Source organism: Mucilaginibacter sp. P4_G9 (genome assembly GCF_056400985.1).
Genome location: NZ_JBFUKF010000009.1, coordinates 1 through 40,842 on the forward strand (window position 1 = coordinate 1; position 40,842 = coordinate 40,842).

General features: G+C 41.5%; 44 protein-coding genes. 28 read left to right on the plus strand and 16 right to left on the minus strand.

Annotated elements, in window-relative coordinates; translation table 11 throughout:
- A partial coding sequence (locus AC1DPZ_RS02050; protein WP_477400895.1) for a twin-arginine translocation signal domain-containing protein occupies positions 1 to 289 on the minus strand: 289 nt, incomplete at its 3' end.
- A gap of 243 nt (positions 290 to 532) precedes the next feature.
- On the opposite strand from AC1DPZ_RS02050, the gene epsC reads away from it, so the two are divergent.
- The gene (gene epsC, locus AC1DPZ_RS02055) at positions 533 to 1,363 is read left to right on the plus strand and encodes a serine O-acetyltransferase EpsC (protein WP_477400896.1); all 831 of its coding nucleotides are present in this window, start codon (positions 533 to 535) and stop codon (positions 1,361 to 1,363) included.
- A gap of 28 nt (positions 1,364 to 1,391) precedes the next feature.
- Positions 1,392 to 2,264, plus strand: coding sequence for a cysteine synthase CysM (cysM, locus tag AC1DPZ_RS02060; RefSeq protein ID WP_477400898.1), 873 nt, complete (start codon positions 1,392 to 1,394; stop codon positions 2,262 to 2,264).
- 3 nt (positions 2,265 to 2,267) lie between these two features.
- Here cysM and AC1DPZ_RS02065 read toward each other — a convergent pair whose 3' ends face one another.
- Complete coding sequence (locus AC1DPZ_RS02065) at positions 2,268 to 2,765, minus strand: hypothetical protein (RefSeq protein ID WP_477400899.1); 498 nt, start codon at positions 2,763 to 2,765, stop codon at positions 2,268 to 2,270.
- A 15-nt stretch (positions 2,766 to 2,780) separates the two neighbouring features.
- On the minus strand, positions 2,781 to 3,953 hold the full coding sequence (locus tag AC1DPZ_RS02070) for a THUMP domain-containing class I SAM-dependent RNA methyltransferase (protein ID WP_477400900.1): 1,173 nt from the start codon (positions 3,951 to 3,953) through the stop codon (positions 2,781 to 2,783).
- 82 nt (positions 3,954 to 4,035) lie between these two features.
- Here AC1DPZ_RS02070 and AC1DPZ_RS02075 point away from each other — a divergent pair, with 82 nt between their 5' ends.
- The 3 genes from AC1DPZ_RS02075 to AC1DPZ_RS02085 all read left to right on the plus strand — a co-directional run bounded on the left by AC1DPZ_RS02075 (position 4,036) and on the right by AC1DPZ_RS02085 (position 7,162).
- Positions 4,036 to 4,401: a DUF3127 domain-containing protein gene (locus AC1DPZ_RS02075; RefSeq protein ID WP_477400901.1), complete on the plus strand. Its 366-nt coding sequence runs from the start codon at positions 4,036 to 4,038 to the stop codon at positions 4,399 to 4,401.
- Positions 4,402 to 4,573: 172 nt separating this feature from the next.
- The gene (locus AC1DPZ_RS02080; protein ID WP_477400903.1) at positions 4,574 to 6,373 is read left to right on the plus strand and encodes a sensor histidine kinase; all 1,800 of its coding nucleotides are present in this window, start codon (positions 4,574 to 4,576) and stop codon (positions 6,371 to 6,373) included.
- 96 nt (positions 6,374 to 6,469) lie between these two features.
- Positions 6,470 to 7,162, plus strand: a complete 693-nt coding sequence (locus tag AC1DPZ_RS02085; RefSeq protein WP_477400905.1) for a response regulator transcription factor — start codon at positions 6,470 to 6,472, stop codon at positions 7,160 to 7,162.
- Positions 7,163 to 7,277: 115 nt separating this feature from the next.
- Here the strand turns inward: AC1DPZ_RS02085 and AC1DPZ_RS02090 are convergent, their stop codons facing one another.
- Positions 7,278 to 7,736, minus strand: a complete 459-nt coding sequence (locus AC1DPZ_RS02090; RefSeq protein ID WP_477400955.1) for a DUF6036 family nucleotidyltransferase — start codon at positions 7,734 to 7,736, stop codon at positions 7,278 to 7,280.
- Positions 7,737 to 7,943, minus strand: a complete 207-nt coding sequence (locus tag AC1DPZ_RS02095; RefSeq protein ID WP_477400906.1) for a hypothetical protein — start codon at positions 7,941 to 7,943, stop codon at positions 7,737 to 7,739. It lies immediately after the preceding gene.
- A gap of 115 nt (positions 7,944 to 8,058) precedes the next feature.
- Here AC1DPZ_RS02095 and AC1DPZ_RS02100 point away from each other — a divergent pair, with 115 nt between their 5' ends.
- Positions 8,059 to 9,621 carry a M28 family metallopeptidase gene (locus AC1DPZ_RS02100; protein ID WP_477400907.1) on the plus strand — a complete coding sequence of 521 codons (1,563 nt, stop codon included), beginning with the start codon at positions 8,059 to 8,061 and terminating at the stop codon, positions 9,619 to 9,621.
- Positions 9,622 to 10,069: 448 nt separating this feature from the next.
- On the opposite strand, the gene AC1DPZ_RS02105 is transcribed toward AC1DPZ_RS02100, so the two are convergent.
- The 3 genes from AC1DPZ_RS02105 to AC1DPZ_RS02115 are packed head-to-tail and all read right to left on the minus strand — an operon-like array spanning position 10,070 to position 12,477.
- On the minus strand, positions 10,070 to 10,519 hold the full coding sequence (locus tag AC1DPZ_RS02105; RefSeq protein WP_477400909.1) for an RES family NAD+ phosphorylase: 450 nt from the start codon (positions 10,517 to 10,519) through the stop codon (positions 10,070 to 10,072).
- Positions 10,520 to 10,521: 2 nt separating this feature from the next.
- Positions 10,522 to 11,013, minus strand: coding sequence for a type II RES/Xre toxin-antitoxin system antitoxin (gene parS / locus AC1DPZ_RS02110; RefSeq protein ID WP_477400910.1), 492 nt, complete (start codon positions 11,011 to 11,013; stop codon positions 10,522 to 10,524).
- A 60-nt stretch (positions 11,014 to 11,073) separates the two neighbouring features.
- Positions 11,074 to 12,477, minus strand: a complete 1,404-nt coding sequence (locus tag AC1DPZ_RS02115) for an MBL fold metallo-hydrolase RNA specificity domain-containing protein (RefSeq protein WP_477400911.1) — start codon at positions 12,475 to 12,477, stop codon at positions 11,074 to 11,076.
- Between the two features lie 167 nt (positions 12,478 to 12,644).
- Here AC1DPZ_RS02115 and AC1DPZ_RS02120 point away from each other — a divergent pair, with 167 nt between their 5' ends.
- A complete protein-coding gene (locus tag AC1DPZ_RS02120) occupies positions 12,645 to 13,016 on the plus strand; it encodes a BlaI/MecI/CopY family transcriptional regulator (protein ID WP_477400913.1) in 372 nt (123 codons plus the stop codon).
- Positions 13,017 to 13,018: 2 nt separating this feature from the next.
- Positions 13,019 to 14,932 carry a TonB family protein gene (locus AC1DPZ_RS02125; RefSeq protein WP_477400915.1) on the plus strand — a complete coding sequence of 638 codons (1,914 nt, stop codon included), beginning with the start codon at positions 13,019 to 13,021 and terminating at the stop codon, positions 14,930 to 14,932.
- 432 nt (positions 14,933 to 15,364) lie between these two features.
- Here AC1DPZ_RS02125 and AC1DPZ_RS02130 read toward each other — a convergent pair whose 3' ends face one another.
- Positions 15,365 to 16,768 (minus strand): tetratricopeptide repeat protein, encoded by a 1,404-nt coding sequence (locus AC1DPZ_RS02130; protein WP_477400916.1) that lies wholly within the window; start codon positions 16,766 to 16,768, stop codon positions 15,365 to 15,367.
- A gap of 239 nt (positions 16,769 to 17,007) precedes the next feature.
- On the opposite strand from AC1DPZ_RS02130, the gene amaB reads away from it, so the two are divergent.
- Both amaB and AC1DPZ_RS02140 read left to right on the plus strand, forming a co-directional pair.
- A complete protein-coding gene (gene amaB / locus AC1DPZ_RS02135) occupies positions 17,008 to 18,549 on the plus strand; it encodes an L-piperidine-6-carboxylate dehydrogenase (RefSeq protein ID WP_477400918.1) in 1,542 nt (513 codons plus the stop codon).
- Positions 18,550 to 18,573: 24 nt separating this feature from the next.
- Positions 18,574 to 20,217 (plus strand): S8 family serine peptidase, encoded by a 1,644-nt coding sequence (locus AC1DPZ_RS02140; RefSeq protein ID WP_477400919.1) that lies wholly within the window; start codon positions 18,574 to 18,576, stop codon positions 20,215 to 20,217.
- 179 nt (positions 20,218 to 20,396) lie between these two features.
- Here the strand turns inward: AC1DPZ_RS02140 and AC1DPZ_RS02145 are convergent, their stop codons facing one another.
- Positions 20,397 to 20,528 (minus strand): hypothetical protein, encoded by a 132-nt coding sequence (locus AC1DPZ_RS02145; protein WP_477400920.1) that lies wholly within the window; start codon positions 20,526 to 20,528, stop codon positions 20,397 to 20,399.
- A 313-nt stretch (positions 20,529 to 20,841) separates the two neighbouring features.
- On the opposite strand from AC1DPZ_RS02145, the gene AC1DPZ_RS02150 reads away from it, so the two are divergent.
- On the plus strand, positions 20,842 to 21,252 hold the full coding sequence (locus AC1DPZ_RS02150) for an SPW repeat domain-containing protein (RefSeq protein WP_477400921.1): 411 nt from the start codon (positions 20,842 to 20,844) through the stop codon (positions 21,250 to 21,252).
- A gap of 96 nt (positions 21,253 to 21,348) precedes the next feature.
- On the opposite strand, the gene AC1DPZ_RS02155 is transcribed toward AC1DPZ_RS02150, so the two are convergent.
- Positions 21,349 to 22,635, minus strand: a complete 1,287-nt coding sequence (locus AC1DPZ_RS02155) for a BamA/TamA family outer membrane protein (RefSeq protein ID WP_477400922.1) — start codon at positions 22,633 to 22,635, stop codon at positions 21,349 to 21,351.
- A 397-nt stretch (positions 22,636 to 23,032) separates the two neighbouring features.
- Here AC1DPZ_RS02155 and rplM point away from each other — a divergent pair, with 397 nt between their 5' ends.
- From rplM to pyrH, 6 genes are all read left to right on the plus strand, one after another.
- Positions 23,033 to 23,470 carry a 50S ribosomal protein L13 gene (rplM, locus tag AC1DPZ_RS02160; RefSeq protein WP_290327650.1) on the plus strand — a complete coding sequence of 146 codons (438 nt, stop codon included), beginning with the start codon at positions 23,033 to 23,035 and terminating at the stop codon, positions 23,468 to 23,470.
- A 26-nt stretch (positions 23,471 to 23,496) separates the two neighbouring features.
- The gene (gene rpsI / locus AC1DPZ_RS02165; protein ID WP_477400924.1) at positions 23,497 to 23,883 is read left to right on the plus strand and encodes a 30S ribosomal protein S9; all 387 of its coding nucleotides are present in this window, start codon (positions 23,497 to 23,499) and stop codon (positions 23,881 to 23,883) included.
- An 18-nt stretch (positions 23,884 to 23,901) separates the two neighbouring features.
- Positions 23,902 to 24,768, plus strand: a complete 867-nt coding sequence (gene rpsB, locus AC1DPZ_RS02170; RefSeq protein WP_477400925.1) for a 30S ribosomal protein S2 — start codon at positions 23,902 to 23,904, stop codon at positions 24,766 to 24,768.
- 161 nt (positions 24,769 to 24,929) lie between these two features.
- The gene (gene tsf / locus AC1DPZ_RS02175; RefSeq protein WP_477400926.1) at positions 24,930 to 25,781 is read left to right on the plus strand and encodes a translation elongation factor Ts; all 852 of its coding nucleotides are present in this window, start codon (positions 24,930 to 24,932) and stop codon (positions 25,779 to 25,781) included.
- Between the two features lie 166 nt (positions 25,782 to 25,947).
- Entirely contained in the window at positions 25,948 to 27,069 is a 1,122-nt protein-coding gene (gene nagA, locus AC1DPZ_RS02180; RefSeq protein ID WP_477400927.1) for an N-acetylglucosamine-6-phosphate deacetylase, read from the plus strand.
- A gap of 125 nt (positions 27,070 to 27,194) precedes the next feature.
- Complete coding sequence (gene pyrH, locus AC1DPZ_RS02185; RefSeq protein ID WP_477400928.1) at positions 27,195 to 27,899, plus strand: UMP kinase; 705 nt, start codon at positions 27,195 to 27,197, stop codon at positions 27,897 to 27,899.
- Between the two features lie 130 nt (positions 27,900 to 28,029).
- Here pyrH and AC1DPZ_RS02190 read toward each other — a convergent pair whose 3' ends face one another.
- The 3 genes from AC1DPZ_RS02190 to AC1DPZ_RS02200 are packed head-to-tail and all read right to left on the minus strand — an operon-like array spanning position 28,030 to position 29,451.
- On the minus strand, positions 28,030 to 28,935 hold the full coding sequence (locus AC1DPZ_RS02190) for a prohibitin family protein (protein ID WP_477400930.1): 906 nt from the start codon (positions 28,933 to 28,935) through the stop codon (positions 28,030 to 28,032).
- A gap of 9 nt (positions 28,936 to 28,944) precedes the next feature.
- A complete protein-coding gene (locus AC1DPZ_RS02195) occupies positions 28,945 to 29,133 on the minus strand; it encodes a DUF6358 family protein (RefSeq protein WP_477400931.1) in 189 nt (62 codons plus the stop codon).
- 3 nt (positions 29,134 to 29,136) lie between these two features.
- Positions 29,137 to 29,451 carry a rhodanese-like domain-containing protein gene (locus tag AC1DPZ_RS02200; protein ID WP_477400932.1) on the minus strand — a complete coding sequence of 105 codons (315 nt, stop codon included), beginning with the start codon at positions 29,449 to 29,451 and terminating at the stop codon, positions 29,137 to 29,139.
- Between the two features lie 210 nt (positions 29,452 to 29,661).
- On the opposite strand from AC1DPZ_RS02200, the gene AC1DPZ_RS02205 reads away from it, so the two are divergent.
- From AC1DPZ_RS02205 to AC1DPZ_RS02220, 4 genes are all read left to right on the plus strand, one after another.
- The gene (locus tag AC1DPZ_RS02205) at positions 29,662 to 30,780 is read left to right on the plus strand and encodes a DUF4407 domain-containing protein (protein WP_477400933.1); all 1,119 of its coding nucleotides are present in this window, start codon (positions 29,662 to 29,664) and stop codon (positions 30,778 to 30,780) included.
- A 150-nt stretch (positions 30,781 to 30,930) separates the two neighbouring features.
- On the plus strand, positions 30,931 to 31,173 hold the full coding sequence (locus AC1DPZ_RS02210) for a helix-turn-helix domain-containing protein (RefSeq protein WP_477400935.1): 243 nt from the start codon (positions 30,931 to 30,933) through the stop codon (positions 31,171 to 31,173).
- A 51-nt stretch (positions 31,174 to 31,224) separates the two neighbouring features.
- On the plus strand, positions 31,225 to 31,872 hold the full coding sequence (locus tag AC1DPZ_RS02215) for an HD domain-containing protein (RefSeq protein ID WP_477400937.1): 648 nt from the start codon (positions 31,225 to 31,227) through the stop codon (positions 31,870 to 31,872).
- Between the two features lie 35 nt (positions 31,873 to 31,907).
- On the plus strand, positions 31,908 to 33,218 hold the full coding sequence (locus tag AC1DPZ_RS02220; RefSeq protein ID WP_477400939.1) for a carbohydrate porin: 1,311 nt from the start codon (positions 31,908 to 31,910) through the stop codon (positions 33,216 to 33,218).
- On the opposite strand, the gene AC1DPZ_RS02225 is transcribed toward AC1DPZ_RS02220, so the two are convergent.
- Together AC1DPZ_RS02225 and AC1DPZ_RS02230 are read right to left on the minus strand one after the other, a co-directional pair.
- Entirely contained in the window at positions 33,215 to 33,697 is a 483-nt protein-coding gene (locus AC1DPZ_RS02225) for a hypothetical protein (RefSeq protein WP_477400941.1), read from the minus strand. The two genes, AC1DPZ_RS02220 and AC1DPZ_RS02225, sit on opposite strands and share 4 nt — an antisense overlap.
- A 13-nt stretch (positions 33,698 to 33,710) precedes the next feature.
- Positions 33,711 to 34,595, minus strand: a complete 885-nt coding sequence (locus AC1DPZ_RS02230; protein ID WP_477400942.1) for a UbiA family prenyltransferase — start codon at positions 34,593 to 34,595, stop codon at positions 33,711 to 33,713.
- Positions 34,596 to 34,737: 142 nt separating this feature from the next.
- On the opposite strand from AC1DPZ_RS02230, the gene AC1DPZ_RS02235 reads away from it, so the two are divergent.
- The 7 genes from AC1DPZ_RS02235 to AC1DPZ_RS02265 all read left to right on the plus strand — a co-directional run.
- Complete coding sequence (locus tag AC1DPZ_RS02235; RefSeq protein ID WP_477400943.1) at positions 34,738 to 35,268, plus strand: YceI family protein; 531 nt, start codon at positions 34,738 to 34,740, stop codon at positions 35,266 to 35,268.
- Between the two features lie 73 nt (positions 35,269 to 35,341).
- Positions 35,342 to 36,451 carry a type III polyketide synthase gene (locus tag AC1DPZ_RS02240; protein WP_477400945.1) on the plus strand — a complete coding sequence of 370 codons (1,110 nt, stop codon included), beginning with the start codon at positions 35,342 to 35,344 and terminating at the stop codon, positions 36,449 to 36,451.
- 6 nt (positions 36,452 to 36,457) lie between these two features.
- Entirely contained in the window at positions 36,458 to 37,582 is a 1,125-nt protein-coding gene (locus tag AC1DPZ_RS02245) for an NAD(P)/FAD-dependent oxidoreductase (RefSeq protein ID WP_477400947.1), read from the plus strand.
- 18 nt (positions 37,583 to 37,600) lie between these two features.
- Entirely contained in the window at positions 37,601 to 38,299 is a 699-nt protein-coding gene (locus tag AC1DPZ_RS02250) for a methyltransferase domain-containing protein (protein WP_477400948.1), read from the plus strand.
- Positions 38,300 to 38,308: 9 nt separating this feature from the next.
- Complete coding sequence (locus AC1DPZ_RS02255; RefSeq protein ID WP_477400950.1) at positions 38,309 to 39,373, plus strand: sensor histidine kinase; 1,065 nt, start codon at positions 38,309 to 38,311, stop codon at positions 39,371 to 39,373.
- Between the two features lie 47 nt (positions 39,374 to 39,420).
- A complete protein-coding gene (locus AC1DPZ_RS02260; protein WP_477400951.1) occupies positions 39,421 to 40,071 on the plus strand; it encodes a DUF47 domain-containing protein in 651 nt (216 codons plus the stop codon).
- A gap of 20 nt (positions 40,072 to 40,091) precedes the next feature.
- A partial coding sequence (locus AC1DPZ_RS02265; RefSeq protein WP_477400953.1) for an inorganic phosphate transporter occupies positions 40,092 to 40,842 on the plus strand: 751 nt, incomplete at its 3' end.

Consider the following 40,842-nt stretch of genomic DNA (forward strand, 5'->3'; position numbering starts at 1 on the left):
AATGCGCACTTGGCATGATCAGGCCTTCCTGGTTTAAAACGCTTAAAAATCCTTTAGCGTTCATGCCATAAAATAATTGGGAGCCTGTATAAGTAGCCCCCTCAACAGAGGTAAAACCTAATTTGGCTACTTTAGCCAATGCTGCTATTGGGTCTTTTGCCATAGCATCGCGTACTGTATAAAGCTGCAAGCCTATCTGTTTTTTGTCATAAGCAAATAAGCGGGGCGCTGCTAAAAGCCCGGCTGTAAACACTGCCGAAGTTTTGAGAAATGAGCGTCTGGTAGTCATTGTTTTTCGTTTTAGTAATTGGTTACTGTAAATATAGCGTATTAGCCGTACCAAAACCAAAGACTTGAAATAATTTGAATGGTTTAGAAGAATATATAATAATTGTTACCATTTCGGTATTAATAGTATTCCTGTATTATTATATCCATCAATTAAGTAGGCCTTTTTACATATAAACAAGATTCTTTTCCATAAACTTGCAATATAAATAGTTGTTTATCGTAAGCAACCCAGTCATAAAACATGAGCCAGGAGTTTTATCAGCAAATTTTTAACAAGCAGCAAAAACTTGAGTATGTGCCTTCAAATAAGGAAATTACCAGGTGGGCGCTACGGGTCATTCATTTATTGTACCCCGAACAAACCGCAAAAATGTTTGCAACCGTTGATGAGTTGAAGGCAGAGTTTGTTTTACTGGAAGCCGAACTTTACAGTATCATGGAGGCCACAAAAGCCTGCGGCGATTGTGATAATAAGAAGCGTGCTGCTGATTTTTTTGAACAACTGCCACAACTTTACCAGGTACTCAACACAGATATTCAGGCCATATTTAATGGAGACCCGGCTGCACGCAGCGAGTTTGAGGTTATCAGAACCTATCCAGGCTTTTTTGCCATTTCGCTATACCGGCTGGCGCATCGTTTATATGTAAGCGATGTTCCCTTAATCCCGAGGATATTAACCGAATATGGCCACTCCAAAACGGGTATTGATATACACCCTGCAGCTGTTATTGGCGAGTATTTTTATATAGATCATGGTACAGGCATTGTCATAGGCGAAAGTTGCAGTATCGGCTCACACGTAAAATTATATCAGGGTGTTACCCTTGGCGCCTTAAGTGTTGATAAAAGTATGGCATTCACCAAACGCCATCCTACGGTTGAGGATAATGTAGTTATATACTCGGGCGCTACTATACTGGGTGGTGAAACGGTTATTGGCAATAATAGTATAATTGGGGGCAATGTTTGGCTTACCAAAAGCCTTCCCCCTAACTCAAGGGTATACCACACACCAAACATCCGCATACTTAAAAAGTTAAGCAGGCGGATCTTTGGAGAAAATAAATAAATTACGTCTCCTACAACAAAAACAAATTATGGCTGCACTGATTGATCTGATAGGCAATACGCCTATGGTTGAAATAAAAAAGCTAAACCCTAATCCCAACGTACAAATATTTGCCAAGCTGGAGGGCAATAATCCCGGCGGCAGTGTTAAGGACCGTGCATCGCTCAACATGATCCGCAGCGCTATTGAACGTGGCGATATTAAGCCGGGCACTAAGCTTATTGAAGCTACCAGCGGCAATACCGGTATTGCACTGGCCATGATAGCCCGCCTGTTTGACCTGGAAATTGAGCTGGTAATGCCATCAAATTCCACTCGCGAGCGTACGCTTACCATGGAGGCGTTTGGAGCCAAAGTAACCTTGCTGGAGGGCATTGAACTTTGCCGTGATTATGCCGAAGAAAAAGCAGCTACGGGTGAATTCTACTTAGTAAACCAGTTTGGAAATCCAGATAATTACGGAGCTCATGTTAAAACTACCGGGCCCGAAATTTGGCGGGACACCAAAGGCAAAATAACCCATTTTGTAAGCGCAATGGGTACAACAGGCACCATTATGGGCTGCTCCATATACCTTAAAAAACAAAACCCCAGTATACAGATAGTGGGCTGCCAACCTACTGAAGGCTCATCTATCCCGGGAATCCGCAGGTGGCCGGCTGCTTACCTGCCAAAAATATTTGACGCTTCAAGAGTTGACAGGGTGATGGATATCTCAGAAGAAGAGGCTACCCAAATGACCCGTAAACTGGCTAAGGTTGAAGGTGTATTTGCCGGCATGAGCAGTGGCGGCGCCTTATCAGCAGCCATAAAATTAGCTGCTGAATTAAAAGAAGGCGTAATTGTATTTATCTGCTGTGATCGCGGTGACCGGTATTTAAGCAGCGAGCTTTTCGGGTAGTTTTTATTTACCTAAATCGTAATTKATAACCACTGTTGGCAGCAAGGTAGCATTATCCATAGGCACCTGGTTAGTTGATAAGATAGGCCTGCGTTTAGCATAAAATTCATAAACCTCTTTGAACAAAGCTTTACTTGGGATAGGCGGCTGATTAAATCCTATCGAAAACGGGATCACAAAATCATGTGCTTTCTCATGATCGGGAATGATCCATTTATGATTGGATTTTTTAAGCGCTTCAATAACCGGAGTAGTTAATATGTAATCATCGGCATAATAAACAACAATTCTTTTAATAGCACCCTTTTCATCAGCAGTAAATTTAAAAACGGCTGTTCCGGTTGCCTTCTTGCTAACTATCTCGGGCGATACTTTCAGGCTATCCCTGAAAAAGGAGGTCATTACCGGGGCTCCTCCCTGGAAAGGGAATACCTGCTCTGTTTGAGCCATACTATAAACTGACGATAAAACGGCGGCGACAATTAATATGATCTTTTTCATTTATTCTTTTTTTGGTTATTCTTCTTTGGGTTCTCTTTTGCTTCCTTCATACAGCTCATATTCAAATAAGCGGCAATCCAGTTTACCATTGTAAAATTCTATTCTTCTTGATGGGCGCAAACCTATCTTTTTCGCCAGGTCGGGATTACCGGTAAAAACATATCCCCTGTACCCCAGGCATTTCTTTTTCAGGAAATCACCCATTCTTTTGTAGGTAACCTCCAGTTTGCTGTGTACGCCTAAACGTTCACCGTATTCCGGGTTAAACATTACAACACCAGCATCCCCGGGCACTTCAGTGTCTTCGAAGTCACAAACAGCAAAATCAATCAAATGTTCTACACCAGCTGTTTTTGCATTTTTTTGTGCTATATCAATCGCGTCTTCAGATATATCTGTAGCTATAATTTTAAAGCCGGTTTCTTTTTTCGCCTTATCTTTTAATTTACGGCGTTCGGCAAAAAAAACGGTCTCGTCATAACCCATAATATGCATAAAACCGTAGTTCATCCTAAATAGGCCCGGATGTTTATCAGTAGCCAGTAAGGCTGCTTCAATAGCCAGTGTACCAGATCCGCACATGGGGTTAATGAAAGTACTCTTCCTATCCCAATTGGTGGCCATAATGGTTGATGTGGCTAAAGCTTCCAGCATAGGAGCCTTGCCCGGTATTTTACGGTAACTATGCTTGGCAAGTGTTTCGCCCGATGTATCCATAAAAATATCCGCATCACTATCCTGCCAGTAAAGGTGTACCAGCGTCTTATTTGCCTCCGAGCCAGAATTTGGCCTGATGTCTTTCACAGATTTAATTCTGTCAACAATAGCATCCTTTACTTTCACATTGGCAAACAAAGGCGTAAGTATATGCTCGTTATTAACGTTTGATGTTACAGAAAAATAGCCGCTAAAATCTATTAATTTCTCCCATTCAATGGTTACCAGTTCGTCATATAGCTGCTTAGGATCATCGGCCTTAAAGCTTTTTATAAGGTAAAGCACCTGGCTTGCGCAGCGCAGGTTTAAATTAAGGGCTATAGTATCAGTTACTGTGCCCTTAAGCTCAACCCCGGTTTGAAAAACGCGGGTTGGCGTATAGCCCAATTCTTCTACTTCCTGTTGAAGGTAGCCCGACAGCCTTTTATTACAGGTAATTATTATTTTACTCTCGTTGTGGAAAACTTGCATAATATTTTGCGAATTTATGAATTAAAAAGCCCCTATTTTAATTTCCTAAGCATTAACTTTACATTTTAAATTTTTTAAGATTATGGAAGTTAAAGGTAAAGTACATGAGGTGTCGCCAACACAGCAGGTAACAGAGTCACTAAAAAAGCGTGAACTGATAATTGAGTATGTTGAGAATCCACAGTATCCCGAATATTTAAAGTTTGAAGCCATACAGGATCGTTGCGCGTTAATGGACAACGTAAAAATTGGTGACGACGTTGAAGTTTTCTTTAACCTGAAAGGCCGTCCATGGACTGATAAAACAGGCAAGAAAAGCTATTTCAACTCATTGCAGTTATGGAAAATTAACGTTTTGTCGGGTGCAGGTGCCGCCTCAACCCCAGAATATGCAGCGCCGGCAGCTGATATCAGTTCATCAAGTGATGATGACGACCTGCCGTTTTAATCGGGTTGCACATTAGATATTTAAAAGCTCCTTTTATTAAAGGGGCTTTTTTTGTTACCTGTCAAACAGCAATACCCTATTCTTCAAATCGTTATTGTATATTAACAATTGTTAAATTTTGTTAAATGCCCCCGTTTGTTGKGTTATTTAAAATAATTTTGTTTGTTAACAAATGAAGAAACGAAGCATAGGATTGATTATTGGATTAATGGGACTTGCACTTTTAGGTGTAATGGCCATGCAATTGTACTTTTTAAGGCAATCGTACCAAATGCAATCCGAACTATTTGACCGTTCTGTTAACGAGGCGCTCAATAACGTGGTATCAAAAGTAACCAAACAGGATGCCAATAATTTTTTAAGTTCAAGAGCTCAAAATAAAGATACGGAGGTAGATGAAGGGGGAATTAAAATAGTTAAAAGTAATTCAAACAAGGCATACGACTTAAACTCAAAGAAGAAGGCAACTTATAAACAACGACGGATTGCCCTTTTGCGTGATAGCCTTGAACGAATGATCATGCACAAAAAGCTGGATGATGAGTTGAGCAATTTATTAATGCAGGAGGGTACTATTGATTTCAGCGTTGAAGAGCAAACAGATGAATTTGGGGTTGTGCATATAAGGTTTACCCCGCAAGCTGTAAGAACACGCATAACAAAAATTAAAATACCCAAAAAGCTACATAAATATGATACGCTAAGGTATTTTTACCAGGACCCAATGATAGGCAAGCAGTTGACACTGCAACTTATACCCAACCCCCTTTGGGAGCGCGAGCAAAGACGCAAACAAAAGGAAAAGCAAGTTTACCAGATCAAAAAAATGCTGGAGACCGATTCCCTCCAAAATTTAAATAATAGCAAAATTAGCGTTATCGAAAACCTGGCAGAAGATTATCGAAAATCCGGGCAGCCGCTAACCAAACGCTTAAGTCGATTTTGGATTGATTCCTTACTCCGGTTCGAACTCCATAATAAAGGAGTGTACCTGCCTTTTAGTTATGAAGTTTCAACGGCCAATAATGACTCACTTATATTTTCAAGCGCCAATGACCTGGAAGGTAACAAGCCCGTATTTATAGCTGCAAATACCTACCAAACGCCTATTTTTAGTAAGGATGTGATCAATGATCCAGGCAAAATAAAGCTTACATTCCCTCAAAAAAACTCGCYCATATTAAGCCATATGACCGCTACAATGGGCACCACAGGTGGTTTGTTGCTGGTGCTTATATTTTGCTTCGGGTACACTATATTTTCTATCCTAAAACAAAAAAAGGTATCGGAGATGAAAATAGACTTCATCAACAACATGACCCACGAGTTTAAAACCCCTGTATCAACCATCATGATAGCAAGCGAGGCTTTAAAAGATACCGAAATTACAAACGACCAAAGCCGGGTATCGCGCCTTGCCAACATAATTTTTGAAGAAAACGAACGTTTAGGAAGCCATATAGAAAGAGTGCTTAATATTGCCCGCATAGAAAAGAATGATTTTAAGCTCGACAAAAAACCGCTTGATGTAAATGATATGATAGCCGTTGTATTGGATAGCATGACGCTTAAACTGCATAAATGCAATGCCAAAACAACACTTGAGATGGATGCAGAGCATGCCGTTATCATAGCTGATGAGCTGCATTTTTCAAACGTGCTGTATAACCTTATTGACAATGCCATAAAATATAGCATTGACCATCCCGAAATTACCATCAGCACAATTAACCGGAACGGGCAGGTTGTTATAAAAGTTGCTGATAAAGGTATTGGGATGAGCCGCGATCAGCAGACAAAGATATTTGAGCAGTTTTATCGCATTCCAACAGGAAACCTTCACGATGTAAAAGGTTTCGGCCTTGGCTTAAGCTATGTAAACACCATAGTTAAACGCTTGAATGGTACCATAAGCGTAAGATCTGAAAAGGAAAAAGGATCGGAATTTGAATTGAAATTTGCGTTGGCGTAAGGAGTCGGAAAGTCCGGGAGACAATAAAACCCGGAAGTAAATAATTGAAATAAAATCTTCCGGACCTTCCGACTATCGGACTTCCGGGCAAAAAACATGAAGAAAATACTACTGGTTGAGGATGATGCCAATTTGGGTTTGCTGTTGCAGGATTACCTGCAGCTGAAAGGTAAGTTCGATGTTGTTTTGTGCAAGGATGGAGAAGAAGGCCTGCGTGCTTTCACCAAACAAATGTACGATTTATTGATACTTGATGTAATGATGCCCAAAAAGGATGGTTTTACTTTAGGTAAAGATATCAGGAAGATAAATCCTAATGTTCCTATCATTTTCGCCACAGCAAAAAGCATGATAGAGGATAAAACACAGGCTTTTAACCTTGGCGGTGATGATTATATCACCAAACCTTTCCGTATTGAAGAGTTGTTACTGCGCATAAATGCTCTCCTTAAACGTACTGGTGGAACCGAAAAATCTGAAGAAGAAAAACAAACCAACTTCAAAATAGGCCGTTATTCGTTTGATTATACCTCGCAGATCATCACCATAGGCGAATCGAACCAAAAATTATCAACTAAAGAGGCCGAACTACTTCGCCTGCTATGTATGCGTAAAAACGAGGTACTTACCCGCGAAGAAGCCCTCCTTAATATCTGGCATGATGATAATTATTTTAATGGCCGCAGCATGGATGTGTTTTTGAGCAAGATTCGTAAGTATTTAAAGGATGACCCCAATGTAGAGATCATTAACGTGCATGGCCGGGGTTATAAATTGCTTATCAATTAACCCCAGCCCGGGGTATCTGTTGCTTTTGTTATTCTGGATGCTGAATTGGAACATTTTCCAGGGCATATTCATAAGTGTAAAACTGTATGGCTTTTTTGTGGCATGGAATGCGTATTTAATGCCTTTTAGTTAAGTTATCTAAATCATCAAGGTCTTTATATCTGCCCGATGCCTTTTTAGCACTAATAAGGTCATTCAAATGAATAGTTCTGACAAGTAAGCCATCTTCCTCAAAATAGATCGCGCTATTATAACAAGAATCAAAGTCAACTCCCTGTGCAGATGTCATTACATCAATAGACGCCGGAGGTCTGCCAAATGTAAATACCTCTATATTTTCATTTAAGAACTTCTCCTCTGTCATATCAAAAACGGGCATACCGAAATGCAAAAATGCGGTTCTTAACTTTTCATAATTGTCAACTGTTTTTGCAACCAAAATAGTCATGTCACCAGTAGTTCGGGGGTGGCGGTGTAAAATGACAGAATACCCACCAATCAGCACATACTTAACATCATTTTTATTAAGCTGGTCAATAAAATCTCTGAAATCCTGATTGAAAATATTACCTATCTATTTTTCCCTGGACCTGATACTGAACACGGTTTTATCCATCCTTGGAGGATTATTCTCAGGGTAATTATAAGCAACACTATTTAGGTAGTTTGCTATGCGCAGTCTTTCCTGCCAGGTAAGCTGTTTATAATACCCTGTTTGGTCGGCGGCTTCTTTAGCTGTCTGGGCTTTAAAAGCAGTCCGGTCTAATCTAAAATCGCTCATAGTTCAAATATACCGCAAAAACTTTTACATGTGACAAATTTGTTAAGCCACAGTTATGGTTTTATGCCGATTAATAAATAGGTTTGTTATCGACTGATCTCATTATTTATTAACTATGAAACTAAAACTACTTTTTTCGTGCCTCTTATCTGCGGGCATAAGCGGTCAACTGTTTGCACAGGAAACTGTTGATCCGGCAATAGTTCAAAAAATTCGTGAGGAGGGTTTAAATCACTCCAAAGTGATGGAAACCGCTTTTTACCTAACCGATGTATCCGGCCCCCGTTTGGCTAATTCTCCGGGATTAAAACGCGCACAGAACTGGGCCGTTGAGCAATTGAAAACCTGGGGTATGGTAAACGCCAAATTAGAGCCATGGGGCAAGTTTGGTAAAGGCTGGGAAGTTCAAAAAAACTATGCCGCTATTACTGTTCCTTACTATCATGCCATTATAGCTATCCCCAAAGCCTGGACACCTGGCACCGGCGGATTGATCAAAGGTGATGTTATGGTCGTAAAAGCCGATTCTGCTATTGATTTGGAAAAATACAAGGGCAAGCTGCAAGGCAAGGTTGTGATATTTGACACCAAACCACTTATCGAACGTACTTTTAAATCTGATGCAGCCCGTTATACCGACGAGGAGCTGGCCACCATGGAAAAGGCAACTATGGCCCCTGCGCGTGAGCGCCGGGCGTTTGATCCAAACTCACCCCAGTTTGCTGCTATGCGTAAACTACGCGCATTCAGGGCGTCTTTAGGTGAGTTTCTGTTACAGGAAAAGGTTGCTTTGGTTTTAAGCCAGGGAAGAGGCACAGATGGCACTGTATTTACCACAAACGGGGCTTCATACGCCGATACAGCCAAAGCCGTAGCGCCAGAGCTGGAAACCAGCAGCGAAGATTATCAGCGCATTTTACGCCTGGTAAATGCAGGTAAACCAGTACAGGTTGAGGCCGATATAAAAACACAGTTCTTTACTGATGATATGCAGGGTTATGACGTAGTTGGCGAAATACCCGGCACCGATAAAAAGTTAAAAGACCAGGTTGTTATGCTTGGCGGCCACCTTGATTCATGGCATGCAGGAACCGGCGCTACCGATAATGCCGCCGGCAGCGCGGTAATGCTGGAGGCTATGCGTATACTAAAAGCTATCGGTTTTAAACCAAAACGCACCATTCGTATAGCGCTCTGGAGTTCAGAGGAGCAGGGCTTATTTGGCTCACGAGGCTATGTGTTAAACCACTTTGGCGATCCTAAAACCATGCAGCTAAAGCCCGAGCAGGCAAAGCTTTCGGCATATTACAATTTAGATAACGGTACAGGTAAAATAAGGGGGATCTATTTGCAAGGCGATTCGGCTGCAGGGCCAATATTTAAAACCTGGCTGGAGCCCTTTAAAGATTTGGGCGCTACAACGGTAACCATCAGCAACACAGGCGGTACAGACCACCAATCGTTTGATGCGGTGGGGATTCCTGGCTTCCAGTTTATCCAGGATGCTATTGATTATGGTTCACGCACCCACCATAGCAACCAGGATACTTACGATCGCCTGATTGAGGACGACCTTAAACAAGCCGCTACCATTATTGCCTCGTTTGTTTATAATACATCACAACGTACCGAAATGATACCACGTAAAGAATTGCCTAAGCCGCAACCGGCACGCTAAGTATCTTTTAAAGTTTATAATACATCACAACGTACCGAAATGATACCACGTAAAGAATTGCCTAAGCCGCAACCGGCACGCTAAGTATCTTTTAAAGTGTTCCACCGGAACGGTGGAACGCAGCGGAACGGGTGGAACACCTTTCTGTTTGACTGTCAATGATTTAGATAAAGTTTAAAACAAGACTGGAACACTATAGTGGCTGATTTTCAACTGTTTACATAAACGCAAAAAGCAAAGTGTAAACTAACAACAGGACTAATCAGTAAAAGTGTAAACTTTTTTCAGGGTGAAACAAACAAAACAAAAAATCAATACTTTGATTATCAATTATCTTAGCTTATTTGATAGGAAAGTATTTAAAAAAAGCAGAGAAAAAACGGGAAAAATTGAGAATTGTAAAGAAAAATTCAATAAAAAAAGCGATGTTGTTTTAGCATCGCTTTTTTTATTGCTTTATTCTTTTATCAAATACAAATGGTTCTGTTTTAATTAGCCGGATGGATTTAAAATCATCATGCTTAGGGTTGATCAGGTAGTTGACCTCTTCGTCAATAATGGAGGATGGAACTGCTAATACAGCCGACCGCTTGTCTGCTATCCATTTATTGCCCAGGTTTTGAGTAAACAACATCCGGTCATATTCCTGCCAGTCTGGCGGCAGGTCTTCCTTTTTAATACTGATGACCAGTAAGGTATCCGGCACCTCAATGGTCATTACATTAAAAGCGAGGTTGAGGCTTACCTGGTTACGGTGAACAACGTTTTCAAGACAGGCTAATGACTGCGATGACGCCGTATATATCATCTCCACATCATTAGGATTCCACCTGGCGGCCCTACCCGATGCTACCAGTTTACCCGAATATTTTGCAAGCGCAATACGATATACAAGCATCGTTAAGCCAGATCGCCAAATTGTATACGGATCAACTCTTCTTCGATGAGCTGGATACCTGTTATGGTATCCATTATATCAAAAGGCAGCCTGTTGCCAAGGCCGTAAGCCGGCGTATTAAGCCACTGATGAAATGCCTGGCCCGAGCCGAATATTTCAATGCCGGTATCAAATAGCGCAAATGATTTGAGCAGTTTTTCGCTTAAGGCGGCATCCAGTTTTAAATCGCGGTTAACATGGTTTTGAATAGTTTTAACCGTGGTTTTAAATGTTTCCTGGAATTCATCCTGGGTAAAACCCGATAATGATRAAAAATCTAGCGCGGTTTTTGCATCCAGGCCACTTTTTGACCTGTTTAACAAGCTGATAGCATCTGTGTATTTTGGCTCACGATTATATACGCCTTCAAAATCAGAAACATAACTTACTTTTTCAAAATCCTTATAAATCACAGGGGATTTTTTAAGGGTTGCTTGTTTTTTTACCTTTGCCATTGGTTTTATCCTCTACAACAAATATAGAAATTTTTCCATAAATAAAAGAAATTTTTCCATTTATTGTAATTCTATCCGCTGATGCTGGTAGGGTATCTCAATATGTTTAAACCCTTTCTCTTTTAGTTTTCCGCTAAAATACTGCTGTACCTCATACTCGCCGTGAACAAGAAAAACTCCTTTTACCTTTTCAGGATCCTGGCATGCCATAAAATGCAGCAGATCCTCATAATCGCCATGGGCGCTCATCGATCTGATGGACCTTACTTCGGCATTAACGGTGTATGGTTCGCCAAAAATATTAACTTCCATATCCCCGTTAAGCAAACGCCCACCCAATGAGCTGGGCTCGCAGTAACCTACCATTAAAATAGTGTTTTTATTATTGCCGATATTTTTTTTAATATGATGCTTTACCCGGCCGGCTTCGGCCATGCCCGATGCGGAGATGATAACACAGGGGCTTGGGTTATCATTCAGGGCAATGGATTCTTCGGTTGATTGAATAAACCGGAGTCCTTTAAATCCAAAAGGGTTTGGGTCGGTTTTTAATACGGCTTTCACTGCTTTATTATAAACCTCGGGGTGGCCCATAATTACCTGGGTGGCTTTTTCCGATAGCGGACTATCTACAAAATAAGGCAGATCCGGCAATACTCCTCTCAACTCCAGGGCATTTAAAGCGTATAGCAACTCCTGTGTTCGCCCAACACTAAATGCCGGGATAATCACTTTACCCCGCTTAACCTCGCAGGTTTCTTTAATAATCTCCAATAAGGCATCCTCAATAGGCCCGATATCCTTGTGCAGCGAATCGCCATAGGTTGATTCCAACAAAATATAATCAGACTGATCAAATACCTCCGGATCATTTAACAGCATGTCGTCATATCGTCCAACATCACCGCTAAAAGTAATATGGGTTGGCTTACCATCTTCCAATATAGATAAATGCACCACAGCGCTGCCCAATATGTGGCCTGCATCAGTAAACTTTAGCTTTACCCGGGGAGTAATCTCAAACTCCTCCTTATACTCAACAATTTTAAATAGCCTAAGCGCATCCATCGCCTGTTCATCTGTATACAGCGGCTCCAATAACGGCAGGCCTTTACGGGCCCGGCGCTTGTTGATATAGGCAACATCCTGCATCTGGATATGCGCTGAATCCATCAGCAGAATTCGCGCCAGATCCATTGTAGCCGATGTGCAATAAATAGGGCCTTTATAGCCCTGGGCAACTAAACGCGGAATTAATCCGCAGTGATCAATATGCGCATGGGATAGCACCATATGATCAACCTTTTGTGGATTGAATCCAAAATGTTCGTTCAGGTCATCAGATTCTTCGCCCATGCCCTGGAACATACCGCAATCCAATAATATGCTGGTACCATCCTTTAAGCTGATGAGGTGCTTACTGCCGGTAACGTTACGGGCAGCGCCATGAAAGGTTATATTCATTGATAATTTAGTATGAAATAGCTTAACGAAGATGGGGATTAAAAGTTTAGTTTCAATAAAACTAAACTTTTAGTTGTTATTTTAATTTATAGTATTTACCTTAGTTTAACCAATTGGATAATTGATGTGATTTTAAATAAGCATCAATAAAATTTATTACAAAGCACATGGAAATTAAAGAATTAACCCGCGCCGAAGAACAAATTATGCAGGTATTATGGCAACTGGAAAAGGCCTATGTAAAGGATGTGATTGACGTATTACCCGAGCCAAAGCCGGCCTATAACACCGTATCAACCATTATCAGGATTCTTGAGACAAAGGGATTTGTGGGGCATACGGCATTTGGAAAAAGCCATCAATATCATCCGGTGGTAAGTAAAGACCAATACCAGGATTTTGCTTCGGATAAACTGCTGAGCGGCTATTTTGATAATTCTGTAAACCGCATGCTTTCGTTTTTTGTAAAAAAAGAAAAGATCGACCTGAAAGAGGCTGATGAGATCATGAAACTGATTGAAAAACTTAAAGACAAGTAATTATGAATTGGTGGCAATATTTATTACTGGTAAATATTTACCTGGTGCTGTTTTATGTGTTTTATGTTTTATTGCTGCGAAAGGAAACCTTCTTTCAGCTTAACCGCGTTTACCTGGTAACGGCAGCACTATTGTCGTTTATTATACCGGTTATACAGGCAAACTGGGTGCAAAACCTTTTTATTACACAACAGGTAAAGTATACTATTTATAGCATCCCGGTAATGGAGTACCATTTTAAGCCCATAGACGACAGGCATATTAATATGGGCGAAATATTGGCCATTTTGTATTTAAGCGGAATATTGGTTTTATCGGCAAAGCTTACCTGGCAGTTATATAAACTGCGTAAGGTGATGCGTATGCCCAAGGCAGCCGTCCCATACTCATTTTTCAAGCAAATAAAACTGGATGAGAGCAATCCCGATAATGCAGTAATTGAAGCGCATGAGCAGGTACATGCACAGCAATGGCATTCGGCCGATGTATTGTTGATTGAAATGGTAATGATCATCAACTGGTTTAATCCAATAGTTTACCTGTACCGGTTTTCTATCAAACACATTCACGAATACATTGCCGATAGGCAGGCTGTACAGGCCGGTACCAGTAAAGCCGATTATGCACTGCTGCTATTGAAGCAAACATTTAATGCGCCGGCCCACCGGCTGGTAAATCCGTTTTTTAACCACAGTTTGTTAAAACAACGTATTATCATGTTGCAAAAAAATAAATCGCAGCGAATCTCGCTTATCAAATACGGCCTTTCGGCCCCGTTATTTATACTAATGCTTATTTTATCATCGGCAACTATTAATAACAGTAAAACCTTTACAGCAATTAATGATAAGGCGCAGGAAATATTTATAACACCGGCGTTGCAAACAGACCTTTCTGCTGTACTGCCCGGCAACAATAAACCGATTACGGCTATTAAAACAAGCGATAAGCCTGATACCGGCAAGGTATTTTCTTCGGTAGAGGAATTGCCGGAATTTCCGGGAGGTGTTCAAGGTTTCGGGAGGTTTTTAGGTGTTAACATCAGGTACCCCCAGGACGCGAGGGAAAAGAAAATACAAGGCCGGGTAATTTGTTCCTTTATTGTTGAAGATAATGGCTCGTTATCGCACATCAAAATTTTAAGAGGCGTTAGTGCCGATATAGATGCCGAATCGGTTCGTGTGCTTAAGCTTTCACCTAAATGGAAACCCGGTGTACAAAACGGAATAAAAGTACGAACACAGTATACTGTACCTATAGGTTTCACTTTAGATGTTGATAGCATTAAATTAGACGAAGCGGCACAAACACCGGCAGCGAACAAGGTTTACAGCTCGGTACAGGAACTCCCTGCTTTTCCGGGCGGTATTGAGGCGCTTGGCAAATTTTTAAGCACCAACATCAGGTATCCTAAAAGCGCGAGGGAAAAAGGGATAGAGGGAAGGGTGATATGTACGTTTGTTGTAGAAACCGATGGTTCATTATCTAATATAACAATTTCAAGGAGTGTTAGTGCCGATTTGGATGAAGAAGCGGTTAGGGTACTTAAACTCTCGCCAAATTGGACTCCCGGTAAACAAGATGATGCAGAAGTAAGGGTACAGTATAGCATACCAATCAGCTTTAAACTTACCGATGATAAAAAGCCGGCAAAATCAACAGAAAATAAAATGGGTAACGTGCGGGATACTGCTGCTACTTACAAAGAATCGCTTATATGCAATAATTTCACTAACGATTCCAAACCGTTGTATGTGCTCAACAACAACCCCATAACCGACCTGCAGCTTAAGCTGATGGATCCAAATACTATTAAAAGCATCAACGTTTTAAAAGATAAAAGCGCCACGGCCTTGTATGGTGATAAAGGCAAAAACGGCGTGATTGTAATAACCACAAAGAACAACAAAAGCTAAGAAGCTGTTTAAATTTGATTTATTAATGTTTTATGGTTCTAATGGAGCACATAACCCCGCGTCATTGCGAGTGGTACCTTCTTATAATGACATGATTGTAAGCTGTTGATTGCCAGTATGTATTTGCACATGGACGTCTTGCCCGTCATTGCGAGGAACGAAGCAATCCCCGATTTACAGAGTAGCTGTGCAAATCCGCTCKGTATTTTGGGGATTGCTTCGTCGTACCTCCTCGCAATGACGATCAYGAGGTGATTGTGGTACCTATACATGTCATTACTGTTTTTTCCAGCTCGGCTGGTGGATACTTGCAATGACGATCATGAGGCAGCTGTGGTGGTCATAAAAAAAGGAGAGGAAAATTAATTTTCCTCTCCTTTTTCATTTATTTAAATATCAAATCATTGCAGCTATCGTCTGTAATCTKCACATCTACTTGGTATACCTGTTAATGATATCAACTATTACCTTGTTCTTTTGTAGTTGAGGCAGATAGTCAAACAGGATATAATGTTTCTCCGGATCGGATGTCAATGCCATTTCCAGGTAGTTAAGTGCCTCATTATATTCGCCCTTGGCAAACAGGTAAGCTACCATCCTATAATAAAGCTCTGCCGCTTCGGGGTTATTTTTTATCGCCTGCGAGATGATCTCGATAGCGCCCACCAGTCTTTGCTGTTCGTATAATATAGACGAATAATCAAGCCAGGCATCAATATCCAGGGGGTTTAGCTCAACCACCTTTTCATAAGCCTGTTCAGCTTCGGTCATGTGGCCCAGCTTATACTCAGCATCGGCAATGGCAAACCAATAATCGGCATTGGCAATATCAAGATCGAGCGCTTTTTTGTAAAAGTGCAGGGCCTCGAAATAACGTTCCTCAAAATCAAGCGTAACACCTATCCCAAACCAGGCATCGGCCAGTTTAGGATCCATTTTAACCGATTTTTTATAAAAAGCGCGGGCATCATCCATCTGCTCCAGCTTTTCGTAGCACTCGCCAATAGCGCAATAGGTATCAGCATTAGGTTGCTCATACTCAAAGGTGTGGCGGTATACTTCAATTGCTTCGGCATATTTCTCCAGGTTGACCAATGCGTTACCTTTGTTAAAATAGGCTGATGCAAAGCTGTCTTTTATCAGGATGGCATAATCATAAGCATCAATTGCTTTCTCAAACAAACTTAGCTTAGTATAAGCGTTACCAAGGTTGTACCATGCCGCGTAGCTGTAAGGCTCGTTATCAATATATTGCTGATAAAACTGCACGCTCTCCTGCTGGTTGTCCATTACATCATAGCAAAAAGCCAGTTCGTACAGGGCATCCTGGTTTTCCATATTTTGTTTAAGGCAAAGCTTAAGGTAGCTTATGGCAGTATCGTAATCGCCCATGTTTTGATAAACGTAGGCAATGTGCAGTAGTATCTCATCTGTTTCTTCGGCAAGGCCAAGGGCTTTTTCATAATTTTCCAAAGCTTCACCAAACCGTTCCATGCTCTCGTACAGGTTACCCCGTATAATATAAATATCGGCATCAGAGGCCTCAAGCATAGCTGCCTTTTCAAGAGCGGCAAAGGCCTCGGGAACTTTGTTGCCTACTACAAGCAATTGGGCCTGTTTAATTAAAAAAACTGCTGCAAATGGGTGTTGGTTACGTGCGTACTCTGCCACCTGCAGTGCTTTGGCCGGATCATTCTTTTCGATGTAATAGTCGATAATGTTCTCAAACGCCTGGGCATCAAAAAAGTACTGGTCGTGATTGCGGATCATCTCCTCGTACCGCTCTACCGAAAACTTTGGATCTTCGGTAAAACCAAATTCAAATTCTTCTTCCATTCAATTTTGTTTGCAGAACATCCGCTTTAGGTTAACAATAAAATTGCTTTGTAAAGACTTATTAAGTTGAAAATACGACAATAAAGCGTCCAATCGACAATTTAGTTTTCAACATTCGCACATTTTTAACAGATGTTAATTACAAAGCCTTGATAATTAATGACAATCAATTAAACGGCAATGGACGGGTGAACCAAAAATTGCCTTAAAGATTTTTACCTTTGACAAAAGTAACGATTATGAGCCTTGATATTACCGATATTTTAAAACGTTTACATATAAACGATATTAATGATGCTTTTAGTACCGGGAGCAGCTGGGGCAGCAGTAGCGATGCAGCCATAAAAAATGTTACATCGCCCGTTGACGGCCAAAAGATAGCATCGGTTAAATTTGCTACCGAAAGCGATTATAACCAGGTAATTGAGCAAGCTGCCAAAGCATTTAAAACCTGGCGCCAAACCCCTGCCCCAAAGCGCGGCGAAATTGTACGCCAGATAGGCGAGGCCCTGCGTGCCAATAAGCATGACCTGGGTACACTGGTATCCTATGAAATGGGTAAAAGTCTGCAGGAAGGCCTGGGCGAAGTACAGGAAATGATAGATATAGCCGATTTCGCGGTAGGATTAAGCAGGCAGCTGTATGGTTTAACCATGCACTCAGAAAGACCGGAGCACCGTATGTATGAGCAATATCATCCACTGGGTATTGTCGGCATTATTTCGGCCTTTAACTTCCCGGTTGCAGTATGGAGCTGGAATGCCCTGCTGGCATGGGTTTGCGGCGATGTTTGCATCTGGAAACCATCAGAAAAAACACCTTTAACCGCCATTGCCTGCCAGCACATTGCGCAGGAGGTTTTTAAAAGAAACAATATTGAAGAGGGAGTGTCAAACCTCATCATCGGTGATCGTAATATTGGCGAGCTGATGGCTAATGACGCGCGCGTACCACTCATTTCGGCCACTGGTTCAACCCGCATGGGCAAGGCAGTTAGCGCGGCCGTGGGCGCCCGGTTAGGCAAAAGCCTGCTGGAGCTGGGCGGCAATAATGCCATCATCATCAGCGAAAATGCCGACCTGGATATGTCACTCATTGGCGCTGTATTTGGTGCCGTGGGCACCGCCGGGCAGCGTTGTACCAGTACCCGCAGGCTTATTATACACGAAAGTGTTTACGAAGCTTTTAAACAAAAACTGGTGAGCGCTTACGGACAGATACGGATAGGTAACCCGCTGGATGAACATAACCACATGGGGCCGCTGATTGATCATGATGCGGTGGCGCTTTACCTGGATTCAATAGAAAAATGCAAGGCCGAAGGCGGCAAATTTATAGTTGAAGGCGGTAAGCTGGAAGGTAATGCTTATGCATCCGGATGCTATGTGAAACCGTGTATTGCCGAGGTAGAAAATCACTTTAAAATTGTACAGCACGAAACCTTTGCGCCTATCCTCTATCTCATTAAATATACCACGCTTGAAGAGGCTATCAGTTTGCAGAATAGTGTACCGCAAGGCCTGTCATCGGCCATAATGACTAATAATTTGCGCGAGGCAGAACAATTTTTATCCTATGCTGGTTCTGACTGTGGAATTGCCAACGTAAACATCGGTACATCGGGCGCAGAAATAGGCGGCGCTTTTGGCGGCGAAAAGGAAACCGGCGGTGGCCGCGAATCTGGATCTGATGCATGGAAAGTTTATATGAGGCGACAAACCAATACTATTAATTATTCAAAAACGTTGCCATTAGCCCAGGGGATCAAGTTCGATCTCTAAAATTTTTATTACTAATATTTATACATGTTTAATTTCCGCTCATACATTACCTGCACTTTTTTATTCGCAGCATTAACAATTGATCAACCGGTATCGGCGCAGGTAATGCCTAAGCCCGAACCCGACCCGCCAAGGCATTGGCAACTAATGGACCTTAAGGAAGATGGTTACTTCGGTATCAGCTTAAAGCCTGCCTATCTTTATGTAAAAGGTAAAAAAAGCAAAACTGTTGTAGTAGCCACCATTGATAGCGGAGTGGATACCCTGCAAAATGACCTGAAAAGCATTTTATGGGTAAATACAAAAGAAATTCCGGGCAACGGCTTAGATGATGACCATAACGGTTATATTGACGATGTACATGGCTGGAATTTTTTAGGCGGCGCAGGCGGTAAAGCAGATTTTAATGAAACTACCGAAGAAGTACGCGAGTACAACAAACTTAAAGGCAAATATGCTGGTATCACCGAAGCTACCGCAACAGATAAAAAAGCATTTGCTTACTGGCAGCGTGTTAAAACCGTTTATGATACTACGATAAATAAATCGCAGACAGAAACTGCACAGCTACAGCCCATCATGAACGCCTTAATGGCAACCAGCGGATACATCAAAAAATCGCTTAGTATAGGCGCAAACGGTACTTTTAAAGAAGCCGACCTTGTAAGAATAAAAACAACAAACGATACCTTAAGCCAAAGCAAATATGTATGGGCTACTATATTTTCGCAGGAGGGTGGCAACAAAACAAATGCTGCCATTATTAAAGATTTAAGCGAATACCTGGAGAAGCTCAATAACAACCTATCGCCCGACCTGGAATCGCGCAAAAGAATAGTTGGCGATAATGTAGATAGCTTGGATCACAAACCTTATGGCAACAACCTTTTAAAGTTTGCTGATGCATCACACGGTACAGGGGTAGCCGGATTAATTGGTGCTGTACGCGGGAATAATTATGGCATAAACGGCGTTGCTGATAACGTAAGGATTATGGCGATTAAAGCTGTACCTAATGGGGATGAGTATGATAAGGATGTTGCCAATGCCATACATTACGCGGTAGATAATGGCGCAAAGATCATTAACATGAGTTTTGGTAAAAAAATATCGCCGCATAAAGAATGGGTTGATGAGGCTTTAAAGTACGCCGCTTCAAAAGATGTATTGCTGGTATTAGCCGCCGGGAATGATAACGACGATATGGATATGGACACTGATTACCCCAACGATCTTTTTCTTGACGGATCAGCTACCGATGCTGATAACCTGATTAATGTTGGCGCTTCGGGTTCACATTTGGGCGACCACCTTGCAGGAGATTTTAGTAACTACGGTAAAAAAATGGTGGATGTTTTTGCACCTGGTGTTAAAGTAACTACTATTGATACCGATGCCGAATTTAATACCGAGGATGGCACAAGCTTTTCATCGCCAATAACCGCGGGTATTGCGGCTTTGGTACTGGAATATTATCCAACATTAAGTTCAAAACAATTAAAACAGGTTATCCTGGCATCGGCCACACCATTAACCGGTACTATGGTTTACAAACCCGGCTCCAAAACCGAGAAGGTTGACTTTACTACCCTGAGCAAAACCGGCGGCATTGTAAATGCATATAAAGCGCTGCAAATTGCCTCAACAATGCGGGGAGAGAGGAAATAGATTTTTTGGACTTTCGGACTTTCAGACGTTCGGACTTTCAGACAAAAGACAGAAGGACAAAAGATAAAGTACTTTAAATAGCTTTATATCTTTTGTCCTTTATCCAAAAGTCCCTCGTCCGAAAATCCTTTGTCTGAAAGTCTGAAAGTCCTTTGTCCGAACGTCCTTCGTCCAAAAAATTACTTTTTCTTATCGCCGCCAATGGGTTTTACGGCGTCTTTTTTACCCGATTGGTAATCAGATGGCGCTTTTTTGCTTCCTTCGGCTGCTGGCTTCTTTTTTTCTTTTACGGCTTGTCTGTCCTTGCTCATGATCTTATAGTTTTAGATGTTAATTATGCGGGCTTGCTGGTATTGCAGCCCGGGTATTATATTGTATTTGCGGATGATTAACAGGCCCTCTTTTGTAGTGCCGGTTTTTAGGAAGAAAATGGATTGCTTTAATTTTAAAAACGCCTATCTTTGGCCAATTATTACAGCAATTAATTAAAGGTAATTGTTTTAAGCTATAAAAAGCATTCAAGGTGATTTTAAATATCGAAAACCTGTATAAATGCTTAGCTTTGCAACGTTTTTTTGATACACGTATATAAATAATAGATACATTACAACAATTCGCTAAAAAATGAAAAGCTTTATTCCAACAACCTTTTATGCATTTTTAAACTATGTAGTAGCCTTGTTACTGATTTCAACACTGTGGACGTTTGATACATTACATATTGGCGGCGCGGCTTTGTTCCTGCCATTAATTGTAGGCTGGTTACAGTTGATCATGGCTATTTTTGCCGATAACAAGCTGGGCTTTATTAAAGTGTTCCCAATGAGCATGCATAATATAAATGATGTAATTATGGGTTCATTCCTGATGTGTACTCCGTGGATTTATGATTTTAGCTCAAAATTATGGATACCACAGGTTCTTTTTGGTGGCCTGCTATTCATCATGGGTATTTTCACCGAGGGATCGCCTTTGCTTAAAAGACATCAGGAACCGCTTCAGGAAGGTGGGTTTACTTCAACAGATTCATTATAATCACCTACATGATATAAATAAAAGGGGCGCAAATTTTGCGCCCCTTTTTGTTTTGCCCGGTTTTCTGGTAAAGGGTTGCGTAATAACTGGCTGTTTTTAAAACACCTCGTTGAGCCCTAAAAAAAAGCCGCCGGATCCATAGCTGCCCCGGGCATAATCAAAACACATATTGGATCGGGTATATTTATTAAACAACAACCTTAAGCCAAAGCCGGCTCCCGGCTCCCAATACCTGAACAGTTTAATATCCCGCTGGTTATTGGCCGATTCTACATTTACAAAAGCAACCCCGCTTAACAATTTATTAGCCGTTAGCGGAAACCGGTATTCAGCCTCATTATATACAAAGGATGGCCCTTTAAACCTGCCGATAATGAAGGCGCGACCTATACGGCCATATGCATCACTCGCGGTACCCGGCAGTTCAAGGTAAGGTAACGATCCTTTAAGTAGGTAATTGGCCCAGTGCCAAATGGCAAAAACATTTTCGGGGTCGGTATCGCTCAGGCTCCAGTATTTCCTCAATTCGGCTTTTATTTGCACCGCGGCATGATTGCTGCCCAGCCAGGTTTGGTTAGCCCGCAAAATAACATCGGCATAAATACCTTTAAACGCGCGGTTTGGCTGATCGCGGCTGTTGTATTGAAAGTTTATTAAAACCCCATTGGCATTATATTTAAAAGGATTATACCCCTTGCGAATGCTGTACCTGTAATTATGCGTATCCTCCACCGGGATATTTTTTCGGTTATCATCAATGTTGTTATAAAAGTTAAAGCTGAGGCCCGCGCCCACATAAATATGGTCGGTTATTTTGCGGTAAATGCGTTCGTTTATTTTCAGGTAGGTATATCTTATCGGAAACTCATTGGGGTTATCGCCAAAATGCAGTTCACCCATGTGGAATGGGCCATCACCAACACTGCGCCTGCCGGTACCCAGGCCGTTATCCTTAGCTATGGTTTTGCCAACCTGCAACGTACCCTGCAGGTTCCATATATTTTTTGAGGTGAACGCATTGTGTTTAAATTCAAGTGTTGAAAGGCCATTGGTTGAAATGTACGCACCCGCGTTCATTACCGAGAGAATGGTGTTATGCCTGTCGCCAAAGTATTTACCGGCTGCCGAGGTTGCGCCGATTGCAAAGCCTACGCTTGGATTATAAGCTGCCGAGGGTAGCACAGCCCAAAAGAAATTCTTTTCGTCGAGGCTGGTATCGGCCGTATCTGGTTTTTTACTGCTGAAAATTGAATTTAAATACCCGTTGGCATCTCTTTGCGTTTTTAAAGAATCATCTAAACTTACCTGGGTTTGAGCAGATAGCGCAATTGAGTTTAAAGCAAAAACACATACGCCAAGCGCAAACCTGCAGATGGGTGACATCAATTTAGGGTAATTAATTAGAGTTCAGCGCTAATATATGTCATCGGTTTGATAATTAAAAAGAGTTGGGAGGCAAAAGTTTTTAAATATTGTTCAAACTGTTGCGTTCGCAACAGGTAAAACAAACCGCAACACCTGGTCATATTAACCGAAACACAGAATAGTCCATCAAAGCGCTTTTTAGGGTTGATTTTCAGCGGTGGCATGGTTGTGTCACCAAAAGGCGGGTTAAGAAATACAGCAGGTATGCTAATCAGCCCAAATAGCTTTTCGTATCGTTATATCTGCATGCATAAATTTTCCGTAAAACTATTTGCTAATAACACAAATAGCTGTATCTTTGCAGTCCCGAAAATGCGGGGTATAATAAACGTTTAAACAATTTAATTTAAAGCAAGTGAATACGTTAAGTTACAAAACTGTCTCAGCCAACAAAAAAACCGTTAACAAACAATGGGTTGTTGTTGACGCACAAGGCGAGATTTTGGGGCGCTTGTCCACTAAGATCGCAATGATCATTCGTGGTAAAACCAAGCCAGATTTCACCCCGAACGTAGACTGCGGTGATAATGTAATAGTTATCAATGCAGACAAGGTAAAGTTGACCGGAAACAAATTCAGTGACAAAACTTATGTTTCGTACACTGGTTATCCAGGTGGTCAGCGTTTCATTTCTCCTAAGGAGTTAATGGCAAAACATCCAACACGCGTAATTGAAAAAGCCGTGCGTGGTATGTTACCTAAAAGTCGTTTGGGCAAGGCGTTATTTGGTAACCTGTATGTATATGCAGGTTCTGAGCATCCTCATGCAGCACAAAACCCAACAACCATTTAACTTTTTAATTTTAAAGGAGAAAAAAAATGCCAACAACTAACACTTCAGGCAGAAGAAAAACAGCCGTTGCCCGCATCTACCTTTCAGAAGGAAATGGTGCGATCATCGTTAACGGTAAAGATTACAAAGAGTACTTCCCAACATTGCCATTACAGTACATCGTAACTCAGAGCACTGAGGTTTCTGGTTCAACCGGAAAATTTGATGTTAAAGTAAATGTTGCAGGTGGTGGTGTAAAAGGACAGGCAGAAGCCGTTCGTTTAGCTATTGCGAAAGCCATTGTTGAACTGGATCCTGAAAAGAAACCTTCACTACGCGCTAAAGGTATCATGACCCGCGATGACCGTATGGTTGAGCGTAAGAAACCAGGTCGTAAAAAAGCACGTAAGAGATTCCAATTCAGTARACGTTAATCACAGGAGGACAACACAATGGCAAGAACAACATATCAGGATTTACTGGATGCAGGTGTACACTTTGGTCACCTTACCCGTAAATGGGATCCGAAAATGTCACAGTACATTTTCATGGAGCGTAACGGCATCCACATTATCGATTTAAATAAAACCTTAACTAAGGTTGAAGAAGCTGCTGCAGCTATCAAACAAATTGTAAAATCAGGCCGTAAGGTATTATTCGTAGCTACAAAGAAACAAGCGAAAGATATCGTTGCCGACTATGCAAAAAGCGTAAACATGCCCTACATCACCGAGCGTTGGTTGGGTGGTATGTTAACCAACTTTGCTACCGTACGTAAGTCGATCAAAAAGATGTCAAACATCGATAAATTGACTAAAGACGGTACTTACAGCAACCTTTCTAAAAAAGAAAGACTGATGATACAACGTGAGCGTATCAAATTAGAAACCCTTTTAGGAGGTATCTCTGATCTGAACCGTTTGCCTGCAGCATTATTCCTTATCGACGTTAAGAAAGAGCATATCGCAGTTTCAGAAGCTTTGAAGTTGAACATCCCTACATTTGCTATGGTTGATACCAACTCCGATCCTTCAAACATCGATTTCCCTATTCCGGCGAATGACGATGCTACAAAATCAATTTCATTGATCACCAGCATTATCATCAAAGCTATTGAAGAAGGTTTGGATGAGCGCAAACGCGAGAAAGAAGACGAAGCAGAAAAAGAAGCAGCTACCGCGAAAGCTAAAGCTGATGCTCCTGAAGTAAAAGACCGCAGTGAAAACGAAGGCGGTAAAAGAACCAGGAAAACTGCCGAAGTTGCAGACGTTGTAGCCGACGCTGAAACTGAAACTCCTGCTGCCGAAACAGAAGAGTAATCGAATTTAGTTGTGGGTTGTAGGTTGTGAGTTATAAGTTTTTTATAATCTACAATTTACAACCCATAGTTTTAATATTAAAAACAGTTGCAGGTTATAATAGCCAATTAATTTTGCCTTTAACTTACAACTTATAACAAACAACTTAAAACTCAAAAAAAATGTCTACAGTACAAATATCTGCAGCCGACGTAAATAAACTGCGCCAACAAACAGGTGCCGGTATGATGGATTGCAAAAAAGCACTAACCGAAACTAACGGTGATTTTGAAGCAGCTATCGATTTTTTAAGAAAAAAAGGTGCTAAGGTTGCAGCAAGCCGTCAGGACAGGGAATCAAACGAAGGCGTTGTTATTTCACGCACTTCTGCTGATGGCAAAACCGGTGTTATCATCGAACTTAACTGCGAAACTGATTTCGTGGCTAAAAATGCTGAGTTTGTTGCTTTCGCTAACGAAATTGCTAACAAAGCCGTTGAAAACCAACCAAAAAGCATCGAAGAGCTTTACGCTATTTCAATTGATACCGAAAATACCACTATTACTATTGGTGACGCCATTATCGACAAAACCGGCAAAATCGGCGAAAAAATCGGTGTATCTAAATTAGAGATCATCACCGGCGAAAAAGTTATCGCTTATGTACACGGTAACTTCCGTTTAGGTGTATTGGTAGCTTTAAACTCAAACCCGGCAGGTGCTGACGAAGCAGGTAAAGACGTTGCAATGCAAATTGCTGCTATGAACCCTATCGCGGTTGATAAAGATGGTGTTGATGCTTCTGTAATTGAGCGTGAGCTGGAGATTGCTAAAGATGTGATCCGTGCTGAAGGTAAACCAGAAGAAATGGTTGAAAAGATCAGCTTAGGTAAATTGAACAAATTCTATAAAGACTCAACCCTGTTAAACCAGGAGTTTGTAAAAGATTCATCAAAAAGCGTTGCCCAGTTCCTGGCCACCGTTGAAAAGGGCCTTACAGTAACCGCCTTTAAGCGGGTAGCTTTAGGAGCTTAAATATTTTATCCCCCTCGTTTAAAACGAGGGGGATTTTTTTTGCGATATTGTTTTGTACCACCAACCGTCATTGCGAGGAACGAAGCAATCCCCTATTTGCAGGTCCGCCCTGGATAGTTGGGGATTGCTTCGTGCCTCGCAATGACGGATTAATGAAATAGCAGTCATGGTAACAGCACTCCACAACCTCCAACTCATTTCAAACGGGCAAATTGCCCATGGCAAGGCCGTTTTAATTTCAAGCGGATCGATCATCGATGTTATTGATGATACAGCTATCCCTGCTGATGCAGAAAAGAAGGATCTTAACGGCTCATATCTTGCCCCCGGTTTCATCGATCTGCAGATCTACGGTAGCGGTGGAAAGCTTTTTGCCGGCACGCCAACTGTTGAAGCACTGGAACGCTTAGAAAGCGATCTGTTAAACCAGGGAACTATAGGCGTTTTTGCCACAATAGGCACCAATACCAATGAAATTGTTGAGGCAGGAATCCAGGCTGCTAAATTATACCGCAAAAAGGCCAGGGGCGCATTCTGGGGCCTGCACCTGGAGGGGCCATATTTAAACCCTGCAAAAAGGGGAGCTCATCCCGAAAAATATATCAAAAAAGCAACCCTTGCAGAAGTTAAGGGCTGGGTGGAGCGCGCCGAAGGCGAAATAAAAATGATCACCATAGCACCCGAGCTGCAGGACCAGGAAGTGATTGATTACATCTATAGCCAGGGCATTATTATTTCATCGGGCCATAGCAATGCTACTTATGCCGAGGGTAAAGCATTTTTAAACAAACCCATACAGGCGGTTACGCATTTATTTAATGCCATGCCGCAGATGCACCACCGCGAACCGGGCTATATCCCCGCTATTTTTGAGGAACGCCCGTTTACCARCATCGTAGCCGATGGCATCCATGTTGATTTTGCGATGATCCGCCTTGCCAAGCGCGAGCTGGGTGATAAGTTGTTTTTGATTACCGATGCGGTAACTTCTACCAAAGAGGGCACTTATCAACATGAGCTAAGGGGCGACAGGTATACCATGCCTGATGGAACACTCTCGGGCTCATGCCTTACTATGCTAAAGGCAGTTGAGAATTGTGTAAAAGAGGTTGGTGTTCCCCTGGCCGAAGCCGTTAATATGGCCTCGTTATACCCGGCCCAACTGGCCAAACAACTAAAAAAGGGCAAAGTTGAAAAAGGTTTTGATGCCGATCTGGTTATTTTTACTGCTGATTTTGAGGTAGAAGGCACTATTTTACAAGGCAATTTTTTAACAAAGACAACATAAAATTTTAACACTGATTTTTATTCTTTATTTTTGCCGAACTACGCACATATGAACAGAGCTTCATCAATTCATGATATCCACAAAAGCAAGTTCCATCTATTTCTATTATTAACAAATCACACCAAATGAAATACAAAAGAATTTTACTGAAACTTTCGGGCGAATCGCTAATGGGTAGCAGGCAATATGGCATTGATAATGCCCAGGTTTTGCAATATGCCCAGGATATAAAAAACGTGTATGATACCGGTATGGAAATAGCGATCGTTGTTGGTGGCGGTAATATTTTCAGGGGTCTGAGTGCCGAAAAATCGGGCATGGAGCGTGCGCAGGCAGATTATATGGGGATGCTGGCTACAGTGATCAATTGCATGGCACTGCAAAACGCGCTGGAAAGCATTGGCGTGGAAACCCGTCTGCAATCAGCCATTAAAATGGAACAGATTTGTGAGCCTTACATCCGCCGCCGCGCGATGCACCATTTAGAAGTTGGCAAAATAGTAATCTTTGGTGCCGGTACCGGAAACCCGTATTTTACTACAGATACCGCGGCATCATTACGCGCTATTGAAATTAAAGCCGATGTGGTACTGAAAGGCACCCGTGTTGATGGCATTTACACCGCCGATCCGGAAAAGGATCCCAGTGCTACCCGCTATGACGAGATCTCGTTCCAGGAAGTATACGATAAAGGCCTAAATGTAATGGATATGACAGCCATTACCCTTTGCCAGGAAAACAAGCTGCCTATTATTGTATTTGATATGAACAAAGAAGGCAACTTTATGAAGATTGCCAATGGTGAAGCAATTGGTACCCTGGTTAGATAGGGTCCTTTCCTGAAACAGAAGGTAAAAATTAAGGACATTAACAGTAGAGAGAGACTTACGAAGTTTTAAAAACTTCGTAAGTCTGCTATTCATTCGTGAAATTCGAAATAATTTGTGAAATTAGTGTTGGCTATTTATCACTCAACATTATCGGATTTCCCCTGCCTCCACCGATAATGATTACCTTGGCATTTGACGATAGGGCAATTTCCTTTTGAGCTTTGATACTTTCATACTGCAGTTGCTTGTCAGATAATCCTGTGGATAGTATCTTTTGATAGTCGGCTATACCCTGTGCTTCTACACGCTTACGTTCCGCCTCCTGTTTCTCCTTTTGTAAAACGAACTGCATTTTTTGAGCGTCCTGCTCGGCGTTGATCTTTGATTCGATGCTTGCTCTTACAGACGCAGGCAGGGTGATGTTACGAACCAGGATCTGCTGAAGCTCCAAGCCCCTTTTTACAAAGTTTGCTGTTATATAACGGTTTATTTTATCCTGAAATTCCTGCCTTTTGGTTGAATACAAATCAACGGCGGCATAATTTACTGCATTGTCCCGTATAGCGGTACGCGATACGGGGCGAACGATTTTTTCCAGGTAATCTACACCAATATTTTGAAGAATGAACGGTGCCTTATCAGGGCTTACTTTATATTGTACCGAGAGATCGATGCTAACCTCTAATCCATCAGATGATAATACCCTAATAGCATCATCACCTTCCTTTTGGCCCTCGCTGCTAACGGCACTCATGGTATAAGTTTGCGTCCGGGTATCAAAAACAGTTATCTCAACAGCGGGGTTAACTATATGCAAACCGCTTTCTAACACATTATCCTGCACCTTACCAAAAAGGGACTGCACACCTGCATGGCCCGGTTCAATAACCTTAAACATAGATAGTAACAGGCCTACGGCTACCATTACTATACCAACTATACTTACGGTGTTACTAAACTGATTTGCGGGCTGGGGCGAGCGTTTGAGCACTATACCCACCACGAGTATGATAACTCCTAATATTGCTATAAACATGCAATGAAGTTACACCTTTTTCTGTGAGTTTCTTACGTCTTTTAACAGTCTTATTTTTAAGAAAATAACAACCAGACAAACAAACACGGCAACACCCACATAAAGATAATTTTTGGCCATGAATGATTGATATGCCACAAAAGCGCACAATACTGCACCTATGGTATATAATACATTGAGCACTAATTTAAAGCCCATATACTAATAAACATTAAGTGTAGGGTCAATTTCTGCAGCCCAGGCTAAAATACCGCCGTTTAAGTTATATAAGTTGGTAAAGCCACGTTGCTCTAACTGCATAATGGCGGCCGCGCTGCGTTTACCACTGCGGCACATTACCACTACGGGCTTATCTTTACTAATCTTTTCGGACTCTATTAATATGCCACCAAGGGGTATTAACTGCCCACCAAGGTTTGATGTTTCGTATTCAAAATCTTCCCTAACGTCAATCAGCTGAAAATCTTCACCTTTGTCAATTTTCTCTTTTAGTTCCTGTACGGTTATCTCGTTCATGATAAAATAAATTAATACTCAAAGGTAGCTTTTTTTCTATTGCAAATAATTACACGATATTTTTGTAACAATCAATGCCCGGGAGCGTTTATTATATGGTTTACTTAGTAATACGTTATTTTGAGCAACAAAAGGCAGTAAATCAGCTATGCCGGGTTAAAAATTTTACACAAATATTAAACCGGCGTTAAATTTAAACAGATCATATAGATGAAAAAAGTTACCCGCTTTTTCTGGTTTTGTTCAGGAGCACATATAGATACGTTAAAAAAATACCCTATCGAGCATAATAAATATGTAGGTATTGGAGCTACTATATTTTTTACCGCCCTGTTTGCCTCCCTATCTGGCGGCTATGCCATGTATTTTGTTTTTAATGGCGATGCTTTTGCAGTAGGCTTTGCTATTTTGTTTGGCCTGTTGTGGGGAACGGCTATTTTTAACATGGATCGCTATATTGTATCCAGCATTAATAAAGAAGGTACAACCAACCAGCAGATCCTGCAGGCCTCCCCGCGTATCCTGCTGGCTATTATGATAGGTATAGTTATATCCCGCCCGTTGGAGTTGAAGATATTTGATAAAGAAATTCGCCAAAAATTAAAATCCTCCTATCTTAAAGGCCAGCACCGTAAAATTGATACCCTGGAAAAAACATACAACCAAAAGTATGCGATGGAAATGGGAAAGAATAGCGACCTGAAAAAGGAGAAAGACTCTCTGGAAAAAGATATCAACCGCACCCGTTTCCTGCTGAACCAGGAAGTATTTGGCGATAAAACCAACCAAACATCGGGCATTACCGGGTATGGCACGTACGCCAAACAAAAACAAAGTGTATTAGAGGAAAAAGAAAATCGCCTGAAAACAGTAACCGGCAACCTTGGCGAGATGGACCAATACCTGAGCCGGCGCAAAGAATTTGAAGGGTTAAACAATGCCAGGTTATTTAATGATCATCAGCTGGATAGCCTGGCCAACATAGCCGGCTTTGCCGATCGTAACTGGGCGCTTGGACAGCTATCCTTCAACGAAAACGGCACCCGCGACCTTGATACCTATATGGCCATTTCATTTATTGGCTACCTGTTTATTTTATTTGAGTGCCTGCCCGTATTTGTAAAGCTGATGTCGCCCAGGGGGCCATATGATGCAGCGATAGCGAAAACAGCCGAAGCCAACCTTTATATGGCCGATAAAGAAAAGGACAGGGACATGACGGTTACTGATAATATTTACGATCATAACCTGGATACCGATGTCCAGCGGCGCAAGAAGATCATCTCAACACAGTCCGATTATGATTTTGAGCGCCATAATTATGATTGAAGCAATTTAGTCGCAACTATACAATTTAGCGGGTTAAATTCCCCCTAAAAGCATATCTCAATTTCCAGGAAAAACCTTAAAAATAAAAAATGTAAATCCAAGCTTCTATAAATCCCGTTTATACTATCATTTAATACATAATACATTGGGATGAAAGAAACGCTGAATTACAAAGTCAGGGCGATTGCAGTAAATATCAGGAAAACGCGCGAACAGTTAAACTATACACAGGAATTCCTTGCTGCAAAATTGAATATATCGCAAAACGCCTATAGCAAAATTGAGTTAGGTTATACCAAAATAACTGTTGAAAGGCTTTTCCAGATAGCTGCCGTATTAGAAGTAGATATCCATAGCCTGATAAATACAGAAAACCCATCCGTTGCGCAGTAATTTAAAAATTATCCGCTGTTTCATCCCGGGCAATAATATCTTTGCAACCGGATGGAAAACGCAAATCTGATCAGTAGCACAGTACAATTTGTACGTGATACCCTTAAAAATGCTGAAGGCGGCCACGACTGGTGGCACATACACCGTGTATGGACCAACGCCAAATTGATTGCAAAAACAGAAAAAGCCGACCTGCTTACTGTTGAACTTGCCGCCCTGCTTCATGATATAGCCGATAGCAAATTTCATAACGGAGATGAAGAAATTGGAGCGTTTACTGCCGGCAAATACCTGCAAAGTGTAAATGTTGAAGCGGAGGTAATTGAGCATGTACAGCAGATCATCAGGCATATATCCTTTAAATCGAGCTTTGATAAACCAACTTTTTACTCGGCCGAACTGGCTATAGTACAGGATGCCGACAGGCTTGATGCCATTGGCGCTATTGGGATAGCAAGGGCTTTTAATTACGGCGGCTTTAAAGGCAGGGAAATTTATAATCCGGAGGTTGAACCCCATTTAAATATGAACAAAGAGGAATATAAAAATTCCCCGGCGCCCTCAATTAACCACTTTTACGAAAAACTATTACTACTGAAAGATAAAATGAACACCGCAACCGGCCGTAAAATGGCCGACCAACGCCACGCGTTCATGGAAGCCTATTTGCAGCAATTCTACATCGAGTGTAAACCATAAGTTTCAATAATCGTTTCAGCATTTAACTATTACCCATGAAAAAAACTTTACCTTTTATAATTTCCCTGTTAGGTATATCTCTCGCCGCAAAAGCTCAGGATACGCTTAAACAGCAACGCTTTAACTTTCATTTTCAACAAACTATTATAACCCAGTATAAACCATCGTTTGGAGCCGACTATACAGGCAATAATAGCTTACTTACCAAATCAGAAACACAAAGCTCAATTACTACTACCTTTTTTGGCGGTGCCAGGCTATGGAAAGGAGCCTCGGCCTATTTTAACCCCGAAATGTCTGGAGGATCGGGGTTGAGCAAAACCCTGGGTGTAGCCGGTTTCCCAAATGGCGAAACATTTAGGGTTGGTGGTTCAGATCCCAAGATATATATAGCCCGCCTGTATTTTACCCAGAATTTTGAATGGGGAAAAGATAAAGACACCATTCAGGATGATGCTAACCAGCTTGCAGGTTTAAAAAGCAAACGCTATTTCTCGGTAACCGCAGGTAAATTTGGTATGGCCGATTTTTACGATGGTAACGAATTTAGCCACGACCCACGCTCACAGTTCATGAACTGGTCATTAATGGATAATGGCGCCTGGGATTACCCGGCCAATACCCGTGGCTATGCCATGGGCATACATACCGAATTAGGAATGCCCAACTGGACGTTAAGGTTTGCCTTCACCATGTCGACAACCACAGCTAACGGCGCCATCTGGGATGCAAAAATAGGGAAGGCCAATACCCAAACCCTGGAGTACGAAAGACGCTACACATTTAACGGCAATAAAGGAACACTGAGGGTTTTAGGTTTCCGTAACAATGGCAAAATGGGCGATTATCGCCAGGCACTGGCCATTAACAAGGTTAACCCGGTTGTGGATACCAATTTAGTTTACGGCAAGCATAAATATGGTTTTGGCATTAGCGCCGATCAATACCTAAGCAAGGATTTTGGGGTATTTGCCAAGCTAAGCTATAATAATGGCCATACCGAAACCTGGTATTTTACTGAAATAGACAGGTCATTAAGTTTTGGAGGCGTACTGAAAGGCAGTTCATGGAAACGCGGCGATGACGAGTTAGCATTGGCATTTGTGGCAAACGGCCTATCCAAACCCCATAGTGATTACCTGGCAGCCGGCGGCTATGGCTTTATTATTGGTGACGGCAAGCTGAATTACAGTCATGAATTGATAGCCGAGCTGTATTATAAAATAAACGCCTATCAAAAAAAATTCTGGCTTACACCCGATTACCAGTTTATACTAAACCCGGCTTACAATAAAGATCGCGGCCCGGTAAATGTGTTTTCGATGAGGGCGCACGTGGAGTTTTAATTGTACCGGTATTTAAAATAATAATCCCTTATGGTGATGCTCATTTGTTCGGTATCGCCGGCTATTAAAATACCTGCCACTGAAACATCGTTTGCAAGAACCCGGTAATATGTCCTGATTACCGGGTTTTTTATTTCGCCCCAATTCTTCCATGTCTTTCTCAACGACATTCTTAATCCCCGCCCTTTGTCTATGCTCTCTATATCCCGCCAGGCAATGGCACAACCCCTTTTCTGAATAAAAATAAAGTCAGGGGTTATTATTATAGCGGGAATTCCCTTTATCACGTAATAAGTGTGCTTAACAAAAAATATCAGGAAATAATCAATAGCCAGCACCACTATAATGGCACTGGAATAATCTTTATAATCGATCAGCTTTGTAAATATCGAATAAACCGGCTGCGCCGATAAAAGGCCAAAAAGTACCATTGGTAAAATAAAATATGGATTGTATTTATAAACTCTTGTTCCGTCCATATTTCTAAGCAGGTTATCCCATAAATACCAGTACCCCAAAATAAACCAGCATACAACCCGAGCTTAAAAAATTCATGCGCATGGCATTTTTAAAATTGGCGTTTTCTGTTGATTTGCCCACCTTATAAAACCAGTAATTAAAAAATAAAAATATGGGCAGTGCGCACACCAGGAAAAAATAGAAGTTGAACATTTTACCTGCTGCATGCCAGTAATAAAAAGAGCAGGCAATCCCCAATGCAAATAAAACACCCGATAAAATAAACGATCCCTTATAGCCCAGCACCAGGCTGATGGTCCTGTCTCCGCGGCGGCTATCTTCCTGATGCTGGTAAACCTGTGTTAACGGGTACGATGCACCTATAAGGCAGGAGCAAATTGCCCCGGCTACTATAAAGCCGGCATCCCAATGCCTGAATAAACTTAAACCGCTTAATGCCGAAAAAGTGACATAATAAATAAACGCTCCCTGGAAAAAGAATACGGTGAGAAAACTAATGACAGGGTATTTTTTTAACCGGGTTGCAGGGTGGCTATAAAGTTTTGACATGATGCCATATAACAACACAGCAAAAGCAAATTCCCAGCTAATTAAAAATCCCAATAAGAAAGCTAAAGCCTCCAGCAGTATTGAAAAATAATACAGGCTGATATCTACTTCGGGCGGCTTTTCTAAAAGACCAATACTATCTTCATCCTTATCAAAATAACTGTTATAGCCATTGCTCGCCGGGAATGCAAGAAGGTGCCATATTAAAAACACAAGTATGGCGTTAGCCGGATCAATAAACGGCACCTGGCTAAAGGCAAACAAATATACCGGCAGCAAAAAAACCGAAAATACAAAACGCATGTGCGCCCAGGCCGATGAAGTAGGTATAATTTGCTTTAAGTTCATACAGAAACAGTATTTTAACAGGTAAAGGCAACCAATGCTATTTGTTGAAACGTATTAAACCTACAACGGGTTGCCTAATCTTACTAATGTAAAAATTAGTTACAGATAAATCATTATGTTTGAAATCCACGTTAGCAGTAACATGATTAAGAAATTATTTACCATCGCGATTTTATTTTTTTTAGCAGCAACATCTTTCGCGCAAAGCAAAGTAACCCGGTCTGCAGTTACCTTTAAAATTAAAAACCTGGGCTTTAATGTAGCGGGCACTTACGGCGGCTTTAACGCCGATATTAATTTTAAGCCATCGAGCCTTGCAGCCAGTTCAATTGAGGCTTCGGTTGCTTCAAACACCGTTAATACGGATAACGAAAGCAGGGATAGCCACCTGAAGAGCGAGGATTACTTTGATGTAGCCAGGTATCCTAAGATTACCTTAAAATCGGTTTCTTTTAAACACAAAAGCGGAAACAACTTTACGGGTAATTTTAACGTAACTATTAAAGATAAAACAAAGCTGATTGAAATACCTTTTACGTATATTGAAACGGGTAACTCCGCTTTGTTTAAGGGTGATTTCCAGGTATTAAGAACAGACTTTGGTATTGGAGGCAAAAATGTCATCTTATCAAATGAAGCCAATATTTCGGTAGAAACTGAGGTAAGTAATTGAAATAAATTTATATCGGAGATATCAAAATACTTTGCTTCGGGCTTTGGGCCTTAAGCTTTAAGCTCAGCATAAAATGGAGAGTTGCATTAGTGCCATCGGGATAGCAAATCCCCATAACCGTATTGCCCAGCAGGATATTTACCATTTTATGGTGAATGCTTTTGGGTTGGATAAAACCAATGCGGCGAGGCTCAAAAGCATCTATGATAATTCGGGGATCGATCATCGTTATTCGGTAATTCCTGATTTTGGTGAAAGCGACCCATCTAATTATACCTTTTTTGATCAATCCGGAAGTTTTGAACCTTTCCCTGACACGCAAAAACGATTGAAGTTTTATGAGCAGGAGGCTATAGATATTGCTATTAATGCGGTAAAAAATTGCCTGTCGGGTTTTGAAGACGGTATTTTACAACAAATAACCCACCTGATAACCGTTAGCTGTACCGGTATGCACGCTCCCGGTATTGATATTGAACTGGTAGAAAAGCTTAGCCTGAATCGTGATACCGAGCGCACCTGTATCAATTTTATGGGATGTTACGGCGCCATAAACGCTCTTAAGGTTTCCGACTATATTTGCCGCGCCAACCCCGAAGCTAAAGTGTTGGTAGTAAGCGTTGAACTTTGCACGCTGCACTTTCAAAAAGAGAACACGCTGGATAATTGGGTGGCCAACTCCCTGTTCTCTGACGGTGCCGCGGCAGTATTGGTTGAAAATACCTTGCAGCGCCTGGGTAAGGGAACATATTTTTCTTTAAAGAATTTCTACTCGGAATTTGTAACCGAAGCCCGCGATGATATGGGCTGGTATGTTGGTAATACCGGTTTCGAAATGAAGCTTACCTCGCGCGTATCTAAGCAGATCAAAAAAAACATTAAGGCCTTAACCGGCAGATTTTTGCAAAAAGCCAAGCTTGATGCCGGGCAGATCACTGCATATGCAGTACATCCCGGTGGCCGCAAAATACTGGAGGCGGTTGAAGAAGCATTGGAGCTTCCGGAAGAAAGCAATGCATTTGCTTACCAAACATTACAGGAATATGGAAACATGTCATCTGCCACTATTCTTTTTGTATTGCAGAAAATGCTGAAGGCCGGCAACCTTATTGATCAAAAGATCATGAGCTTTGCTTTTGGGCCCGGTTTAACGGTTGAAGGTATGATACTTGAAATGCATTAACCCGAAATGAGCGACCTAATAATAGTTGGCGGCGGCCTGGCAGGATTGTTTAATGCAATACTGCTTAACCGTGCCGGATTAAAAGTTACCCTGATCGAAAAAAAAACATACCCTATGCACCGGGTATGTGGCGAGTACATCTCCAATGAAGTGATCCCTTTTCTCAGCAAACTCGATATCGATCTGGATCAGTTAAATGTTTCCCGCATTAACCGGCTGGAAGTTACAGCTGCATCGGGCACCAGGCTTTCACAAAAGCTCGATCTGGGTGGTTTTGGCCTGAGCCGGTATACGTTTGATAACTTCCTGTACCATAAGGCAAAAACAGAAGGTGTAAGCTTTATGACCGGCACCCGGGTAGAGGATGTAAGGTTTAATAATAATCATTTTGAAGTTGTTACGCCGGGCGAAGTATTGACGGCCCCGCTGGTAATAGGCTCCTTTGGCAAGCGGTCAAACCTTGATCAAAAATTGAAAAGGCCGTTCTTTTATAAGMGAAGCCCATACCTGGCGGTAAAGTTTCATGTACGGATGGGTTTTCMGGATGACCTTATTCAGCTTAATAATTATAAAGATGGCTACTGCGGTGTAAGCAAAACAGATGGCGACAGGTATTGCATGTGCTATATGGCCCACCGGGATGATCTTCGTAAGTACGGTACACTGCAGGCTTTGGAAGAGAATGTCATCCGTAAAAACCCATACCTCGATGATATTTTTACCCATGCCGAATTTTTGCTGGATAAGCCCGAAGTTATCAACGAGATTTCGTTCGAAAAAAAGGCTCCGGTTGATAACCATATCCTGATGAGTGGCGATACAGCCGGGATGATTGCCCCGCTTTGCGGCAATGGCATGACAATGGCTATCCACTCGGCTAAGATCCTGTCAGAAAAGATCATCAACCACTATAAGCCTGGTGGCTTTACCGAGAGTAACCGTGCTGCTCTTGAGGCCGACTATACCGAAAGCTGGAACAGGCAATTTGCTCAGCGTTTATGGGTTGGGCGACAGTTACAGCGTTTATTTGGCAATAACAATACTACCGCCCTTACGCTTCACCTGTTAAATGGTTTGCCATCCTTATCGCGTTATTTGATCAGTAAAACCCATGGAAAACCTTTTTCATAAGGTTGATGTATTTATATTATGCCCAATTTAACCACCCGAGCTTTTGATGCCGAGATCATGGATGATCTCTATTTGCCCGATGAAGAAATTATCCCGGTTTTAGAAGGGTTGGGCAAAGTAAACTCCTGGTTTGGCGGCCATAACAGTATAATTAACACCCTCAAGAAATTTCCGGCACATAATGGTTACGCTGTTTGCGACTGGGGTTGCGGCGGCGGCGATACCTTGATTGCAATTGCCAAATGGGCTAAGCAACAGCAAATACACCTAAAACTTACCGGTATTGATGCGGCCCCCGCTGCAATCAATTTTGCACGTAAAGAATCAAAGGGCTTTAATAACATCAGTTATGTACAAGCCGATGTGATAAACGATATTTACTTATTGGGCAAGCATGACATCATTATCAGCAGCTTGTTTACACACCACTTTGATGATGAACATTGGATACAGATGATCAAAAACATGCATGCATCGGCCCGCAAAGGAATCATCATTACCGATTTGCACCGGCATTGGTTGTTATACTACGCTGTTATATTTATAACCAACGTTTTAACCCGCAATAAAATGGTACGCTATGATGGTCCGCTATCGGTAAAGCGGGCGTTCAAAAAACAAGAATTATTAACCCTGCTTAAAAATGCAGGAATTGATAACTTTAATTTAACATGGAAGTGGCCTTTCCGCTGGCACTTAATGATCTATAAATTGTAACTTTACGCAATGAATTTGCGCGTATTGGTTTTGGTTACGGCAATAGGTGTTGCAATAACACTGTCGGCTGTAAACTTCTATTTTCAACATAAGTGGTACGATGTTATGATTACTTTTACGGCTACCCTTGCCGTAAGCTATTTTGTATTTTACTACCTGATAGAAAAATACATCTACTCGCGTATTAAACTTATTTATAAACTTATCCATAATTTAAAGTTAGGCCGCGACCTGCGTGATGCCCTGGGCGAGCATATTACAGCAAACCCTATTGATGATGTTGAACAGGAAGTAAAGGAATGGGCAAAACAAAAAAAATCCGAAATTGATGAATTGCGCAAGCAGGAAAAATTTCGCCGCGACTTTTTATCAAATATATCCCACGAATTTAAAACCCCGCTTTTTGCTATACAGGGATACATCGAAGCCCTGCAGGATGATGATTTTGACGACCGGGAAATGGCAAGACAATTTCTGGAGAAAGCCTCAAAAAATGTTGATCGCCTAAGTTATCTTATTAAAGATCTGGATGAGATCTCGAAGCTGGAATCAGGGGAGATTCCTATTAATTACACAAAATTTAAGATCAATGACCTTATAAAAGAGGTATTTGAATCATTAGAGATAAAAGGCAAACAGTACAAAATCAAGCTCATATTCAAACAAAAATATGATGACGGGATTGTGGTATATGCTGATCGTGAAAAAATACGGCAGGTACTTGTTAACCTGATTGATAATTCGTTTAAATACGGGAAAGAAGAAGGCAGCACTTCGCTCAGCCTTTTTGTACTTGACGACCAGGTTTTGGTTGAAGTTACCGATGATGGTATTGGCATAGAAGAAAAGTTCCTTCCGCGATTGTTTGAGCGTTTTTACCGTACAGATACCAGCCGTTCAAGGCAAATAGGCGGCTCGGGATTGGGGTTGGCCATAGTAAAACATATTATTGAAGCACACCAGCAAACCATAAATGTGCGCAGTACAGAGGGTTTGGGATCTACCTTTGGCWTTACTTTGCAAAGAGCAAAACAAACTTTACCTTTCCCAAACATACCAGTGTTAAAAAGTTAACATTAATTTAACATAGCAACCGTACCTTTACCTCAATTTAAAACAGTATGTCACTTAACAGCATTTTCCAGTATTTTGTACCAAAGGATAAAAAAATATTTTTTCCTTTATTTGAGCAAGCAGCAAGCAACGTAGTTACCATGGGTACTATATTGGTTGAAGCTGTAAACTCAAACAACGCGGTTACCCGCGAGGAGTTGTTTAAACAGATTGATAAGCTGGAGAACAAAGGCGATGAGCTTACGCACCAGATCTATCTTGAGCTGGGTAAAAACTTTATTACCCCTTTTGATCGTGAGGACATTCATGCCTTAGCTACTGCTATTGACGATGTGGCCGATTATATACAAGGTGCAGCTAACCGGATGAGCCTTTACCGGATAGATGATTTTAATGAACACATCCGTAAATTATCCGACCTCATCTTGCAGGCAAGCATCGACCTGGAAAAAGCTGTACGCGAATTAAAGGATTTGCGTAATGTGCGCAACATTGCCGATTCATGTATCAGGATAAACAGTGTTGAAAACCAGGCCGATTATGTATTTGACCGCGCCGTGGCCGATTTGTTTCTTTATGAAAAAGACGCTATCCGCCTGATAAAATATAAAGAGATACTTGCCGCCCTTGAAACAGCAACTGATATGTGCGAGGATGCAGCAAATGTAATGGAATCAATTTTAGTTAAAAACGCTTAAGCATACCTAATAATCACTAAATGGTTACCTCCTTACTTGTTGTTATTGTTTTACTTGCGCTAATATTTGATTACACAAACGGTTTTCATGATGCCGCCAACTCTATTGCTACCATAGTATCAACCAAGGTACTTACCCCTTTCCAGGCAGTGTTAATGGCTGCAGTATTTAATTTTGCGGCCTATTTTTTTATTAAGGATCATAAAGTTGCCAATACCGTATCAAAAATTGTTATTGAGCATTATGTAACCTTACACGTAATACTTGCAGGTTTAATAGCCGCTATCTCCTGGAATTTAATTACATGGTGGTTTGGTATTCCTTCAAGCTCGTCGCATACGCTTATAGGTGGTTTTGCAGGAGCGGGTATGACAAATGCCCTATATATGGGCGCAAGCGCCTTACATGCCATTGAAATGCAATACGTGCTTAAAATTATAGCATATATTGTTTTGGCCCCTTTTATCGGGTTGCTTATGGCATATGTTGTAACCATCCTGATATTAAACATTTGTAAACGTGCAAAACCGGCCACTGCCGAGCGTTGGTTTAAAAGATTACAGCTGGTATCTGCAGCGGCGTTGAGTTTTGCGCATGGTGGTAATGATGCCCAAAAGGTAATGGGTATTTTATATGTAAGTTTAATTGCGGCAAAAGTAATTCATACGGGTGCCCCTATGCCAGATTGGATTCCGCTGGCTTGTTATACCGCTATTGCGGCCGGAACCATGTCTGGTGGCTGGAAGATTGTTAAAACTATGGGATCAAAGA

Coding starts and splice junctions, on each gene's coding strand:
- AC1DPZ_RS02190 (WP_477400930.1), bottom strand. CDS start 28,935: ATGTTTATAGCAATATTAGGAGTTATCATACTCGTGGTGGGTATAGTG.
- AC1DPZ_RS02070 (WP_477400900.1), bottom strand. CDS start 3,953: ATGCAAGTTTTCCACAACGAGAGTAAAATAATAATTACCTGTAATAAA.
- AC1DPZ_RS02075 (WP_477400901.1), top strand. CDS start 4,036: ATGGAAGTTAAAGGTAAAGTACATGAGGTGTCGCCAACACAGCAGGTA.
- AC1DPZ_RS02145 (WP_477400920.1), bottom strand. CDS start 20,528: ATGAGCAAGGACAGACAAGCCGTAAAAGAAAAAAAGAAGCCAGCAGCC.
- AC1DPZ_RS02205 (WP_477400933.1), top strand. CDS start 29,662: ATGAAAAAAGTTACCCGCTTTTTCTGGTTTTGTTCAGGAGCACATATA.
- AC1DPZ_RS02260 (WP_477400951.1), top strand. CDS start 39,421: ATGTCACTTAACAGCATTTTCCAGTATTTTGTACCAAAGGATAAAAAA.
- rpsB (WP_477400925.1), top strand. CDS start 23,902: ATGGCAAGAACAACATATCAGGATTTACTGGATGCAGGTGTACACTTT.
- AC1DPZ_RS02120 (WP_477400913.1), top strand. CDS start 12,645: ATGGAAATTAAAGAATTAACCCGCGCCGAAGAACAAATTATGCAGGTA.
- AC1DPZ_RS02115 (WP_477400911.1), bottom strand. CDS start 12,477: ATGAATATAACCTTTCATGGCGCTGCCCGTAACGTTACCGGCAGTAAG.
- epsC (WP_477400896.1), top strand. CDS start 533: ATGAGCCAGGAGTTTTATCAGCAAATTTTTAACAAGCAGCAAAAACTT.
- AC1DPZ_RS02150 (WP_477400921.1), top strand. CDS start 20,842: ATGAAAAGCTTTATTCCAACAACCTTTTATGCATTTTTAAACTATGTA.
- AC1DPZ_RS02250 (WP_477400948.1), top strand. CDS start 37,601: ATGCCCAATTTAACCACCCGAGCTTTTGATGCCGAGATCATGGATGAT.
- AC1DPZ_RS02230 (WP_477400942.1), bottom strand. CDS start 34,595: ATGAACTTAAAGCAAATTATACCTACTTCATCGGCCTGGGCGCACATG.
- AC1DPZ_RS02210 (WP_477400935.1), top strand. CDS start 30,931: ATGAAAGAAACGCTGAATTACAAAGTCAGGGCGATTGCAGTAAATATC.
- AC1DPZ_RS02155 (WP_477400922.1), bottom strand. CDS start 22,635: ATGTCACCCATCTGCAGGTTTGCGCTTGGCGTATGTGTTTTTGCTTTA.
- AC1DPZ_RS02095 (WP_477400906.1), bottom strand. CDS start 7,943: ATGAGCGATTTTAGATTAGACCGGACTGCTTTTAAAGCCCAGACAGCT.
- AC1DPZ_RS02130 (WP_477400916.1), bottom strand. CDS start 16,768: ATGGAAGAAGAATTTGAATTTGGTTTTACCGAAGATCCAAAGTTTTCG.
- pyrH (WP_477400928.1), top strand. CDS start 27,195: ATGAAATACAAAAGAATTTTACTGAAACTTTCGGGCGAATCGCTAATG.
- AC1DPZ_RS02235 (WP_477400943.1), top strand. CDS start 34,738: ATGATTAAGAAATTATTTACCATCGCGATTTTATTTTTTTTAGCAGCA.
- amaB (WP_477400918.1), top strand. CDS start 17,008: ATGAGCCTTGATATTACCGATATTTTAAAACGTTTACATATAAACGAT.
- AC1DPZ_RS02085 (WP_477400905.1), top strand. CDS start 6,470: ATGAAGAAAATACTACTGGTTGAGGATGATGCCAATTTGGGTTTGCTG.
- AC1DPZ_RS02100 (WP_477400907.1), top strand. CDS start 8,059: ATGAAACTAAAACTACTTTTTTCGTGCCTCTTATCTGCGGGCATAAGC.
- AC1DPZ_RS02220 (WP_477400939.1), top strand. CDS start 31,908: ATGAAAAAAACTTTACCTTTTATAATTTCCCTGTTAGGTATATCTCTC.
- tsf (WP_477400926.1), top strand. CDS start 24,930: ATGTCTACAGTACAAATATCTGCAGCCGACGTAAATAAACTGCGCCAA.
- AC1DPZ_RS02240 (WP_477400945.1), top strand. CDS start 35,342: ATGGAGAGTTGCATTAGTGCCATCGGGATAGCAAATCCCCATAACCGT.
- cysM (WP_477400898.1), top strand. CDS start 1,392: ATGGCTGCACTGATTGATCTGATAGGCAATACGCCTATGGTTGAAATA.
- AC1DPZ_RS02195 (WP_477400931.1), bottom strand. CDS start 29,133: ATGGGCTTTAAATTAGTGCTCAATGTATTATATACCATAGGTGCAGTA.
- AC1DPZ_RS02200 (WP_477400932.1), bottom strand. CDS start 29,451: ATGAACGAGATAACCGTACAGGAACTAAAAGAGAAAATTGACAAAGGT.
- AC1DPZ_RS02105 (WP_477400909.1), bottom strand. CDS start 10,519: ATGCTTGTATATCGTATTGCGCTTGCAAAATATTCGGGTAAACTGGTA.
- AC1DPZ_RS02225 (WP_477400941.1), bottom strand. CDS start 33,697: ATGGACGGAACAAGAGTTTATAAATACAATCCATATTTTATTTTACCA.
- AC1DPZ_RS02125 (WP_477400915.1), top strand. CDS start 13,019: ATGAATTGGTGGCAATATTTATTACTGGTAAATATTTACCTGGTGCTG.
- AC1DPZ_RS02215 (WP_477400937.1), top strand. CDS start 31,225: ATGGAAAACGCAAATCTGATCAGTAGCACAGTACAATTTGTACGTGAT.
- AC1DPZ_RS02140 (WP_477400919.1), top strand. CDS start 18,574: ATGTTTAATTTCCGCTCATACATTACCTGCACTTTTTTATTCGCAGCA.